The following is a 51807-nucleotide window of genomic DNA, read 5'->3' on the forward strand; positions in this document are numbered from 1 at the left end:
ATCGTCGACGTCGGCCCGCCCGAGGTGAAGAAGACCGCGCTCGACCTCGGCATGGCGGACGGCGACGGCTGGCCCGAGCAGCCGGCGATGTCGCTCGGCACCATGGGCGCCTCCACCTGGGACATGGCCGCGGTGTACGCGAGCCTGGACGCCCACGGCAAGAAGATCACGCCCACGATCGTGAAGTCGGCCGAGCGCGAGGGCCGCCAGGCCGAGCGCAAGGTCGACCCGGTCGGCGGCCAGGTCATCAGCCGGGAGGCCGCGGACACGGTCACCGCCGCCATGACGGGTGTCGTTCGCAGCGGTTCGGGTGTGAACGCGGCCGGCGACTACGAGGCGGCCGGCAAGACCGGCACCTCGGAGAACAACCGCTCGGCGTGGTTCGTGGGCTACACCCCCGAGATCGTCACCGCGGTCGGCCTGTTCGGAGAGCAGTCCGACGGCACCGGCCAGGTCACCCTGACGAACACCGTCAACGAGGGCCGCGCCAACGGCGGTGGCGTCCCGGCCAAGATCTGGAAGGCGTACACGACCGGCGCGCTCGGCGGCGGTTCTGACGCGCGGTTCGATCTCGACGTCGACGAGTCGGCGACGGCCGAACCCACCCCCACACCGACGCCCACGCCGACCCCCTCGCCCACGGAGTCCGAGACGGACAAGCCCGACGACTCGCCGACCCCGACCCCGACGGAGTCGGAGACCGAGCCGCCGACGGGGGACCCGACGCCGACGCCGACCAGGTCGCCGTCCGGTCCGCCGAGCTTCACCCCGCCGCCCGACCCGGGTGACGGTGATCCGGGCGACCCGGACGAGTCGACCCTCGACCTCAGTCCCTGACAGCGGCACTGTGCCCGCGGACCCGGATGCCGGGTACCGCGGGCACGGTCGTGCAGGGCCGTGCAGGGTCGGCCCTGAAGGCGGTCAGCCGCCGTTGACCTGGTTGGCGATGCGGTCACCGAGATTCTTGTCGATGTTGCGCCAGTACTGCAGCGCCCGCTGCCGCACCGGCTGGGTGACCCCGCCGAGCAGATGGCCGCTGACGTTCGACGCCAGGCGTTCGCGGGCCGCGTCGTCGAGCACTTCACGGACCATCGTGCCCGCCTGGCCGAAGTCGTCGTCCTCACGGTGCGGCTTGTACGCCTCGCGCACCATCTCGCCCGCGGTGGCCCAGCCGGCCGGGTCGCCGAAGCGCTGGTAGTCGGCCGCCGGACCGCCGTACGAGTTCGGCGCGTACGGCATGGCAGCGTTCGACGGCACGTACCGCATCGGGCCGTCCTTGGCGTAGGAGTTCACGCCGGAGTGCGGACGGTTGGGCGGCAGCTGCGCGTAGTTCGGGCCGATCCGGTACCGGTGCGTGTCCGGGTAGGAGAACAGCCGGCCGAGCAGCATCTTGTCCGGCGACGGGCCGATGCCCGGCACCATGTTGGACGGCTCGAAGGCAGCCTGCTCGATGTGGATGAAGTAGTCGTCGGGGTTCCTGTTCAGCGTCATCCGCCCGACGTCGATCAGGGGGTAGTCGCCGTGCGGCCACACCTTGGTCAGATCGAAGGGGTTGAAGCGGTAGTCGGGGGCGTCGTCGAAGGGCATGACCTGCACCTTCAGGGTCCACGAAGGCGCCTCGCCCGCCTTGATCGACTCGTACAGATCGCGGCGGTGCTTGTCCGCGTCCGACCCGGCCAGCTCGTCGGCCTCGGCCTGGGTCAGGAAGTCGATGCCCTGGTCGGTCTTGAAGTGGTACTTCACCCAGAACCGCTCGCCACCGGCGTTGATCCACATGAAGGTGTGCGAGCCGTAGCCGTTCATGTGGCGGTAGGTCTTGGGTACACCCCGGTCGCCCATCAGCCAGGTCACCTGGTGCGCGGACTCGGGGGAGAGGGTCCAGAAGTCCCACTGCATGTCGTTGTTGCGCAGCCCGGTGACCGGGTGGCGCTTCTGGGACCGGATGAAGTCCTGGAACTTGATCGTGTCGCGTACGAAGAAGACCGGCGTGTTGTTGCCGACCAGGTCGTAATTGCCGTGCTCGGTGTAGAACTTCAGCGCGAAGCCGCGGGGGTCGCGCCAGGTGTCGGGCGAGCCCTGTTCACCGGCGACGGTCGAGAAACGGGCCAGCATCTCGGTGCGCTTGCCCGGCTGGAACATGTCCGCCCTGGTGAACTGGCTGACATCATTGATGACTTCGAAGAAGCCGTACGCCCCCGACCCCTTCGCGTGGACCACTCGCTCCGGCACCCGTTCACGGTTGAACTGGGCCATTTTCTCGATGAGGTAGTGGTCCTGGAGCAGGATCGGGCCATCGGGGCCGACGGTGAGTGAGTGCTCGTCGCTCTCCACGGGGATGCCGGCGTTGTTGGTCGTGTACGGAGTCGCGGGGGATGACTCGGTCACGAGCGTCCTCCCCTTCATTGAGAAATGTGGTCGCTTCGGCCGTGTGCGCCCCACTCAACTCCGAAGTCGCGACATCGGCAACATCTGGACGGGGTCCAGATCTGGCCTATGTACGAGTGGGCAGCTCGAACCAGACGACCTTGCCGGTCGACAGCCGGGTCGCTCCCCACCGCCTGGCCAGTCGGTTCACCAGGAACAGCCCTCGTCCGCCCTCGTCCGTGTCCCGCGCCCGGCGCTGCCGCGGCAGCTGGGGGGAGTCGTCCCCTACCTCGCACCGCAGGACGTCCGTCCGCAGGAGCCGCAGGGTCACCGGCCGCTCCGCATACCGCACGGCATTGGTCACGACCTCGCTGACCAGCAGCTCCACCGAGTCACTGAGCTCCTCCAGGCCCCAGCGGGCCAGGGCACGGCGGGCGAGACGGCGGGCCCGGCTCGGTGCCGCGTCCTCCGGGTCCAGGAACCAGTAGGCGACGTCACTCGGCGCGATCCCGTCGAAACGGGCCGCGAGCAGCGCGATGTCGTCGTCCCGGTCGCCCGGGCCGAGCATGTCCAGCACGTCGTCGCAGAGCGCCTCAAGCGGCGGCGAGTGGTCCGGTCCGGTCAGCTGGGCTGTGGCGGCCAGTCGCTCCCGCAACTGCTCGATCCCCGTCCACACGTCCCGCAGCCTGGACTCGACCAGGCCGTCCGTGTACAGCAGCAGCGTCGCTCCGGCCGGGGCATCCAGCTCCACGGCCTCGAAGTCGACCCCACCGACGCCGATCGGCGCCCCCGGCGGTACGCGCAGCACCTCGGCCCGCCCGCCCAGATGGAGCAGGATGGGCGGCGGGTGGCCCGCGTTCGCGATGGTGATGCGGTGCGAGACCGGGTCGTACACCGCGTACATGCAGGTCGCCATGCGGTCGGTGCCGAGCCGCTGGGCCTGCTCGTCGAGATGGTGCAGTACCTCCTGCGGCGGCAGATCGAGGCCCGCCAGCGTCTGGGCCGTGGTGCGCAGCTGTCCCATGATCGCGGCCGAGGTCATGGAATGGCCCATGACATCGCCCACGACGAGGGCCACCCGGCTGCCCGGCAGCGGGATCGCGTCGTACCAGTCACCGCCGACGCGGGCGGTCTCGGCCGCCGGCAGATACCGCGAGGCGAGCCGGACACCGGTCGGCTGGGGCAGCGAGTCCGGCAGCATCGTGCGCTGGAGCTCGTCGGCGATGTACGCCTCGCGCCCGTACAGCACGGCCTTGTCGATGCCGAGCGCCGTGTGCGTCGCCAGCTGCGCGGCGACCAGCAGATCGTTCGGCTCGAAGGCCGGCCGGTCCGGCCGGCGCAGGAAGACGGCAGCACCGATCACCCGCCGCCGCCCGCGGAGCGGGGCGAGTATCGCTCGATGGCCGTTCGGCACGGTCCGGTCCGCGCCGAGCAGCTCGGGCAGGGCGGCCCTCGCCGCCGCGGAGTCGCCGAACACGGGTCGCACACCGCGCAGCACCTCGGACAGCGCCCCGCCGGAACGGACCTCGCACAGCTCGGCGGCCGGCGTGAGGTCGTTGTGCGGGTCGATCACGGGGATGGGGCCCGAACTGCCCAGATCGGCGTCCTCTTCTGCTAAACGCAGCCGGTCCGTACGGCGCAGCCGCAACACGAACGGCGAGACGGGACGCTCGTCGCCGACCGGCAGCGGGTCCCGCAGATAGACCAGGATCGCGTCCGAGAACGTCGGCACGGTCGCCCGGCACAGCCCGAGGACGATCTCGTCGAGGTCGATGCCCCGGGCGATCCGCCGGGTCGCTGCTCCCACGAAACGCAGCCGGTCACCCTCGCGCCGGGCCGTGCCCGCCAGGTCCTGCGGCGGGCCGCTCGGCGAGGGAACGGCCGACGGACCGGTCGCCTCCGCCCGCGGCCGGGTGCGTTCCTGCGACCGGGCAGCCAAGGGCTGCCGGCCTTCGTGGGAGGTGGGCTGCTCCGTCACGCGTGGGCTTCCGTCCGTCCGGGCCGGTGGTGCGATGCATTCGCCTCTTGAGGCGGTATACCCGCTCTGCGGGTGTGGTCGACAGGGTGGCGGGCATCCGGCACAGCTCCACCCCCTGGTGATGATTCCGAGATGACTTACGGTCAGGTCAGGTGCTGCGCTCAACAGTTGCGGTAACAGCGCAGCCTTGCGGACGACGATCCTACGTTTGCCCCCAGGGGGCGCATCAAGAGTCTCACGAGGTCGTATGCGCCGGAGCGTGTTCCTGGACCGGAGTCAGTCACATCGCACCTGCGACGGCGGCCCTGTTCAGGACGTCAGTTGCACGGCAGCGCGGGCCCAGTCCGCGGGGAGCTCCGGCACCCGCCAGGCGGGATCGGGGCGCCAGCGCTCCCAGCCGTCGGAGAACGGTGCTCCCCAGGCCCTCACGGTCCGTAGGGCATCCTCGCCCGCGAGCCGCACCCGCTCGGCCTTCTCCGGGCCGATCAGGCCCACGCGCTGCGCCTGGTCGAACTCGTCCTCGTCGTGCCAGCGCCAACTCCGGTCGGGGTCGACCGAGATGTCCAGAAAGTGGTCCTCCGAGTCGATGCCGCCCGACCAGCGGGTGCGGGGTTCCTCGAGGTTCACGTACCAGTTCTTGAACTGCCAGCCCGGCTCCCAGAAAAGCCAGACCGACCACGGTTCGCCGGGTCTGGCCAGTTTCAGTACCCCGGTGCCGAACCAGTGGCCGCGGGTGACCGTCCGGGGAGCCGTGTAGCGGGTGGCGAGCGGCTCCTCGTGGACGGGAGTGCCGTTCGCGAGCACCGGCTTCACGCACTCCGTCCCCGGCGCGAGCCACACCGCGAGCACCTCGTCGGAGTCCTCCACGACGGTCACCGGGCGGCAGATGTGGACGCCCTGGCCCGAGAGATCCGGGGCATGGCCGCGATAGCGCCAGAGGATGTGGTCCCCGGGCGTCCAGCGTTCGATGCGTTCCGAGCCTTTCATGAGGAGATCTTAGGAGTACCGCCCGCGCGGCGCCGCGACCCGGAGACGGGCGTGTGGCGGTACGGCGTCAGGGCCGGGTCATCCGCAGCACGTCAAGGGCCTCGTCGAGTTGCTCCAGGGTCAGCGCTCCACGCTCCACATAGCCGGATTCGAGGACGACCTCACGGATCGTCTTCCGTTCCGCGAGCGACTTCTTGGCGACCTTCGCCGCCTCCTCGTAGCCGATGTACTTGTTCAGCGGAGTGACCACGGAGGGCGAGGACTCGGCGTACTCACGGGCGCGCTCCACATGGGCGGTGACGCCATCGACCGTGCGGTCCGCGAGCAGCCGGGCGGCGTTGCCGAGCAACCGGACCGACTCCAGGAGGTTCTTGGCCATCACCGGGAGCATCACGTTCAGCTCGAAGTTCCCCGCGGCGCCGGCCACGGCGACCGTGGTGTCGTTGCCGGTGACCTGGGCGGCCACCATCAGGACCGCCTCCGGGATCACCGGGTTGACCTTGCCCGGCATGATCGAGGAGCCGGGCTGGAGATCGGGAAGACTGATCTCGGCCAGACCCGTGCGGGGGCCGCTCGCCATCCAGCGCAGATCGTTGGAGATCTTGGTGAGCGACACGGCGATCGTGCGCAGCTGCCCGGAGGTCTCCACCAGGCCGTCGCGCGCCCCCTGCGCCTCGAAGTGGTCGCGGGCCTCGGTCAGCGGCAGTCCGGTCGCCCGGGCCACCTCGGCGATGACGGCGGCCGGGAAGCCGGGCGGGGTGTTGATGCCGGTGCCCACCGCGGTGCCCCCGAGGGGGAGTTCGGCGAGCCGGGGCAGGGAGGACCGCAGCCGCTCCACGCCGTACCGGATCTGCGCGGCATACCCGCAGAACTCCTGGCCGAGGGTCACGGGCGTGGCGTCCATGAGGTGCGTGCGGCCGGACTTGACCACGTCCGCGAACTCGGCCGATTTGCGCTCCAGCGCCGCCGCCAGGTGCTCCAGCGCCGGGATCAGGTCCCGGGTCACGGCGGCGGTGGCGGCGATGTGGATGGAGGAGGGGAAGACGTCGTTGGACGACTGCGAGGCGTTCACATGGTCGTTGGGGTGCACCGGGCGGCCGAGGCGCTCGGTGGCCAGGGTGGCGAGGACCTCGTTGGTGTTCATGTTGGACGACGTCCCCGAACCGGTCTGGAAGACGTCGACCGGGAAGTGCTCGTCCCAGCGGCCTTCCGCCACCTCGGCCGCCGCATCCTCGATGGCCTGCGCCATGTCCTTGTCCAGGACGCCGAGTTCGGCGTTGACCCGCGCGGCGGCCGCCTTGATCCGGGCCAGGGCCTCGATGTGCGACCGTTCGAGCCGCTGCCCTGACACGGGGAAGTTCTCCACCGCGCGCTGGGTCTGGGCCCGCCACTTGGCGTGTGCGGGCACCCGCACCTCGCCCATGGAGTCGTGCTCGATGCGGTACTCGTTCGCGTCGGACATCGGTGTCCTGCCTCCTGGCTCTGCCGTCCGGGTCCGGAACCCCCGAAAAACTTGAGCACTTGTCTTGTTCTGCCTATTCCCCATTGCGCTACCTGCCAGTAAATACCCGGAGCAACCACATACCGGGGAGGCGCAATGCTGCATCTGTTCGGGGGCAGACCCCCCTGCCCGCGCAGCACCACGCACAGACTCCGTCGTACCGTCGCGGTCACCGCCGCCCTCGCGGCCGGGCTCGGCGGACTGGCGGTCACCGCACCGGCGGCCACCGCGGACCAGACCCGCACCACCGCATCCCTACCCCTTCCGCCCGAGCTGGAGGCCATCCGGGCGGCCGAGGCCGTCAAGCTGTACGGCACCCCCGCGGAGCGCCCGTTCGGCGAGCGCAGGACCGGCCTGATCTCGCTGGGCGACAGCGAGATCTCCGGGGAGGGCGTCGGCACCTACGAGCCGGGCACCAACGGCCCCGACAACTGGTGCCACCGCTCACCCGAGGCCGCCATCCACCGCACGGGCATCGCCGCGGACGTCACGTACAACGTCGCCTGCTCCGGAGCGGGCACCGGAAACATCCGGATCGGCGGCTCGAAGCAGCACGCCGACGAACTGGTCCAGAGCGACAACCTGGCCGTCAAGGCACGCAACACCCGTATCAAGATGGTCCTCTTGGTCGCCGGGGCCAACGACGACCTCCAGTTCGGTCCGGTGATGACCGACTGTGTGGTCCGCTACGTGACGTTCCAGGGACCCTGCGAGCCGAAGTACGCGCCCGGCTGGCAGGCGCGGGTCGACGGTCTCGTCCCCAAGGTCGAGCAGACGGTGCGCGACCTGCGCACCGTGATGCGCGACGCCGGGTACGCCGACGGCGACTACCAGCTGGTCGTGATGGGCTACCCGAGCCCGATCGGGCCGGACTTCCGCGACAACCCGCAGTTCCCGGGCAAGCTGCTGTGCGGCGGAATGGGCTACGACTCCGACACCGTGTGGGGCCGCAACACCGCGGTCCCGGCCTTCGAACGCGGTATGCGCCAGGTGGCGCGCTCCACCGGAGCCGTCTATCTAGACAACTCCCGGCTCTTCCACGGCCATGAGGTCTGTATGCAGGAGCCCTGGGCGCGGGGTCTCTACATCGACCTCAGCCTGCCCTTCCCGCCGGACGCCAACTCGGTGCGCCAGTCCTTCCATCCGAACGCGCGCGGCCATGCGGCCTTCGCCTCCTGTCTGACCCAGCTCTACAACGCGGGTCTGCGTGAAGCGAGTTGCGCACCTGCGGCATCGGGGCAGAACCCGGCCCTGTACGCGGGGGCCTGGGACGACGCCTTCAAGCCCTTGAGGAACGAGGGCACCGGGTCCTGCGCGGACGTGCCGGGCGCGGTCACCCGCAACGGCTCGGGCGTCGTCGGCTGGGACTGCCACGGCGGCCGCAACCAGGGCTGGTGGTTCGACGGGGCACGCGGCTCGCTGCTCACGGAGCTGACGCAGGACAGATGTGTGGACGTACCGCGAGGGCAGTACACACCGGGAGCGGCCCTGGTCCTGTGGGACTGCTCGGGAGCGGCGAACCAGCGCTTCGTCCGCACCGCCGGCACGCTGCGTCCCGCCGAGGCGCAGGGGCTGTGCGTGACGCATGCGGCCGCGCGGGAGCCGCTGCGGCTCCAGCCGTGCACGGGCGCCGCGACACAGCGCTTCGGCTGATCGCGGACGCGATCCGAGAGATCGGAAGCGACTCCCGTTCCCCGCACCGTCCTCGGGTGCGGGGAACGGGAAGCCGTGCCGCGGGCGGGAAGCCGGCCGCTTACAGGCCGGGGCCGCGCACCGGGATGGAGGTGAACGTCGGCGCGGGAGCGGGCTCCGTGAAGAAGTCGTTGCCCTTGTCGTCGACCACGATGAAGGCCGGGAAGTCCTCCACCTCGATCTTCCAGACGGCTTCCATGCCGAGCTCCTCGTACTCGACGACCTCGACCTTCTTGATGCAGTCCTGCGCGAGCCGCGCGGCCGGTCCGCCGATGGAGCCCAGGTAGAAGCCGCCGTGCGTGCCGCACGCGTCCGTCACCTGCTTCGAGCGGTTGCCCTTGGCCAGCATGACCTTGGAGCCGCCCGCCGCCTGGAACTGCTCGACGTAGCTGTCCATCCGGCCGGCCGTCGTCGGGCCGAAGGAGCCGGAGGCGTAGCCCTCGGGGGTCTTCGCCGGACCGGCGTAGTACACCGGGTGGTCCTTGAGGTACTGCGGCATGTCCTCGCCCGCGTCCAGCCGCTCCTTGATCTTGGCGTGCGCGATGTCGCGCGCCACGACCAGCGGGCCGGTCAGCGAGAGCCGGGTCTTGACCGGGTACTTGGTCAGCTCGGCGAGGACGTCGTCCATGGGCCGGTTGAGGTCGATCTTCACGACGTCACCCTCCTCGGCGGACTCGCCGAGGTGCTCGTCCGTCGTGTCGGGGAGGAAGCGCGCCGGGTCGGTCTCCAGCTGCTCCAGGAACACGCCCTCCGCGGTGATCTTCGCGGTGGCCTGGCGGTCCGCCGAGCAGGAGACGGCGATGGCGACGGGCAGCGACGCACCGTGGCGGGGGAGCCGGACGACCCGGACGTCGTGGCAGAAGTACTTGCCGCCGAACTGCGCGCCGATGCCGATCTTCTGCGTGAGCTCGAAGACCTTCTCCTCCAGCTCCTTGTCACGGAAGCCGTGCCCCGTGGGGGAGCCCTCGGCGGGCAGCTCGTCGAGGTAGTGGGCGGAGGCGTACTTGGCGGTCTTCAGCGCGAACTCGGCGCTGGTGCCGCCGACGACGATGGCCAGGTGGTACGGCGGGCACGCGGCCGTGCCCAGCGAACGGATCTTCTCCTCCAGGAACTTCATCATGGAGGCCTCGTTCAGGACGGCCTTGGTCTCCTGGTAGAGGAACGACTTGTTGGCGGAGCCGCCGCCCTTGGCCATGAACAGGAACTTGTACGCGCCGCCGTCGGTCGCGTACAGCTCGATCTGGGCCGGCAGGTTGGACCCGGTGTTCTTCTCCTCCCACATGGTGAGCGGAGCCATCTGCGAGTAGCGCAGGTTGAGCTTGGTGTAGGCGTCGTAGATGCCGTGGGAGAGGGCTTCCTCGTCGCCGCCCTCGGTGAGGACGTTCTGGCCGCGCTTGCCCATCACGATGGCCGTGCCGGTGTCCTGGCACATGGGCAGCACGCCGGCGGCGGCGATGTTCGCGTTCTTCAGCAGGTCGAGCGCCACGAACTTGTCGTTGGAGGAGGCCTCCGGGTCGTCCACGATCCGGCGCAGCTGGGCGAGGTGGGCGGGCCGCAGGTAGTGCGAGATGTCGTGCATGGCCTCGGCGGCGAGCGTGCGCAGCGCCTGGGGCTCGACCTTGAGGAAGGTACGGCCGTCGGCCTCGAAGGTGGAGACGCCCTCGGCGGTCACCAGCCGGTAGGGCGTGGTGTCCTCTCCCAGCGGGAGCAGATCGGAGTACGCGTACTCGGGGCCGGGTTGGCGGGAGACAGGGGGCATTACGGCCATTCCTCACTCGGCAGACAGCAGCGCCACCTCCATTGGCAGCGCGCTCCCCAGCGTAGAACGGCCCTCGGGCCCCGGGCTTGTGAGGTAAGGCTCACCCGGCACCCGCCGCCCGGCACCCGACACCCGACACCCGGGTCCGCGGGGCGCGTCCGCATCACTGCCCCCCGGCGCGCCCGAGCCGCGAGCGCCGCCCGGGAGCCCGAGCGGCGTGACGCGCCCGCCCCACTACCCCTAGTCGCGATCTATCGCGTTTCGCTACGCTGGTTCCGTGGACCTCGAAAAGCAGCCCCAGAAGCCCGTCGTCCCCGCGGAGCCCGGCGCGGGGATCCGCGCGTCCGACGCCGACCGGGACCGGATCGCCGACATCCTCCGGGACGCCCTGGCGGAGGGCCGGCTGGACGCCGAGGAGCATGCCGAGCGGATCGACGCCGCCTACCGGGCCAAGACCGTCGGCGAACTCGAACCGCTGGTCCAGGATCTGCCCGCGACCCGGAAGGGCGGCGAGTCCGGTGCGTACGCCTACGGGCCGGAAGCGCCCGCCGGGCCCGCCGAGAACCTGATCGCCGTCTTCTCCAGCTCCGTGCGCAAGGGTCGCTGGCGCGTCGGCCGCCGCACCAACGCCTTCTCGCTCTTCGGGAGCATCGAGATCGACCTCACCGAGGCACTGTTCGAACAGCGGCTCACGGTGATCAACGCGACGTCCCTCTTCGGCAATGTCGAGGTGCGGGTCCCCGAGAACATCTCGCTGCGCGGCAGCGGCACCGGCTTCTTCGGCAACTTCGAAGTGCTCACCCTGGAGTCGGCCGATCCCGAGGCGCCGGTGGTCGTCGTCAACGGGTACTCGGTTTTCGGCAATGTCGAAGCCAAGCCGAAACGCGGCCGACGGGTCTCCGACCTCCACGATCGCCTGCGCAAACACTTCCGCTGACGGCTGGTCCCATGGGCGATTTTCGGCCACGCGCGCTGCTGCGCCGTTCCGCGCCGTAGCACCGCGGTGCCACGCAGTGAATAGGAGTGCGCACAGCGGGTAGGGAGTGCTGCATCGTCTCTCGCTCGCGAAGCCGTCGTCAGGAGTAGACCGTGCTGCAGCTGCCTTACCAGTCCTTGCAGGTCACCGCCGTTCCGGCCCAGCGAGCCGCCAGGTCGGATCAGGACGGACCCTGGCACGCGGACGCGGTGTGCCGTCGGGACGAGGCCGGGCTGTTCTTCGCCCCCTCGAAGGAACCGACCGCCGCACGGCTGTCGCGCGAGGAGGCCGCGAAGCGGGTCTGCGCCCGCTGTCCGGTGATGGTCGAGTGCCGGGAGCACGCACTGCTCCAGCCCGAGCCGTACGGCGTGTGGGGCGGCCTGACCGCGGCGGAGCGCCGGGTGGTGCTGGCCAGGCGCAGGCGGCGCGAGGTCGAGGTCAAGAAGTCGCAGTCTGCGGCCTGAGACGACGCGGACGGACAAGGACGGACGGACAGACGAAAAGGGGCGCCCCCGCACATGGGGCGCCCCTTTCGCTGCCGCTCCGCCGTACCACCGCGGTGTACCGCGTGCCCGGTTCAGGAGCCGCGGCGCATCCGCACCGCGCCGCGGCTCACTGCGTCCGGCTCACTGCGCCCGGTCGAAGTCCACCTGGCTGTACGCGCGCAGCTTCGAGAGCCGGTGCGTGGAGTCGATCTGGCGGATCGTGCCCGACTTGGAGCGCATCACCAGGGACTGCGTCGTGGCCGTCTCCGAGCGGTAGCGCACCCCGCGCAGCAGTTCGCCGTCGGTGATGCCGGTGGCGACGAAGAAGACGTTGTCCCCGCTGACCAGGTCGGTGGTGTGCAGCACCCGGTCCAGGTCGTGGCCCGCGTCGAGCGCCCGCTGCCGCTCCGCGTCGTCCTTCGGCCAGAGCTTGCCCTGGATCGTGCCGCCGAGGCACTTGATCGCGCAGGCCGAGATGATGCCCTCGGGGGTGCCGCCGATGCCCATCAGCATGTCGACGCCGGTGCCCTCGCGTACGGCCATCACCGAGCCGGCGACATCGCCGTCCGAGATGAACTTGATGCGTGCGCCGGTCTCGCGGATCTCCTTGACGATGCCCTCGTGGCGGGGGCGGTCCAGGATGACGACCGTGACGTCCTCGGGCGCGGAGTGCTTGGCCTTGGCGACGCGGCGGATGTTCACCGAGACCGGGGCGTTGATGTCCACGAAGTCCGCGGCCTCGGGGCCGGTGACCAGTTTGTCCATGTAGAAGACCGCCGACGGGTCGAACATGGTGCCGCGGTCGGCGGCGGCGAGTACGGCGATGGCGTTGGGCATGCCCTTGGCGTTGAGCGTGGTGCCGTCGATCGGGTCGACGGCGATGTCGACCTCGGCGCCGGTCCCGTCGCCGACGCGCTCGCCGTTGAAGAGCATGGGGGCTTCGTCCTTCTCGCCCTCACCGATGACGACGATGCCGTTCATCGAGACGGTGGAGACGAGGGTCCGCATGGCCTTGACGGCCGCTCCGTCGGCACCGATCTTGTCGCCGCGGCCGACCCACCTGCCCGCGGCCATGGCGGCGGCCTCGGTGACCCGGACGAGCTCCAGGGCCAGGTTGCGGTCGGGAGCCTCAGGAGAGACCTCGAGCTGGGACGGCAGATTGTTGTCGGTCATCGGAGCGCACCTTTCTGTACGACGACGGCCGGAATAGAGGGTGCTGCGACTCTATCGGTACGTCGACAAAATGAGCAGTGGGGGCCACGTTTGAGCACGCACCCCGGATGCGACCATGGGGGGCGTGGCAGGTATGCGAGGCAGACAGACAGTGCGCGACATGGTGCTGTCGATGGCGGTGATCGGAGCCGTCGTCGCGGTGATCTATGTGTTCATTCCGCACGACGACACAGCGGATCCGGTCAAGGCGGTCGACTACCGGGTCGAATTGCTGACGGCACGGCGAGCGGCACCCTATCCGGTGGCGGCGCCCCAGGGCCTGCCGAAGGAGTGGAAGCCGACGTCGGCGACGTACGCGCGGACCGCCGCCGACGCCTGGCACCTGGGCTTCCTCGACCCGGACGGCGAGTACGTCGCGGTGGAGCAGTCGACCGAGCCCGCTCGCACGTACGCCGCGAAGGTCAGCCAGCGCGCCGAGCGGACCGAGAAGACCCAGCAGGTGAACGGCGTGACCTGGCAGCGCTGGGAGGGTGCGAAGTACGACGCGCTGGTGCGCGAGGACAAGGGCTCCACGACCGTGGTGACGGGAACGGCGTCGATGGCGCGACTGGCGGAGATGGCCGCGGCACTGGAGGTCGAGAAGGCGCCGGCGCCGTCCGCGAAGCCCTGAGGCGCAGCGCCCGGACGGAAATGTTCTGAGACAGGCCTCTGACGGTGGATCCGTTCTGAGGCGGACAGGCGAAAGGCCGCCGCACCCCTGAGAGGGTGCGGCGGCCTTCCGCTGTGACCCGTGCGGTCAGACGGTCGTCACGACGTCCTCGTACGCCAGCCGCGGCGACCGCGGGAAGCTCGCGTTCTCGCCGGGCCTGCCGATGTTCACGATCATCAACGGCGTGTGGTCGTCGTCCAGGAACTCCTTCTGCACGCCCGCGAAGTCGAAGCCCGTCATGGGGCCGGCGGCCAGACCGGCGGCGCGGACGCCGACGATGAAGTACGCGGCCTGGAGGGCGGCGTTGAGACCGGCGGCGTGCTCACGGACCGGGCGCTCGGCGAAGAAGGCGTCCTTGGCCTGCGGGAAGTGCGGGAACAGGGTCGGCAGCTCCTCGTGGAACTCGTTGTCCGCGGCGAGGATCGCGACGAGCGGGGCGGTGGCGGTCTTCGGCCGGTTGCCCTCGGACATGTGGCTCACCAGGCGCTCGCGGGCCTCCTCGGAGCGGACCAGGACGACCCGCAGGGGGCTCTGGTTGAAGGCCGTGGGGCCGTACTTGACCAGGTCGTAGATCGCCTGCACCTGATCCTCGGTCACCGGCTCGTCGGTGAACGTGTTGGCCGTGCGGGCCTCGCGGAACAGGAGATCCTGGGCTGCGGAGTCGAGAACGAGAGTCATGCTGGTCGAACCTTCCGGTGGTGCAGGGTGTGTTCGGTACGCGGGGGTTAACCCTGCCCAGGTAGGTTAAATTTCAACTACTCGCGAATCGTGATCCGACTCACACCCCGCACCCCGCTGACCTGCTCAGTCGTCGGAATCGGCGGAGCCGTCCCCGTCCTCGCCGCCGGACAGAGCCGCGTCCAGACGGGCGCGGGCGCCCTCCAGCCAGTGGCGGCAGACCTTGGCCAGCTCCTCGCCGCGCTCCCACAGCGCCAGCGACTCCTCGAGCGTCGTACCGCCCGCCTCCAGGCGGCGCACGACCTCGATCAGCTCGTCCCGTGCCTGCTCGTAGCCGAGCGTGCTCTCTTCCGTCCTGGCTGCCATGCCGCCCACCCTATTCGCCCCGTTCGTACTCACTCGGACACCCGTACCGCGAACTCGCCCTCGAAGACCCGCGCCCGCAGCTCCTCACCCGCCGCCACATCGTCGGGCGAGCTGACGACCGCCCCGTCCGTGCGCTGGAGCACCGCGTACCCGCGCTCCATGGTCGCCGCCGGCGACAGCGACAGGACCCGCGCCCGGGTGTGCGACAGCTCGGAGTCCGCGCGGTCCAGCAGATGTCCGAGCACCCGCCGGCTGCGCGCGACCAGCGCGTCCACCTCGGCCCCGCGCTCCTCCACCATCCGCTGCGGATGCTCCATCACCGGACGGGCCAGCGCGTGCGCCAGCCCCCGCTCCTCGCGGTCGAGCAGTGCCTGCACCGTCCGCAGTGCGCGGTCCCGCAGCTGCCGCACCCGCTCCAGCTCCTCGCCGACGTCCGGCACGACCTTCTTCGCCGCGTCCGTCGGCGTGGACGCCCGCAGGTCCGCCACCAGGTCCAGCAGCGGCGAGTCCGGCTCGTGCCCGATCGCCGACACCACCGGGGTGCGGCACTCGGAGACGGCGCGCACCAGCTGCTCGTCCGAGAACGGCAGCAGGTCCTCCACACTGCCGCCACCGCGGGCCACGATGATCACGTCTACGTCCGGGAGGCTGTCCAGCTCCTTGACCGCGTGGACCACCTGGGAGACCGCGTGCACGCCCTGCACGGCCACGTTGCGCACCTCGAAGCGGACCGCGGGCCAGCGACGGCGGGCGTTCTCCAGGACGTCGCGCTCCGCGGCGGACGCCCGGCCGACCACCAGGCCCACCCGGTGCGGCAGAAACGGCAGCGGCCGCTTCCGATCCTGTGCGAACAGCCCCTCGGTGCCCAGCGTGCGCTTCAGCTGCTCCAGCCGGGCCAGCAGCTCGCCGATGCCGACCGGCCGTATCTCCACGGCACGCAGCGACAGCTGTCCGCGCGGGGCGTACCACTCGGGCTTGGCGTGGACCACGACCCGGGCGCCCTCCGCCACGACGTCCGCGACCGCGTCGAAGACCTCCCGGAAGCAGGTCACGCTCACCGAGATGTCGTACGAGGGATCGCGCAGGGTCAGGAAGACGACGCCCGCTCCCGGCCGCCGCGACAGCTGGGTGATCTGCCCCTCCACCCAGACCGCGCCGAGCCGGTCGATCCACCCGCCGATCAGCCGGGACACCTCGCCGACCGGCAGGGGCGCGTCCGCTGACGTGTTCAGAGCCATACGGGCGAGCGTATCGGCCGCGTACGACAACACCGCCCGTCACGGCACGCGGCGTGACTCCGCGGCGGGCAGGGGGGTGCGCGGGCGCCTCCGCTGGACCACGAGGACCACCAGTCCCACCCCCAGCCAGACGGCGCCCACCAGCTGCGCCGAGCCGGCCGCCTCGGCGATCACCAGGAGCAGCACGGCCGTGCCGACCACCGGCACCAGCACATGCCGCAGCCGGTCCGGGCGGCCCTCCGCCCGGCGCACGACGAACCATCCGACGACACTCGCGTGCAGCAGCACGAACGCCGTGAGCGCCCCGATGTCGACCACCGACACCAGCTGGTCCAGGCCGTCGTCGAGCCGCGCCGCCCACACCGCCGCGGCCATCGTCACCGCGGCCGCCAGCAGCAGCGCGACCCGCGGCACGCCCGAGTCGGTGCGCGACAGGACGTGCGGCAGCCGCCGGTCCCGGCCCATGGCGAACAGCAGCCGGCCGGCCGCCGCCTGCGCGGCCAGCGCCGCGAACGCCGCGCCGATCGCCTTGCTCACCGCCACCAGATCGTGCAGCCAGGTGCCCACCGAGGCGTCCACCGCGTCGTAGAACGCCGAACCCTGCGCCGCCGGGTCGGCGGCCAGCTCGGCCGACGACACCGGTTCGAGCAGCGCGGCGAGATAGGTCTGCGCCACGAACAGGAAACCCGCGAGGCCCAGGCAGAGCAGCACCGCCCTGGCCACCTTCCGCGATCCGCCGGTGACCTCCTCCGCGAACGAGGCGATCGCGTCGAATCCCAGATACGACAGCACCGCCACCGAGACCGCGCTGAGCACCGCCGCCATCGAGAAGCCCGCGTCCCCGGTGAACGGTGACAGCCAGCCGCGCTGCGCGCCGTCCCGGGCGAGCACCACCACCGCGGACACCGCGAAGACCAGCAGCACGACGATCTCCATCGCCAGCACCGCGAACCCCACCCGGGCCGCCGCCCGCACACCCCACAGATTGAGGAGCGTGGTCACCACGACCGCGATCCCCGTCCACACCCACCGGTCCACCTCGGGGATCAGCGCCTCCAGGGCGATCCCCGAGAAGAGGTAGGCGACGGCCGGGATCAGCAGATAGTCGAGCATCGCCATCCACCCGGCGATGAAGCCCGGCCCCTCGCCCAGCCCCTTGCGGGCATAGGTGAAGACCGAGCCTGCCTGCGGGGCGACCCGCACCATCTGCGCGTAACTCGATGCGGTGAACGCCATGGCGATCGTGGCCACGACGTAGACGAGCGCCACCGCGCCGTTCGACTTCGCGTCCAGGGTGCCGAAGATGCCGACGGGCGCCATGGGTGCGATGAACAGCAGCCCGTAGACCATGAGGTCACGGAAGCCGAGACTGCGCCGCAGCCCTGAGCTCCCTTGATCCGTGCCGCCCTTGCCGTCCGGACCGCTCCCCGTCCCGTCCGACCGGGACACATCCGCCGCGGCCATCCCGCCCTCCGTCCGTCGCGTACCGTTCATCAGTCTTCCTCCGGGCGGTGATCTCCCGCCTCTTCTGGGCGGCCTTACGATGGGGGGCATGACTGCTACGCCTCCTGCCCGCCGCGTCCTCCTCGCCGCTCCCCGTGGCTACTGCGCGGGCGTGGACCGCGCCGTGATCGCTGTTGAGAAGGCCCTTGAGCAGTACGGCTCACCGATCTACGTCCGCCACGAGATCGTCCACAACAAATACGTCGTGCAGACCCTCGAGAAGAAGGGCGCGATCTTCGTCGAGGAGACGGCCGAGGTCCCCGAGGGATCGATCGTGATGTTCTCCGCGCACGGCGTCGCCCCGGTCGTCCACGACGAGGCCGCGGAGCGCAAGCTCGCCACCATCGACGCGACCTGCCCGCTCGTCACCAAGGTTCACAAGGAAGCGGTCCGCTTCGCCGACGAGGACTACGACATCCTGCTCATCGGCCACGACGGCCACGAGGAGGTCATCGGCACCTCCGGCGAGGCCCCCGACCACATCACCCTGGTCGACGGCCCGGACGATGTCGCAGGCATCGAGGTGCGCGACGAGTCGAAGGTCGTCTGGCTCTCCCAGACCACGCTGTCCGTCGACGAGACGATGGAGACGGTGGACAAGCTGAAGGAGAAGTTCCCGCAGCTGATCTCCCCGCCCAGCGACGACATCTGCTACGCCACCCAGAACCGCCAGATCGCGGTCAAGCAGATGGGCGCCGAGGCCGACCTGGTCATCGTGGTCGGCTCGAAGAACTCCTCGAACTCCGTCCGGCTCGTCGAGGTCGCCCTCGGCGCCGGCGCACGCGCCGCCCACCTGGTCGACTTCGCGGACGAGATCGACGAGGCCTGGCTGGAGGGCGTCGCCACCGTCGGCGTCACCTCCGGCGCGTCCGTACCGGACGTACTGGTCGAAGGCGTGCTGGAGTGGCTGTCGCAGCGCGGTTTCGAGGACGTCGAGATCGTGAAGGCCGCCGAGGAGTCCATCACCTTCTCGCTGCCCAAGGAGCTGCGGCGCGATCTGCGCGCGGAGGCAGCGAAGCTGTCGGGTCGGGCGTCCGGGGAGTAAGCGACGGGCCCTGCCCGTAACGTTGTGTCCATGAACGTGTTCGGAGTGGACATCGGCGGATCGGGCATCAAGGGCGCACCCGTGGATCTGGAGCGCGGTGACCTGACACAGGAACGACATAAGGTGCTGACCCCGCATCCGGCGACGCCGGACGCGGTGGTGGACGGCGTCGTCGAAGTGGTGCGTCATTTCGACTGGTCGGGGCCGGTGGGCGTGACGTTCCCCGGCGTGGTGACGAGCGGCATCACCCGCACCGCGGCCAACGTGGACAAGGCCTGGATCGACGTGGACGCGGCCGGACTGCTCAACGAGCGTCTCGGCGGCGTCGGCGTGACCCTGCTGAACGACGCGGACGCGGCGGGCGTGGCGGAGATGACCTTCGGCGCGGGCCGCGGCCGCAAGGGGGTCGTGATGCTGCTGACCTTCGGTACGGGCATCGGCAGCGCCCTCTTCATCGACGGCCGGCTCGTACCCAACACCGAGCTCGGCCATCTGGAGCTGCACGGTCACGACGCGGAGAAGCACGCGTCGACGAAGGTCAAGGAGGACGAGGACCTGAGCTGGCACCAGTGGGCGCACCGGGTGCAGAAGTACCTGGCCCATGTGGAGATGCTGTTCTCGCCCGAGCTGTTCATCATCGGCGGCGGCGTCAGCCGCAAGGCCGACCGGTTCGTGCCGCTGATCGAGGAGATCAGGGCGGAGATCGTCCCGGCGGAGCTGCAGAACAACGCGGGCATCGTGGGCGCGGCGATGGCGTCGGCGAGCAAGTGACGCCGCGGCGGTCCCGAAGGTCCTTCGAAGACAAGCTCTAGCGGCGGGGCGGGGGTGCGGGCCTGGTGCGGCGCTTGCGTCGTGACATCGCCCGCACCTTGCGTACGCAGGTGATCAGCCCCGCCACGAGCGTTCCGCCGTACAGCCAGCCGGCGTGCACGGCGAGCGAGGTGACGACCGCCATGACCTGGCCGCCGACCCCGCCCTCACCGCCCGAGATCGGCACGATCCCGGTGGCGAAGGCGATGGGCACACTGATCGGGGCGGTCACCAGGTCCGCCTCGCGCACCCAGAGCGCGGTCAGCGCGCACACGGGCAGGAAGAGCACCCCGTAGACCACGGCGGAACCGTCGAACAGCAGCCGGACGAGCGAGCCGAGCACCAGCATGGTGGTGGACGCGAAGAGTCCGCCGCCGATACCCGTCAGCCGGGGGTTGGGCAGTCTGCGCAGGGCGAGGACCACGGGGGGCACGTTGCGTGCGGGACGCGTCGGCCGTACCCCGTACACGGCGGGGCCGTCCGCGACCTGCGGGGAGAGGGGCCCGGGAGGCGAAAGGGGTGCCTGCGGGCGCTGCCGGCGCCGGGGGTTGCTCGTCCTGTGCTGCTCCACCCGACCAACGTAGGTTGCGAGCGGGGAGGAATCAGGCACAGGACACGCCCTTTGGGTGACCTTGGCGAAGAGTTCGACTCCCGGCACCCGTCGCTGCGCGGCCGGGGCCGCCCGTAAACTGGGGGATCGGCCCACCATCGGGCCGGGCGCCCATCGCCAGTCCTCACTTCAGGAAGTCGCCAACGTGTCGCTCACGATCGGAATCGTCGGCCTGCCGAATGTCGGCAAGTCGACCCTGTTCAACGCCCTGACCAAGAACGACGTGCTGGCGGCCAACTACCCGTTCGCCACCATCGAGCCGAACGTCGGCGTGGTCGGCGTCCCCGACCCGCGCCTGACCAAGCTGGCGGAGATCTTCTCCTCCCAGCGGGTCCTCCCGGCGACGGTGGACTTCGTCGACATCGCCGGCATCGTGCGCGGCGCGAGCGAGGGCGAGGGCCTGGGCAACAAGTTCCTGGCGAACATCCGGGAGTCCGACGCGATCTGCCAGGTCATCCGCGCCTTCAAGGACGAGAACGTCGTCCACGTCGACGGCAAGGTCTCGCCGAAGGACGACATCGAGACGATCAACACCGAGCTGATCCTGGCCGACCTCCAGACCATCGAGAAGGTCCTGCCGCGCCTGCAGAAGGAATCGCGGATCAAGAAGGACATCGCGCCGAAGGTCAAGGCGGTCGAGGAGGCCAAGGAGATCCTGGAGAAGGGCGACACGCTCTTCTCGGCGGGCATCGTCCAGGGCTCCGGCAACGAGGAGCTCCTGCACGACCTGCACCTCCTCACCACCAAGCCGTTCCTCTACGTCTTCAACGTCGACGAGGACGAGCTGACGGACGACACGTTCAAGGCGGAGCAGAGCGCGCTGGTCGCCCCGGCGGAAGCGATCTTCCTCAACGCGAAGCTGGAGTCGGACCTCGCGGAACTCGACGACGAGGAGGCGCTCGAACTCCTCCAGTCGGTGGGCCAGGAGGAACCGGGCCTCGCCACGCTGGCGCACGTGGGCTTCCGGACGCTGGGCCTCCAGACGTACCTGACGGCGGGCCCGAAGGAGTCCCGCGCCTGGACGATCAAGAAGGGCGCGACGGCTCCGGAGGCGGCGGGTGTGATCCACACGGACTTCCAGAAGGGCTTCATCAAGGCGGAGGTCATCTCGTTCGAAGACCTGGTGGAGACGGGCTCGGTGGCGGACGCGCGCGCGAAGGGGAAGGCGCGGATGGAGGGCAAGGAGTATGTGATGCAGGACGGGGATGTGGTGGAGTTCCGCTTCAACGTGTAACCGATGTGTCACCACCTGTGCGGTGATTGCGCAAGCGTGTCGGAAGGGGTCGGCTCTCCGGAGTCGGCCCCTTCGTCGTCACCGCGCCGGATGAGTGATGGATGCAGACGTGACGTCAGTAAGCAGCCGCCACTGACAGTCCGGCGCGGCCGCCGCCCGGACAATGGGGTGGCGACCTCCGGTGGCATCTGACCGGCTGAACGCGTTACCGGTGCTGATGTGGTGCTGACTTCAGCTGTTCCGGGGCGGTGTGAGCTTGTCGAGGTCCAGGTTGATCTCGAAGGGCACCGGGCGCCGGAGGGTACCCCGGAAGATGCCCGCGGGCGCGTAGGCGCTGGTTGGTTCGTCGAGCTCGTAGACGTGCACGACGGGCGCCCCGTTCTCGTCCTCGACGCACCAGTAGTGCGAGATGCCGGCTTCTGCGTACTTGCGGAGCTTGACCGTGCGGTCGCGGTGGGCGGATTCGGGGGAGACGACCTCGATGACGAGTCGGACTTCATCCGGCGCGAACCAGGTGCGGTCGTCTTCGTACGCGGCCGTGGTCACCAGAAGGTCAGGCTCGGGGCGGTTGCGCGAGTCGAGCTTGATGGTCATCTCGCGGCCGACTCTGACATCGGCCGGCATCTGATCCATGAGGGCGACGGTGAGCATGGTGACGAGGTGGCCGTGCCACCACCTCTGGGGCGACATCATGAAGACGAGGGCTCCGTCGATGAGCTCGGTGTGGCGGGGTGCCTCGGGGAGTCGGTCCAGGTCCTCCGCGAACCAGCCTTCCGCGCGTGGCGGGCGCATCCAGTCGGGCAGTGCGGTCATGGGACAACCCTAGCGATTGTGGCCGTCACGAGGGGGAGTGTGCTGCTCCACCCTCCGTCGTTCAACTCCGTGTGGCGGGGTGCCTCGGGGAGTCGGTCCAGGTTCCTCCGCGAACCAGCCTTCCGCGCGCGGCGGGCGCATCCAGGCGGGCACTGTGGTCATGGTCCTGACGGTAGTCGTACGTAGCCCCCACCCCTCGTGGAAAGATGCCGGCCACGCAGTGGCAGAAACGCACCGAGGGGCGGCATGGCAGTGAGTGCGGGGTCCGGACCGGGTGGGCGGCGGGCGCGGGAGGTGTTGGGGGATGCGGCCGCGCTGCATCGGGCCGCGCAAAGCGTCCTCGGGGATCATCGGCGGGCCGTCGAGGCCGTCCGGGGCGCCCTCGCTCCGTTGCACGACGAGCTGGCCGGCCGCGAGCTCGCGGAGATACCGGTCGCGCGGCTCAAGGACGTCACCGAGGGGCGGCTGAGGCTCGGTGTCATCGAGGCGGCCGGGTACCGCTCCGTGGGGGACGTGCTGGCGGCCGACCGGTACCGGCTGCGGCAGATCCCCGGGGTCGGGCAGCAGACAGCCGATCAGGCGCTCGCCGCCGCCCGGCAGATCGCCGAGGCCGTCGGGGAGACCGTCGCCGTCCGTATCGACGTCGACAACCCCGAGCCCCGCACCTCCGCGCTCGTCGTCGCCCTGCACCGGCTCGTCGAGGCCGGTCCCGACGCGCGGCGGGCCGTCGACGCCGCCGAGGCGCTGGACCGGCGGCTCGGGCCGCTGCTCGTGGAGGCCGCGCCGGCCGCTGGGCGGCTGCGGATGTGGCTCGCCGGGCAGGAGCGGCGGGAGCGGGTCCACGCCGCGCTCGCCGAGATCCTCGCGGTGACCGAGGAGGCCGGGAGCCACGACGTACCCGTACTGCTCGGGCAGGCCTCCGTCGACCTGCTGCGTGCTCCCGCCGACGACATCGAGGCCTGGGTCGACTTCGAGCTGCGTTCCGCCGAGTACTACAGCCTGCTGGCCGAGATCGCGGGCCGTGGGCCCGACCTCGCGGCGGCGGAGGGGTTCCTGCCCGGTGAGGTGGCCGAGCGGGTGCGCGCGCAGCCGCTCGACGACAGCCTCCGCCGGGTCTCGTTGCGCGGCTACCAGTCCTTCGGCGCGCGCTTCGTACTGGCTCAGCGCCGCGTCGTCCTCGGCGACGAGATGGGCCTCGGCAAGACCATCCAGGCCATCGCCGCCCTGGCGCACCTCGCCGCGACCGGGCAGCGCCACTTCATGGTGGTGTGCCCGGCGAGCGTGCTGATCAACTGGACGCGGGAGGTCTCGGCGCGCAGCGCCCTGCGGGCGGTTCCGCTGCACGGTCCGGACCGGCAGGAGGCGTTCGCGGAATGGAAGGACGGCGGCGGTGTCGCCGTCACGACGTACGACGCCCTGCGCGGCTTCCCCGTCCCGGGCGTCGGGGAGCTGGGCATGCTGGTCGTCGACGAAGCGCACTACGTGAAGAACCCCGGGGCCCGGCGGTCGAGGACCGTGGCCGAGTGGGCCGCCCCCTGCGAGCGGGTCCTCTTTCTCACGGGGACGCCCATGGAGAACCGGGTGGCGGAGTTCCGCAGTCTCGTACGCCACCTCCAGCCCGAACTGGCCCCCGAGATCGGGGGAGTCGAGGGTGCCGTCGGCTCGCGAGCGTTCCGCAGGGCGGTGGCGCCGTGCTATCTGCGGCGCAACCAGGAGGACGTACTCACCGAGCTGCCCAGCCTGCTGCACACCGATGAGTGGGAGGAACTCAGCGCCGCGGATCTGGACGCCTACGCGGAGGCCGTGGACGCGGGCAACTTCATGGCGATGCGCAGGGCGGCGTACGTCCACGCGGAGCAGTCGGCGAAGCTCCAGCGGTTGCGCGAGCTGGTGGCCGAGGCGGCGGACAACGGGCTGAAGGTGCTGGTCTTCTCCTACTTCCGCGATGTGCTGGAGACGGTGGGGGAGGCGCTGGGTCCGCAGGCGTACGGCCCGATCTCCGGGAGCGTGCCGCCCGGGCGGCGCCAGAACATCGTGGACGAGTTCAGTGCGGTGGCCGGGCATGCCGTGCTCCTCGCCCAGATCGAGGCCGGCGGGGTCGGGCTCAATCTGCAGGCGGCCTCCGTCGTGATCATCTGCGAGCCGCAGATCAAGCCGACCATCGAGCACCAGGCGGTGGCACGCGCGCATCGGATGGGGCAGGTCCGCGCCGTGCAGGTGCACCGGCTGCTCGCCACGAGCGGGGTGGACAAGCGGATGCTGGAGATCCTGGAGAACAAGTCACGGCTGTTCGACGCCTACGCGCGCCGCAGCGACGTCGCGGAGGCCACTCCCGACGCGATCGACATCTCGGACGGATCACTGGCCCGGCAGATCGTCGAGGAGGAACAGCGGCGGCTCGCGGCTCGGGGCTGAGGGGCTGAGGCGCTGCGAACTCACCGCCCCGCCGCCGGCAACCGGCCCGCCCCGCCGCCGGCGACCGTCCCTCCCCGCCAGCGGCGACCCTCCCGTACCGCCTCCCGCCGGCGCCCCGCCTGCCCGCACCGCCACCGTCACCCGCCACCATCAGCGCCGTAACCCGCGTCCGCCAGTTCCGCCACGACCTCCGCATGGCAGCGCTCCGGCACGCACCAGCAGCCGAGCCTGCGCCCACGCAGCTCCGGAAGCATCGCCAACAGGTCCGGCCGGGACAGCAGATGGTCCCGGTACATCGCGACCACCTCCTCGCGGGTGCCGTCCTTCCCCGGCCGGAAGGGGCTCGCCAGCGGGGATCCGGCGAGGTGCCAGCCCCCGCGGTGCATGGGCCTGCCGACATAGACGACGTCCGCGTAGTCGGGGTCGTCGCGGTGGCCCTTGAGATTGACGACGGTCGTTCCGGTCATGGAGTGGATCCTCCGTCGTCCGGGCCGTTACTGCCAGGTGAAGACGCCGGAGTGCTCGCGGAACGCCGCCCGGACGCCCTGCTCGATCGTGTCGGCGGTCCGGGCGCGGCGGCCGTACGACGGCTTGTGTCCGGTGCGCGAGGCCGGGGGACGCCTGTCGCATCCGCGTGTACGGGTACGTTCCTGCTCGCCGAGTCGGGCGTACTCGACGGGCGCCGGGCGATCAGCAGCCGGTGGCCGGCACCGGTCTCCGCACGCGCACCCGGCGGTGAGGCTGGACAGGACGCGGATGGTCATCCGTCGGACGGTGATGACGGCGGGCGCGGTGTTCGGACACGTCGATCCGGCGCTCGCCGGGTCACCTCGCGAGTCCGCGGCCACGCGGTCGTCCGGATGGGCAGCCCCGAGGTGGCGGACCTCGTGGCCCGCCACCTCGTCGTCGACGATCGGCCTTCCCGGTCGGCGTACACGAGATCCTGCCGCGCGAGCGCACCCGCAGCACGGCGGAGGCCCTGCGCGGCCGCTGACACCCACCCACCTCAGCCCTTGCGACGCGCCGTCAACTCCCGTACCCCCGCGGGCTTCTCCGCGTCCTTCGAGCGCACCGTCACCCGGATGTGCCGCACCGCGGCGCCCACCCTGAACGGCGCCCAGTGCACGGCGTCCTTCGACGCCTCGACGGTGTACGCGGCGGGGCGCACCTCGGTCCACCGCGGGGTCACCGACGCGAGCGCCGTCGGGCGGCCGAGGTCCGCGGTCAGCGTCCCGGTCGCGCCGTCCGGCACCCAGGCCGTCGCCCCACTGCCGTCCACCGCCGCGGCCGCGTACATACCGGGCTCCTCCGAGGACGCGGTCGCCGTGACGCACCGCGCCGCGTTGTCCGTCGGCGCGACGTCCGGGCGGCGCGTGGGCAGGGTGACCGTGTCCTTCAGCAGGACCGGTCCGGCGGGGGTGTGCAGCGTGAACGGCTCGCCCTGCGTCAGCCGTACCGTCGTCCGGCGCGCGCCGAGCGCGATGTCGTACGTACGCCCCTGCCAGCGAAGGCCCCGCAGGGTGACACCGCTCGCCAGCTGCGGCGGCAGCATCGGGGCGATCCGCACCCCGTCCTCCCGCAGCCGCAGGCCCGTGAGCCCGTGCGTGAAGACCTGAAGGAAGCCGCCCTTTCCGGTGAGGAAGTCCTGCGCAGGCGAGCCCGCGAGCGGATCGTCGGCCCCCGCCTTGTCGCCCCGGGCCTCGGCGAACGTGGCGAACGGGCCGCGGACGAACGGCCTGATCGAGCGCTGAAGATAGGTGTACGCCGAGCAGCCCGGCTCGCCGATCTCCGCCGCGTCGATGGCATGGACCGAGTCGGTCATCGCGGGGCCGTCGGGGTCGGTGCGCTCCGCGTAGTAGTCGAGGGTGGCCGCGCCCGCGCCCTTTTCCATCGGCCATTCGAGCGGGTAGGTCAGCAGCACGGTGTCGGCCTGCTTGATCCGCGAGCCGTTGTACCCGGCGTACTGGAGGAAGATCTTCCGCCGCGGGTCGTAGGGAATGCGCAGACCGTCCGCCGTCCTCCGCCACTGCGGCGGCGCGCTCTCGCCGAGGAGCGCGGCGGCGCGGATCGCATGGCGCAGGGCGGTCGCCGCACCGGCGTTGGTGAAGACCCCGTCGTCGACGCCGTTGCTGTACTCGTCGGGGCCGGCCACGTCCTTGACGGAGTAGCTGCCGTCCGGGTTGGCGGTGACGCGCGAGACCCAGAACTCGGCGACGCCTTTCAGCAGCGGCCAGCCCCGCTCGCGCAGCCAGTCGCGGTCGCCGGTGGCCAGGTAGTACTGCCAGACGGCCAGGGAGACATCGCCCTGGAGGTGGTTCTGGGTGAGACAGTGCGGCGGATTCCAGCTCTGGCACTCGGACCAGAGGGCGCCCTCCCCACCGCTGGTCCAGGGGTAGAACAGGCCCTTGAAGCCGAGCTTGGCGGCGTTCTCGGCGGCTGCCTCGCGGGTGCGGTGGCGGTAGTCGACGACCGAGCGCGCCAGCTCCGGGCGGGTGGCGAGCAGGCCCGGATACATCCAGGTCTCCGCGTCCCAGAAGATCAGCCCCGCATAATTGTCGCTCGTCAGACCGGTCGGCGCGAGACTGTCGGAGGAACCTCGGCGAGAACTCGCCAACAGGCCGTACTGCGCCGAGCGCAGCCAGGTCTGCAGCTCGGGCCGGCCGGGGGTGAGCACGTCCGCCGCCCAGAGTGTCGACCAGGCCGCGGTGTTGGCGTCCATGAGCTGCTGCCAGCCGCGGTCGGCGGCCCGCCGCGCGGCGGCCCGGGCGGAGCGCCGGGGATCCGGCGAGGTGAGCGAGGTGTCGACGCCGACGTACTTGACGTACTCGCGGACGGCGCCGTGCCGCGCACGGCGAAGGGTCGTGACGACCGCGCCGTCCGTCGCCGTCCCGTCCGTGCGGAAGGTGTTCTCGCCGGTGCGGGTGACCCGGCGGGCACCGCGCCAGTCGAGCCGGTCGGTGACCTCCGGCTCGCCGCCCCCGTGCGGGGTGAGCCGCAGGCGTACGGCTGCCGTGTGCGGATCGGACCGGTCGGTGACGACGTCGAGGACCAGGTCCGTCTTCCGGCCGTCGGCGGTCGTCCAGGTCAGCGAGGTGCGCACGAGACCGCAGCGCCGGAAGACGGTCTGGCGGTAACCGGAGATCCGCGAGGCCGGTCCGAAGGTCTCGTCCCCCACCTGTACGTCGAGTGTCGTCCAGGTGGGCAGGGCCGCGAGGACCTGACGGTCGGCGGTGGTATCGGGGTTGTGCGCGTACAGCCCGGCGGCGAAGGACCCGTCGTAGCGGGGCGTGAACAGCGGCCAGCCGGTCTCGGCCGCGCTCTCGGCATAGCCTGAACCGAGAGGCGGTACCCGGGTGCCGAGATATCCGTTTCCGGTGTACGCGTGGTTGTCCCCGGCCGCGTCGGGCGTGGTGGACGTGGGTGCCCAGGCGGGATCGGTGTCGCGCTCGCAGGCCACGGACGCGGGCCGCGCGGGCCCTGTCCCGGTCCCGGCGTACGAGACGGCGGGGAAGGCCGGGAAGGCCGTGGCGATCAGGGCGCTCGCGACCAGTGGTGCGAGTGGGGAGATCCGCGAGAGGCTCATCGCAGGACCCTATTTTTCGGACGGTCCCGAGCGGGGGAGGACGCGCTGGGTGACCGGTCGACCGTGAGGAGACGTGAGGGACATGTCGTACCCGGACCCGAAGTACCTGGGCGAGAAGGGCGAGACATCCGCGACGTTCCGCCCCGTGGACACCGCCGCCGACGTGGTGTCCGCGAGCGGCAGCCGTACGCACTACCTCGCCACGGGCGCGGCCACCGGCGGTGAGTTCGGGCTCTACCGGATGGACATGGCGCCGAGGGGCGGTGGTCCGAGGACGCATTTCCACAAGTCGATCTCGGAGTCGTTCTTCGTCATCTCGGGGACGGTGCGGCTGTTCGACGGCGAGAGCTGGATCGACGGGACGGCAGGTGACTTCCTCTACGTTCCGCAGGGCGGACTGCACGCCTTCCGCAACGAGTCCGACGACCCGGCGTCGATGCTGATCCTGTTCACGCCGGGGGCGCCGCGCGAGGAGTACTTCGAGAAGGTCGCGGAGGTGGCGACCGAGTGGTCGCCGGAGGACCAGGCGGAGTTCTACCTCCGGCACGACACGTTCTGGACGGAATGAACGGACGGCATGAGCCGGCGGGCCCGCCGGACGGCAGGAACAGACCGGCCCGCCGGACGGCATGAACAGACGGGCCCGCCAGACATCATGAACAGACCGGCTGAACAGGCCCACTGAACGCACGATCCGGACAAACGCGAGGGCGGGCCGGGGTGTTGCCCCTCCCGCCCCCGATCGTGTGCGGCCGGGCACGCGCCCACTGGGACAAGGCCGCCCGCGCCCAGGGGGAGGACTCCTTCTGGGACCACGCTCTGCGGGGCGAGGACACCTTGGTCCAGGCGACCGAGGTCTCCGCACGGCGCGCTCTCGGACTGACGTCGGTGCCGCCGCCGGACGATTCGGGGGCGTGACCGCGGGCGGGACCCGGTCGCCGCGAGGGCGAACCCGGCCTACGCGAACGCGAACCCTGCCGCCGCGACGGGCGAACCCGCCGATGCGAACACGATCCCTGCCGCCGCGACGGGCGAACCCGCCGATGCGAACACGATCCCTGCCGCCGCGACGGGCGAACCCGCCGATGCGAACACGAACCCTGCCGCCGCAACGGATAAACCCTGCCGAAGCGAACGCGAACGCGAACCCGGCGCCTGCGCACACGAAGCCGGCGCCCGGGCTGTCATGGCCCGGACGCCGGCTTCCGCGTGTTCCGCCCGCGCGCCGCTAGCGGCGCGAGAGCCCGCGGTCGACGGCCGTCATCAGCTCGCCGTTCGCGGTGTCCCCGTCCAGGGACCAGAACATGGCGCCACCCAGACCCCTGTCACGGATGTACGAGGACTTGGTGCGCAGCACCTGCGGGTCGTCGTACGTCCACAGGGTGGTGCCGTCGAAGAGCCAGGCGTGTCCGCCGCGCCGGTCGCGGTGCACGGTGTACGTGCCCGCGTCGGCCAGCTTCTTGAGGGCTTTGTAGTCCTCGTACCCGGCGGCCCAGGTCGCGGGCGCGGGAGCGGTCGCCTGCTGGTTCAGGCCGTCACCGCCGCCCGTCACGCCCGTCCAGCCCTGGCCGTAGAACGGCATGCCCACCACCAGCTTGCCGGCCGGGGCACCGCGGCGCTGCCAGTCGCGCACCGTCTGGTCGACGCTGAAGTCGTTTCTGGCGAACAGCGCGGACTGCTGCGCCGTGGTCTTCTCGCCGGACACATGGAAGTCGTAGCCCTGGAGGTTGACGAAGTCGAAGTCCCGCATGATCTTGTGGACCTCGAAGCCCGCGTCGATCTTCTCGGGCGCGGTCGGCACGAAGGCGCTCAGCTCGTAGTGCTTGCGCTTCTTCTGCGTTTTGGCGTACGCGTCCAGCTGTGTCCTGAACTCGTGCACCAGGGCGGTGAAGTTCCGCTTGTCCTCGGGGCGGTAGACCGTGTCCGTGTCGCCCGCCGAACCGGGCCACTCCCAGTCGAGGTCGATGCCGTCGAAGAGCCCGGCCGCCGCGCCCGCGCCGCCGCGCGCGCCGTCCACCGGCAGGTTGCCCTTGATGTAGAGGTCGATGCAGGAGGAGACGAACGCCTTGCGGGAGGCGGGTGTGCGGGCCGCGTCGGAGAAGTGGGTGGACCAGCTCCAGCCGCCCAGGGAGATCATCACCTTGAGGCCGGGATGCTTGGCCTTGAGCTCCCGCAGCTGGTTGAAGTTGCCCGCGAGCGGCTGTTCGGCGGTGTCGGCGACGCCGTCCACCGAGTTCTCCGCGTCGAGCGGGCGGGCGTAGTCCGCCCAGGCGTCGGCCTCTCCGGGGATGTTCCCGGTGAAGCATTTGCCCTCGGCGTTCACGTTGCCGAAGGCGTAGTTGATGTGCGTGAGCTTGGCGGCCTGGCCGCTGGTGTCCATGTCCTGGACCTGGAAGTCCCGGCCGTAGACGCCCCACTGGGTGAAGTAGCCGACGCGCTTGTACGAGGGGCCGCCGTGGCTCTGGTCGGCCGCGGCGGGCGCCGGTGCGTTGGTGCCGGCCGACGCGGCGGGGGCGAGCGCCGCGAGGAGTGAGAGCGAACAGGCTGCAACAGCCGTCCGGACAAAGGTTCTTCGACGCATGGGACTCATTCCTGTGCGTGTGCCGGAAGGTTTTGTGAACGGAGTTGTGCTGCCCAGGAACGTATTGGTCTGGACCATTGAGGTCAAGAGGTCGGCACGGATGACCGGCCCGCCCGCGGCAAACCGCGACGCACCGGCGACTCATCACTTCGAGTGAAACTTTGGCCTACAGTTGCGGTCAACAACCGTCGGTTGCCAGGCTGTTGCTGTCTGTCAATGCGATGGGAGTGGCCAGTGACATTCGGTGAGCAGCCCGCGTATCTCCGCGTTGCGGGCGATCTCCGCCAGAAGATCGTCAGCGGCTCGCTGCCGCCGCACACCCGGCTCCCCTCGCAGGCCCGCATCCGCGAGGAGTACGGGGTATCCGACACGGTCGCCCTGGAGGCGCGCAAGGTCCTGATGGCGGAGGGTCTGGTCGAAGGCCGCTCCGGCTCCGGGACGTACGTCCGCGAGCGGCCCGTGCCGCGACGCATCTCCCGCTCGGGGTACCGCCCGCCCGTGGGTGCGAACCCCTTCCGTCAGGAACAGGCGGCCGACGGCACCCGCGGCACCTGGGAGTCCAGCAGCGAACAGGAGGGCGCGAGCGCGGAGATCGCCGAGCGGCTCGGCATCGAGCCGGGCGCCCGGGTGATGCGGACCCGCTATGTGTTCCGCGACGCCGGTGAGGTCACCATGCTCTCCACCTCCTGGGAACCGCTCGAAGTCACCGGGCGCACCCCCGTGATGCTGCCGGAGGAGGGACCGCTGGGCGGCTGCGGTGTCGTGGAGCGGATGGCGGCCATCGACATCGTCGTGGACAACGTGGCGGAGCAGGTCGGCGCGCGCCCGGGGCTGGCGGAGGAGCTCCTGGCGCTCGGCGGTGTGCCCGGCCATGTGGTGATGGTCGTCGAGCGGACGTACTACGCCTCGGGGCGCGCGGTCGAGACGGCCGATGTGGTCGTCCCCGCGGACCGCTTCCGGATCGCCTACCACCTGCCGGTGAAGTGACCGCTACCCGAACAGGCCGTCCGGGACCCGTGATCACGAGTTAACGCCGCCCGCCGGGCCGTAACCACCGGGCAATCGCCCACTGCTCCGCCCTGTCATGTCCGGCTCCTACCTTCCCGTCCGTGCACCGCATGTACCCGCACACGGACCGACGGACGGGAAGCCATCGATGACGGACACCGCCACATCTGTCACCAGGACGCCGGACGAAGGGGGTGGACCGGCGGCCGAAGCGGGAGGAGCGGGAGGAGCGGTCGCCGAGGGACCGGGCCCTCGGCGCAGCTACGCGAGACTGGCCGCCGACGAGAGCCGTGAGGACTACTCGCTGCGCTATGCGCCGCACTCCTTCCGGCGCTGGTCGCCCTCGATGGTCGCCGGCACCGCGCTCGGCGGCATCGCGTATCTGGCCGACTTCGCCATTGGTGCGTCGATCGTCTTCACCTACGGCTTCACGAGCGGACTCGCCTCCATCCTCACCGCCGCGGCGATCATCTTCCTCACCGGGATCCCGATCGCCCGGGCATGCGCGACGTACAGCCTGGACATGGACCTCGTCACGCGCGGCGCCGGGTTCGGCTACTTCGGCTCGACGCTCACGTCCCTCATCTACGCGTCCTTCACCTTCATCTTCTTCGCGCTCGAAGGCTCGATCATGGCCCAGGCCATGCACCAGGCCGTCGGGCTGCCGGTCGAGATCGGCTATCTCGTCACCACGCTGATCGTCATCCCGATCGTCTTCCGGGGCATGGGCGCACTGGCGAAGGTCCAGGCGTGGACCCAGCCGGTCTGGATCATCGGCATGGTGCTGCCCTTCGTGGTGCTGGCCTTCGAAGCCCCGGACGCCTGGGGGGCGTTCGGCTCCTTCGGTGGTACGGAGGGGGCCGGGTCGGGCTTCTCCTGGATCGGTTTCGGCCTGGGCACCGGAGTGGCGCTGTCACTGATCGCCCAGATCGGCGAACAGGCCGACTATCTCCGGTTCATGCCCGCCAAGACCGAGCAGAACAGGCGGCGTTGGAATCTGGCCGTTCTCGCGGCCGGTCCGGGCTGGGTGATCATCGGGGCCGCCAAGCAGATCGGCGGCGCGTTCCTCGCCTTCGTCGCGCTGGAGGCCGTCGACAAGACACACGCCCTGGAGCCGATCGCCCCGCAACTGGAGGCGCTGAAGCCCTGGCTGGGTTCGGTGGCGCTGCCCGCGGCCGCGCTCTTCGTGATCGTCTCGCAGATCAAGATCAATGTGACCAACGCCTACAGCGGCTCACTGTCCTGGTCGAACTTCTTCTCCCGGATCACCCACCGCCACCCGGGCCGGGTCTGGTACATCTTCCTCAATCTCGCCATCGCGCTGACGCTGATGGAGATGAACATGTTCGCCGCCCTGGGCAAGCTGCTCGGCTTCTACTCGAACGTGGGCATCGCCTGGATCGCGGCCGTGGCCGCCGACCTGGTCATCAACAAGCGGATCGGACTCAGCCCGCCGTACATCGAGTTCAAGCGGGCCTATCTGCACGCCGTCAACCCGGCCGGCTTCGGCGCCATGGTCATCGCGTCGACCGTCTCGATCCTCGCGTTCTTCGGACTCTTCGGCCGGTACGCCGAGGCCTTCTCCACCTTCATCGCCGCCGGACTCGCGCTTGTGCTGTGCCCGTTGATCGCCTGGGCGACGAAGGGCCGGTACTACCTCGCCCGCCCGAACCCGGTGAACGGCCCCGGCGTGGAGGTCGAGGACATCACCGCGACCCACACCTGCGGGGTGTGCGAGACGGCGTACGAACTCCCGGACATCGCCGACTGCCCGGTGCGGTCCGGCCCGATCTGCTCGCTGTGCTGCTCCCTGGACGCCGAGTGCGGTGACGTCTGCCGCAAGGACCCGGCGTCCGGGCCGGTCCTGATGCCGGTGCCGACGGTCCGGCGAGCCCTTGCGGTGGTGCCGTTCGGTCCGACCGCGGGGGCGTAGGACCTGCCGGAAACCAGCCGGAAGGGGGCGCATCCACGCCGGATGCGCCCCTCTTTCTTATCTCTTTGTGTAAACACGTATCCGCTGAGTAAAGGTCAGGCGTACGCTCGGGCATATGCGTAGTGCGGTTTCCTGGCGATCGTTACGGACTCACCGACCCACCGAGGGAGGGGCGCGATGAACGACGGCGGCCCTGTGCTCCCGTGGCTGGTCATACGACAGGACGACAACGGCAACCGCTATCGCGTCGGCCGTTACGCCACGCAGGACGAGGCCCAGCACATCGCCGACACGCTCGACGGCAAGGGTCACAAGCGGCTCTACTGGGTCGAGCGTATCGGTCAGACCACGCGCTGACCGGCCGATCGCGCAGCGCAGTACGCTCCGGCGCATGACTGATCGTGTCGTGGTGGCCGGAGCTCTGTACGACGGGGGGCGTCTGCTGGCCGCCCGCCGCAGCGCCCCCGTCGAACTCGCCGGCCGCTGGGAACTGCCCGGCGGCAAGCTCGAACCGGGTGAGCTGCCCGAGGAGGCGCTGGTCCGCGAGCTGCGCGAGGAGCTCGGCGTCGAGACGGAGCCGCTGGAGCGCATCCCGGGGGAGTGGCCTCTGAAGCCGGGATACGTCCTGCACGTCTGGACGGCCCGGCTGGTCTCCGGAGAACCCCGGCCGCTGGAGGACCACGACGCGTTGCGCTGGCTGGGCCCGGACGAGACCGACACCGTCGATTGGCTCGACCAGGACCGGCCGGCGGTGGAGGAGGCGGCCCGGCTGCTGCGCGAGAGCGGCGGCCGCGTCGGTCGCCGGTCGTGACGGGGACATCGATGGCCGAGCGGGGCGTGGCGGTGACGCCGGTGCCGGCGGCCGCACCCGGTGAGGGGTGGCAACGCCGGCGTCGGCGTCGGTGGTCGCGGGGGTGACGCCGGCATCGGCGGTCGAACCCGACGAGGTGGCGGCGCGGGCATCTCCGGAGGCGGCGCACGGGAGTGATCCGTACGCCGTTCGTGCCACGGTGCACCCATTGCTGCCCCGCGTGGGATATCTCGGTTCGAATATCGGGTATGTGCTGATTAACCCCCCGAAATAGGGCGCCTGCTGCTGGTCTGGGAAGTGAGCGGCGTGATCGACACCGACGGCGACTGTGCCGAGTGGACTTTCCCTGCCGAGCCCAACGCCGTCCGCACTGCCCGTCATGCCGTCAGGGACACCCTGCGGGCCTGGGGCCTGAACCACGCCGTCGAGGACGTGACGGTGCTGCTGGTCAGTGAGCTGGTGACGAACTCCCTGCGGTACGCATCCGGTCCGATCGGGGTCCGGCTCGTCCGGCACGAGCCGGACGACAGTCCTCCTTCGCTGCTGGTGGAGGTCTCCGACCCCGTTCCCGATCCGCCCACCGAGCGGTCCGCGACCAACGACGACGAGGGTGGACGCGGGCTCCACCTGGTGGCGGTCAGCGCCCGGCGCTGGGGCACCCGGCGTGGCAGAACCGGTAAGACCGTGTGGTTCGAGCTGCCTCTCGCTGGTTAAAAGTCCGAAGGGACGACGATCACGGACGCCCTCGGCTCAAAATGAACGAGACCGGGCTGTGATCGTGAACGCCGTGTGCGTCAGGGCCGTAGTGCTGAATACTGCGGTCATGGCCGGTCCGGTGCGGTGAGCTGGAGGGGACGGTCGCGTGAGCGAAATACCTGAGACGACGAGCGATGTCGTATGGCAGAGCAGTCCGCCTGGCTCGATCTATGACTACATCAAGGTCGCTTCCTTCTCGATCGGCCCCGACGGCCTGGTCGACCAGTGGAGCCGGCGTGCGGTGGACCTCTTCGGCATGACATCGGCCGAGGTCAGGGGCAAGGACCCGGTCGAGGTCTTCATGCCCACCGAGTTGCGTCCGCGCGGCCACCGGCAGGTGGCGGAGATCCTGGACGGCAAGGAGTGGACGGGGCTTGTCCCGTTCCGTATGCCGGGGGAGGGCGGCGCGCACGGCGTCGCCGAGGTCTATGTGATGCCGAGTGAGACGGAGAGTGGCGAGAGGGCCGCGCTCTGCATCGTCGTCGATGTCCGCGCACTGCGCGGGATCGAGACCGATCTGGCCGCATCGCAGGCGATTTTCGGCCAATCTCCTTTCGGGTTCCTCCTCTTCGGCACCGATCTCAAGGTGCAGCGCACCAACGAGCGGTTCGCCAAGGTCTTCGGCGGCACCGCCGACGAGCACCGCGGACGGACCGTCCACGACTATCTGTCCCGCCCCGAGGCGGAACGGATGAACGCCTCGCTGCGCCGGGTCCTGGAGACCGGCGAGGCCGCGATCGACCTCCAGATCGTCGGAGCGGCACCGAACAGCACCGACCGGCGGCACTGGTCGATCAACCTCTACCGGGTGCACAGCGGATCCGGGCGGCCCATCGGAGTGGCCGGGATCGGTACCGATGTGACGCGCCGCCACGTCGCCGCCCGCGAGGCCGCCAGCGCCCGCCGCAACCTCGCCCTGCTGAACGAGGCCGGCGCCCGCATCGGCAACTCCCTGGACCTGGAGACCACCGCGCGCGAACTCCTCGACGTGGCCGTGCCCGGCTTCTGCGACCTCGCGTCCGTGGACCTCTACCAAGGGCTGCTCACCGGTGACGAGGCACCGCCCGGGCGCTGGGACGCACCCCACCCGGAGAGCTACGGCGGAGGCAGCGCCGAGCTGCGCCGTGTCGCCTTCGCCAGCGCCGTCTCCGATGCCCCCCTGATCACCACGCCAGGGTGCAGTAAGCAGGACGGAACCCCCACCGCGGTCGGGGAAGTGCATCGCTACTCCTTCAACTCGCCCTGCTCTGCCGCGCTGCGCAGTGCCCGGGTGCAGGCGATACCGGGCGAGGAGGGCACGCTCGTCCAGTCCACACTGGCCGTGCCGATGGTCGCGCACGACACCGTCGTCGGCCTGGTGCAGTTCTCCCGGACCAAGGGGAGCGAACCCTTCGGCGAGCGGGACCAGGCACTCGCCGTCGAACTCGCCGCCCGTGCCGCGGTCTGTATGGACAACGCCCGCCTCTACCGCAGGGAGCACGAGCGGGCCCTCATCCTCCAGCGCAGCCTGCTGCCGCCCGGCGACCCGGAGGCCGCCGGTCTCGACATCGCCTGTCGCTATCTCCCCGGGAACACCGCCACCGAGGTGGGCGGCGACTGGTTCGACGTCATCGAACTCCCCGGCCACCGCACAGCCCTGGTCGTCGGCGATGTGATGGGCCGCGGGCTGCGCGCCGCGGTCGCCATGGGTGAACTGCGCACCGCGGTGCGCACCTTGGCGCTGCTGGACCTGGAACCGGCCGAGGTGCTCTCGGCGCTCGACGAGATCGCCCGCGGTCTCGGCAGCCCCAGCGGGACCCAGCAGGCCTCGCGCGTCGCCCACAAGTCCCGCGAGGCGGACCTCTCCGAGGTCTATCTCGCCACCTGTGTCTACGCGGTCTACGACCCGGTGACCCGGCGCTGCACCTTCGCCAACGCCGGCCATCTGCCTCCCGTCCTGGTCGAACCGGGCGAGGAGGCGCTGCTCCTCGACGTCCCGCCGGGAATGCCGCTCGGCGTCGGCGGAGAGCCCTTCGAGGAGGTCGAGGTCGAACTCCCCGAGGGCGCGCTCCTCGCGCTCTACACCGACGGGCTCGTCGAGTCGCGGGACCACCCCCTCGACGAAGGCCTGCGGGCCTTCCGCTCGGCACTCACCGAACCGGCCTGCCCGGGAGCGGGCCCGCACAGCTCACCGGCGCTGCGTCCGGACGCGCCTCCCGCGATCGGCTCGGTCCGCTCGCTCGAGGACGTCTGCGACCACGTGCTGACGACCCTCGACACCCGCCACGGCGAGGACGACATCGCGCTTCTGATGGCCCGGATACAGGGTCTGCCGCTGGAGGCGGTGGGGGACTGGCGGCTGCCGCGGGAGCCCCGATCCGTGGGCAGGGCCCGCGAGCTGGCCCGGGGCCAGCTCGTCTCCTGGGACCTCGAAGCACTCGTGGACACGGTCGAACTGCTGGTGAGCGAACTGGTCACCAACGCCCTGCGGTACGGCGAGGGCGAGATCCGTCTGCGGTTGCTGCGGGACCGCACCCTCGTCTGCGAGGTCTGGGACGCGGGCCTCGTCCAGCCGCGTCGCCGGCGGGCACGCGACACCGACGAAGGAGGCCGCGGGCTCCAGCTGGTCGGGCTGCTGAGCGCGGCCTGGGGGTCGCGCCGGACCCCGCGCGGCAAGACGGTCTGGTTCGAACTCCCGCTGCCCGACGGGGACTCCACCGCGGAGCCGACCGTGGAGCAGCTGCTCAGCATGTTCTGACAGCGGTACGGGGATGCGCGCCCCGACACGAAAGCCGGCCCGGACAGGAGTGCGGGAACGCGTGCCCCGGCCAGGGGCGCGGGTGCGGGAACGCGTGCTCCCGGCAGGGGCTCGCGTCGCGCGCTCAGGACGCGGCTTTCAGCGCAGCCAGCCGTGCCTCGACCTCCGCCGTGTCTCCCAGGCTGTCCAGCTGCTCGAACTGTGCGTCCAGGGAGGACGCCGCCAGCTCCTGCTTCCCCATGGCCCTCGCCTCCTCCCGGCGGACCTTGTCCTCGAAGCGGGACAGATCGCTCGTCGGGTCGAGGACATTGATGTTCTTCACCGCGTCGAGCATCTGGTTCTGCGCCTGCGCGGACTTCGCCCGGGCCACGAGTTCGTCGCGCTTGGCCTTCAACTCGGTGAGCTTGGTCCTCATCTGTTCCAGCCCGCTCTTGAGCTTGTCCACGATCTCCGTCTGGGAGGCGATGGTCGGCTCGGCGGTCTTCGCCTCCTTCTCGGACTGGAGCTGTCGCTGAAGGGCCACCTTGGCGAGGTTGTCGAAGGTGTCCGCCTCCGCGCTCCGGCCGGCCGTCCTCAGCTCGTCGGCCTTCCGGCTCGCTGCCAGCGCCTTGGCGCCCCACTCCTTCGCCGCGGCGACGTCCTCCCGGTGGTCCTCCTCCATCAGCCGCAGATTGCCGATGGTGCCCGCCACCGCCTGCTCCGCCTCATCGATGTTGTTCGTGTAGTCCCTGATCAGCTGGTCGAGCATTTTCTGCGGGTCCTCGGCCTGGTCGAGGAGGGCATTGATGTTGGCCTTCGCCAGCTGGGTGACCCGGCCGAGAATCGTCTGCTTCGTCATCGCACGTCTCCTTGTATGGGCTGATGTCGGGGGTGCGCGTGCCGCACGCACCGGAAACCACGTCAGAACCGGCCACCACCCCTGCGCCCGCGCGTGCCCCCGCCGCCGAAACTGCCGGGCCCGCCGCCGGAGCCGCCGCCCCCGAAACCGCCGCCGAATCCGCCTCCGAGGCCTCCGCCTCCATAACCCCCGCCGTACCCGCCACCCCTTCCCCCGCCGAACAGTCCGCCGAGGATGATCCCGCCGAGCACCGCGCCCCCGAGCCCACCCCCCGCACTTCCCGCTCCTTGCACACCGCCCGGCCCGAACGGGTTCCCGAATCCGCGCACGTCCTCCTCGGCCAGGCTCTGCGCCTGCCGTGCCAACGCGTCCGCCTGCTGCGCCTCGGCCAGCGCGCTCTGTACGTCGCCCGCCGCGGCCAGCTCCTCCGAGCGGGCCAGCCGGCGCTGCGCCTCCGCCAGCCGGGTCCTCGCCTCGCTGCCCACCGCGCCGCGGTGCGTGGTGATGTAGTCGGCGGCCGCGCCGACGGACGAGCGGGCACCGAGCGCCGCCCGGTCGAGCAGCGCGCCCGCCCGGCGTACGCCCTGCTCGTTCTCCCGGGCACCCGCGAGGGCCTCGTCGAGTGCCGCGTCCGCCTCCTCGATCCGGCGCAGGGCGTCGATCGGGTCGTAGGGACCGCTCTCCGTCTCCCGTCGCACCTCGCCGGCCACCGTCTCGGCGCGGGCGACGCTGCCCTGGAGGCCGGCCGTCGACACCCCGGCCGTCGACCCCTTCAGCAGTCCCCGCGCCTCCGCCAGGTCCGCGTCCGTCTCCGTCAGCGCGCCCGGCAGCTTGCCCGCCGCCTCCGCGAGCTCCTGCGCCCGCCGGTCCACGGCCTCGATCAATTGGCGCGCCTGCGCCAGAGCGCCCTCCGACGCCCGTATGTGCACCGCCGCTTTGGCGTGGTCGGAGGCGCCGACTGCCTGGCCCGCCTCGTCGAGCCCCGCCCCGGCGAAACGCAGCCGGTCCCTGGCCTGTTCGACGCTGTTCGCGACAGGGGCGGCGGCGGAGGGGGCGTACCGCTCGCGCATCGTCGCGAGCGAGGCCTCGGTCGTGACCAGGCGGCCTTCGAGATCGTCGAACGCCGTCCGCCCGGTGGCGAGGGCCTGGGGTGCGTTCTGCTCCAGAGCACGCAGCCGGTCGAAGTCCTCCGACTCGGCGTCCAGGCGCCGGTCGGCCTCCGTGCACCGGGAGACGATCTCGTCCAGCATCCGCCGACGGGTGGCGTCGTCCTCCGGATGGGCGTCGTCGAGCTGCTGGCGGAGCCTGAACGCGGCCGTCAGCTCGCTCCGCGCGTGCTCGACCGCGTCCCGGAACGGCTTCGCCGCCTCGTCTCCGAACTGCGCGGTGGCGAAGCCGAGTTCCTCCTCGCTGGTGCGCAGCGCGTCGTCCGTGTCCACCAGCGCCCTGTTGGACCGGGCGTCCAGCGCGGGCAGCGGCACCGGCGACTGCGCCCCGTCACCCCAGCCCGCCCGGCCGCCCTGGGGGGTGGTGCGGGTGGCGGTGCGCCTGCGGCGCCTGACGAGCGCGTACGCCCCGAGCGCGGCCGCGCCGCCGACCAGTACGACCGGCAGGACCAGGTCGCCGGTGCCCGTCGTGTCGGATCCGCCGGGGTCGGGATCGCCCGGCGTCAGGGCCGGCGTGGGCACCGGCCGCCCGTTCAGGACCGCGCCGTATCCGTCCGCCGCACCGATCGCCGCGCCCGCCCAGTCGTTCTCCCGCAGGGCGGGCTCGACCGCGGTGCGCGCCACGTCGGCGAGCTGGGCGTCCGTCAGCGGGGAGGCGGCGTCGACGAAGTACGCGTACTGCCGGTCGTGCGTGGCGACGGCGAGCAGGATGTCGTTCTGGCCGAGGCCGTTCTTCTGCGCCGTGGCCTCGGCCCAGTCCTGCGCGGAGCGGCTGGAGAAGTCTCGTACGTACACGACGAAGAGCTGCTGCCGTGTGGTGTCGTAGAGCCGGTCGAGAGCCTGGACGACGGCCTGCTCGCGGTCGCCGAGCGCGTCCACCCGGTCGGTTATCTGGCCGTCGCGGGACAGGCTGACGGGATCGTCGGCCAGGGCGTCGCGGGCGGCAGGCACGGCCAGCCACCACGTCGCCACCAGCACCGCCAGGAGCACTCGGGTGGCTATTCGCGTCACATGGGGAGGTTATGTCCGGCTCTGTTCGGGCGCGACCGGGCCGCTACACACCGTGCGTGACGGTCACTGTCGGTGTTCGCGTCTACGGTTGAGGCCGCAGGGCAGTGCCCGCTGCCGACCCGGCCACCCGGCCCGGGGCAGGAACGGCCCCGGCGCCACCGGACCGCTCACCCGCGCCACGCCTCGCGCACCGGCCGTCCCCCGCACCTGCGCGCCGTGCGGCCCTCGGCGACCTCTCCGCCTGCCGGGCCCGCGGGTGTCCACGCGTGCGGACACCCGCAGCACCCGTCAGTCCTTCCGGCGGCCGATCTTGTTGCCCAGCCACACCAGCGGGTCGTACTTCCGGTCGACCGCCCGCTCCTTCAGAGGGATCAGGGCGTTGTCCGTGATCTTGATGCCCTCCGGGCACACCTCCGTACAGCACTTGGTGATGTTGCAGTAGCCGAGCCCGTGCTCGTCCTGGGCCGCCTTCTTGCGGTCCAGGCCCGCCTCGGACGCCGAGTCGAGGGGGTGCATGTCGAGCTCCGCCACCCGCATCAGGAAGCGCGGACCGGCGAACGCCGTCTTGTTCTCCTCGTGGTCGCGCACCACATGGCAGGTGTCCTGGCACAGGAAGCACTCGATGCACTTGCGGAACTCCTGCGAGCGGTCCACATCGACCTGCTGCATGCGGTACTCACCGGCGGCGACCCCCGGCGGCGGGACGAAGGACGGCACCTCCCGCGCCTTCGCGTAGTTGAAGTTCACGTCCGTCACGAGGTCGCGCACCACGGGGAACGCCCGCAGCGGGGTCACCGTGATCGTCTCCTCGCGCGTGAAGACGGACATCCGCGTCATGCACAGCAGCCGCGGCCGGCCATTGATCTCCGCGCTGCACGAACCGCACTTGCCCGCCTTGCAGTTCCAGCGGACCGCGAGGTCGGACGCCTGGGTGGCCTGGAGGCGGTGAATGATGTCGAGCACGACCTCGCCGTCGTTGACCTCGACGGAGAAGTCCTCCAGCCCGCCCCCGTTCTTGTCGCCGCGCCACACCCTGAAGCCGGCTTGGTACGAACTCACTCGTAGAGCTCCTCTTCGGCGAGGTACTTGACCAGCTCCTCCTTGTCGAACAGAGCGAGCAGGTCCGGACGGATGGGATCGGTCGTCCTGCGTTCGAGCGCGATCTGGCCGCGTACCGGATCGGTCGCCGCCAGTCCGCCGGTGGGGTCGACCAGCCGGCACATCAGATTGACCGGCCGCCAGTCGCGTTCCATCGCGGGGCAGTCCTCACGGGTGTGGCCGCCGCGGCTCTCGGTGCGTTCCAGCGCCGCCCGGGCGATGCACTCGCTGACCAGCAGCATGTTCCGCAGATCCAGCGCGAGGTGCCAGCCCGGGTTGAACTGCCGGTGGCCCTCGACACCCGCCCGTCGCGCGCGGACCCGGAGGTCGGCCAGCTTCTCCAGGGCCTGTTCCATCTCACCCGCACGCCGGATGATCCCGACGAGATCGTTCATCGTCTGCTGGAGCTCCTGATGGAGGGTGTACGGATTCTCCGGCTGCGCGCCCGCCTCAGGGCCCTCCGCGCTGAAGGGGCGCAGGGCCTCCGCCGCGGCCGCGTCGATCTGTGCCTCGTCGACCGCGGGCCGCACCGCGAGTGACGCCGCGTGCTCGGCCGCGTACAGCCCCGCGCGACGACCGAAGACCAGCAGGTCGGAGAGCGAGTTGCCGCCGAGCCTGTTGGAGCCGTGCATACCGCCGGCGACCTCGCCGGCCGCGAACAGACCGGGCACCCCCACCGCGGACGCGCTGTCGGACTCGACGGCGATGCCGCCCATCACGTAGTGACAGGTCGGGCCGACCTCCATGGCCTCGGCCGTGATGTCGACGTCCGCCAGTTCCTTGAACTGGTGGTACATCGACGGCAGCCGGCGCCGGATCACCTCGGCGGGCATCCGCGTCGAGACGTCCAGGAACACCCCGCCGTGCGGGGAGCCGCGTCCCGCCTTCACCTCGGCGTTGATGGCACGGGCCACCTCGTCGCGGGGCAGCAGCTCCGGAGGACGCCGGTTGTTGTCCGGGTCCTCGTACCAGCGGTCGCCCTCCTCCTCCGACTGCGCGTACTTCTCCTTGAAGACGTCGGGGATGTACTCGAACATGAACCGCTTGCCCTCGGAGTTGCGCAGCACCCCGCCGTCGCCACGCACCGACTCGGTGACGAGGATCCCCTTCACCGACGGCGGCCAGACCATGCCGGTCGGGTGGAACTGCACGAACTCCATGTTGAGCAGCGGCGCCCCCGCGAGCAGCGCCAGCGCGTGGCCGTCGCCGGTGTACTCCCAGGAGTTCGACGTCACCTTGAAGGACTTGCCGATGCCGCCGGTGGACAGGACGACCGCGGGTGCTTCGAGGACGAAGAACCGGCCGGACTCGCGTTCGTAGCAGAAGGTGCCGGAAACCCGGTCCCCGTCCTTGAGGACCCGGGTGACGGTGCACTCCTGGAAGACCTTCAGCCGGGACTCGTAGTCCCCGGTCTCCTTGAAGTCCTCCTGCTGGAGCGAGACGATCTTCTGCTGGAGGGTGCGGATCAGCTCCAGGCCGGTCCGGTCACCGACGTGGGCGAGCCGGGGGTACTCGTGCCCGCCGAAGTTGCGCTGCGAGATCTTTCCGTCGGGGGTGCGGTCGAACAGCGCGCCCCAGGTCTCCAGCTCCCAGACGCGGTCCGGCGCCTCGCGTGCGTGCAGTTCCGCCATCCGCCACTGGTTGAGGAACTTGCCGCCGCGCATGGTGTCGCGGAAGTGGACCTCCCAGTTGTCCCCGGAGTTCACGTTGCCCATGGAGGCGGCGATGCCGCCCTCCGCCATCACCGTGTGGGCCTTGCCGAACAGGGACTTGCAGATGACCGCCGTACGGGCGCCCTTCTCGCGGGCCTCGATGGCGGCGCGCAGGCCCGCGCCGCCCGCGCCCACCACCACGACGTCCCACTGCTGGCGTTCGAGCTCTGTCATGTCAGGCGCCTTCCCTTGTCAAAACAGCCTCGGATCGTCGAAGGCACCGGACGCGACGAGATAGACGTAGAAGTCCGCGAGCGCGACGCTGATGAGGGACGCCCATGCGAGCACCATGTGCCGCTCGTTCAGCCTGCCGACCCAGCCCCACAGCCGATAGCGGACCGGGTGCTTGGAGAAGTGCTTGAGCCGCCCGCCGATGATGTGCCGGCAGGAGTGGCAGGAGAGCGTGTACGCCCAGATCAGCACGATGTTGACCAGGAAGACGATCGTGCCGAGGCCCATGTGGCCCCACTCGTAGTTCTCGTCACGGAACGCGAGCACGGTGTCGTACGTGAGGATTCCGGCGACCGGCAGCGCGGCGTAGAAGAAGTACCGGTGGATGTTCTGCAGGATCAGCGGGAAGCGGGTCTCGCCCGTGTACTTCTTGTGCGGCTCGGCCACCGCGCAGGCCGGGGGGGAGGCCCAGAAACCCCGGTAGTACGCCTTGCGGTAGTAGTAACAGGTCAGCCGGAAGCCCAGCGGGAAGATCAGGATGAGGAGGGCGGGGGACAGGCCCCACCAGCTGCCGAAGATCTCCCAGTTGGGGCCGGACCGCATCGGCTCGCAGTTCTCGGCGAGGCAGGGCGAGTAGAACGGCGAGACATACGGTGCCGCGTAGTAGTCGGCGTTGGAGAAGGCCCGCCAGGTCGAGTACACGATGAAGGCGAGCAGCCCGCCGGCGGTCAGGGCAGGCGCGAGCCACCATCGGTCCGTCCGCAGATGGCGGGGGCCGATGGCGGCTCGCGTCGCGCCGTGCACGCCTGTATTGATTTGTGGTGGTTCGGTGCCAGTGGCCAACGAGGTCTCCTAGGGAGCGTGCCGGTCTCGGACGCCCAGTCCCTCGTCGTCCGAGTCCGTCCACAGCGCGTTGTTGTACGGGACGTCGGGGATGGTGACCAGCTCAGGGCGGTCCGGTGACTTCCGCGCGGCTTGCGCGGCCGGTCCGGCGCCACGCAGCTGATCAACGGTTCGCTCCAGCTCCCCGACCCGCTGGACCAGCTCGTCGAGGCGGTGCCGAATCGCTGTCAGTTCTTCCTGCTCGGACATGACTTGCCCTCACTTCCGCAGGGGGCGGTGGCGTCGCTCATGCGCCTGCGAGTGTTGCGCGTCACGTCCCCGCTTGTGAAGGGACGTGCAGGGATTGCCGGTGCATGCGCTGGGAGCGCGCCCCTCCTGAGTTGGATCTCACTCCCCCCATTTTCCCCCTTTTTGTCAGGTTATGGGTGCTGCTTCATTGGGCCGAGCGGGTGGCATTCCGGGGATTTGCGCCGTGCCTCCGCCCCCGGGCGCGCCCTTTCCACTTCAGTGGACCGGAATCGGTGTGATCATCTCCAAATTCCGCTAAACAGGACGAAGAGGTATAACTCATGTCCCAGGTCGACGCGCCACGCGGGAGGACCTGCTCCCGAACGCTCCGGTCCGTTGCGCTGCTCGCCAGCGGGGTTCTGGCCCTGCCGGCCCTGGCGGCCTGCAGCGCGGACGAGTCCGAGCGCACGGGGAAGGCCGCAGCCCCGGACATCGCCGCTGCCGCCCGGGACGAGGTTGCCGACGGGGGCACCCTTCGCTGGGCCATCGACGCGATGCCGACGACCCTGAACGCCTTCCAGGCGGACGCCGACGCCGCCACCACCCGTATCGCCGGGGCCGTACTGCCCTCCCTCTTCACGCTCGACAAGAGCGGCCGGCCGCAGCGCAACCCCGACTTCGTGGAGTCCGCCGAGATCGTCGACCGCGAGCCCAAGCAGGTCGTGCTCTACAAGCTCAACCAGAAGGCCGTCTGGAGCGACGGCCGGGAGATCGGCGCACCCGACTTCGTCGCCCAGTGGCGCGCGCTCAGTGGCAAGGACAGCGCGTACTGGACGGCGCGCAACGCCGGCTACGAGCGGATCGAGGAGATCCAGAAGGGCGCCAACGATCTGGAGGTCAAGGTCACCTTCACCAAGCCGTACGCCGACTGGCAGTCCCTCTTCACCCCCCTGTACCCGAAGGAGGTGACCGCCGCGCCGAACGCCTTCAACGACGGGGCGCGCGACGGTCTCAAGGTCACTGCAGGACCGTTCCGCCTGGGCCCGCTGGACCGCAAGGCCGGCACGGCCACGCTGGTGCGCAACCCGCGCTGGTGGGGCGAGCAGGCCAAGCTGGAGAACCTCGTCTTCACCGCCGTGCCGCGGGACAAGCGTGCGGACGCCCTGGCGGCGGGCCGTGTCGACATCGCCGAGATCGACCGGGGCACGGCGACCCGTATCGCCGGCGCCGCGGGCCCCGGGCACGCGAGCGGACGGCCGAGTTCCCCCGCCGGCCAGACCCCCTCCAGCGCCCCGAAGGGCGGGGCCGTGCCGCACGGCTCGGGTGACGACAAGGCACTGGCGCGCAGCCGGTCCCTCGCGGCGTACGTCGCAGCGCAGACCGCGCTGAAGGGCTACGAGCTCCGCAAGTCGCTCGAGCCCGCCTACACCCAGCTCGCGCTGAACGGCGAGTCGGGCCCGCTCGCCGACGCCCGGGTCCGCCGTGCCGTGGCCCGCGCACTCGACCGCAAGGAGCTCGCCGAGACCGTGCTGTCGCCGCTCGGGCTGCCAGCCGACCCGCCCGGCAGCCACCTCGCCCTGGCGGGCCAGAGCGCGTACACCGACAACAGCGGCGCGCTCGGCGAGCAGAACACCGAGGAGGCGCAGGCGCTGCTGGCCGAGGCCGGCTGGACGCCGGGCGGTCTGAAGAAGCCCGCTCCGGCCAAGGCCGGCAGTGAGGCCGGCACGAGCGCGTCCCCCAAGTCCTCCGGCTTCCCCTCGTCCGCACCGGGCCGCGATGCCGGGCAAGGCGACGCCGCCTCCGACGACGGGCTCTACATCGTCGGCGACGACAAGCCCGCGAGCGCCGTGCACGGACCCGCGTCGGGCGGTACGCGCATCCTCGCGCCGGCCCCCGCCGCAGCCGGCCGGGAACTGGCCCTGCCGGGCCGCCCCGGCTCGGACGACGAGGCCCGCGGTGCGGGAACCCAGGACAAGAAGGGCGAGGTCGCCGGCGCGTACGCACCGCGCGGCACGGCCGCCCCCGTCGTGGCCGGTGCGGTGGGAAAGAACGGCAAGCCGCTCTCCCTGCGCTTCGTCCTGCCGTCGGGCCCGGGCTCCGAGCCGCTGCGTGCGGTCGGCGCGAAGGTCGCGCGGATGCTGGACCGGATCGGTATCCGCACCGAGATCACCAAGGTCGCCGACTCCGGCTACTTCAAGGACCACATCGCGTCGGGCAACTACGACCTGGCGCTGTACTCCTGGCCCGCCACCGCCTACCCGGCGACCGACGCCCGGCCGATCTTCGCCAAGCCCGAGCCCGCGTCCGACGGCTCGCTGCTGGTGGAGCAGAACTACACCCGGGTCGGCACCGACTACATCAACCAGCTCTTCGACCAGGCGGCCGCCGAGCTCGACCAGGACGCCGCCCGTGACCTGGTCCGCCGGGCCGACGCCCGGATCTGGGCCGCGGCCGGGTCCATCCCGCTCTACCAGCGGCCCGAGCTGGTGGCCGCCAAACCCGCCGTCCGCAACGCCGGTGCGTTCGGCTTCGCGGCACCCCGCTACCAGGACATCGGGTTCAAGAAGGGGTAAACCTCCGAGAGCAACGTCGGGCAGTCCCGCACAACCTCAGAACTGCCTCAAGTCCCTTGCCCGCCGGCGACGCCGGCGGGCAGGATCATGACCACCCTTGACCCGGTTCTCCGCACCTCGGCGCACCCCACACCCCCAGCAGTGACTACCTCTCGATCGGCCCGGGAAGCCCCGCACCCGGCGGCCCCGTACCATGGGACGAGCCGTGGCGTGTCCGCCCGGCGGGCGGACGAGGCCATGACGGTCAGACGCCTGATCCCCGACCGAGAGAAGCGCCAGCCAGCATGCCCACGCGCCACGACATCCGTAACGTTGCCATCGTCGCCCACGTCGACCACGGCAAGACCACCCTGGTCGACGCCATGCTGAAGCAGGCCGGCGCCTTCGCCGCGCACGCCGCCGAGCACCTCGACGACCGCATGATGGACTCGAACGACCTGGAGCGTGAGAAGGGCATCACGATCCTGGCGAAGAACACCGCCGTGAAGTACCACCCCAAGGCCGGCGGCGCCCCGATCACCATCAACATCATCGACACCCCCGGTCACGCCGACTTCGGCGGCGAGGTCGAGCGCGGCCTGTCGATGGTCGACGCGGTCGTCCTGCTCGTGGACGCCTCCGAGGGCCCTCTCCCGCAGACCCGCTTCGTGCTCCGCAAGGCGCTGCAGGCCCGGATGCCCGTCATCCTCTGCATCAACAAGACGGACCGCCCGGACTCCCGGATCGCCGAGGTCGTCGACGAGACGTACGACCTGTTCCTGGACCTGGACGCGGACGAGGACCAGATCGAGTTCCCGATCGTCTACGCCTGCGCCCGTGACGGCGTCGCTTCGCTGACCAAGCCGGAGGACGGCACCGTCCCCACGGACAGCGACAGCCTCGAGCCCTTCTTCACCACCATCCTCGAGCACGTCCCGGCCCCCGAGTACGACGAGGCCGCGCCGCTCCAGGCCCACGTCACCAACCTCGACGCCGACAACTTCCTCGGCCGTATCGCGCTGCTCCGCGTCGAGCAGGGCGAGCTGCGCAAGGGCCAGACCGTGGCCTGGATCAAGCGGGACGGCACCATCGCCAACGTCCGCATCAGCGAGCTGATGATGACGGAGGCGCTCACCCGCAAGCCGGCCGAGATGGCGGGCCCCGGTGACATCTGCGCCGTCGCGGGCATCCCCGACATCATGATCGGCGAGACGCTGGCCGACCCGGAGAACCCGATCGCGCTGCCGCTGATCACGGTCGACGAGCCGGCGATCTCGATGACGGTGGGCACCAACACCTCGCCGCTCGTCGGCCGCGGCGGCACCGGCAAGGGCGCGGACGCCAAGTCCGCGGTCAAGGACCGCAAGGTCACCGCCCGCCAGGTCAAGGACCGCCTCGACCGCGAGCTCGTCGGCAACGTCTCGCTGCGCGTCCTGGACACCGAGCGCCCCGACGCCTGGGAGGTGCAGGGCCGCGGTGAGCTGGCGCTGGCCATCCTGGTCGAGCAGATGCGCCGTGAGGGCTTCGAGCTGACCATCGGCAAGCCGCAGGTCGTCACCAAGGAGGTCGACGGCAAGGTCCACGAGCCCGTCGAGCGCATGACGATCGACGTGCCCGAGGAGCACATGGGCGCGGTCACGCAGCTCATGGGCGTTCGCAAGGGCCGGATGGACAACATGTCGAACCACGGCTCCGGCTGGGTCCGCATGGAGTTCGTCGTCCCGTCCCGTGGCCTCATCGGCTTCCGTACGGAGTTCCTGACGGGCACGCGCGGCACCGGCATCGCCCACTCCATCCACGAGGGCCACGAGCCCTGGTTCGGCCCCCTGACGACCCGTAACAACGGTTCGCTGGTCGCCGACCGCTCGGGCGCCGTCACCGCGTTCGCCATGACCAACCTCCAGGAGCGCGGTGTGCTGTTCACCGAGCCCGGCACCGAGGTGTACGAGGGCATGATCGTCGGCGAGAACTCGCGCTCCGACGACATGGACGTGAACATCACCAAGGAGAAGAAGCTCACGAACATGCGGTCCTCCTCGGCCGACTCGTTCGAGGCGATCGTCCCGCCGCGCAAGCTCTCCCTGGAGCAGTCGCTGGAGTTCTGCCGCGACGACGAGTGCGTCGAGGTGACCCCGGAGGCCATTCGCATCCGCAAGGTGAAGCTGGACGGCCGCGAGCGCGCCCGTGCGGCCTCGCGCGCCAAGCACGGCTGATCGACGGGGCGCGGACGGACAGCGGTGACGCCGGCCTCCGGCGGGCCGCCCCGCAGCGCCCTGACACCGCGTCAGTGACACGGCCCGGACCCCCGCGGAATCCGCGGGGGTCCGGGCCGTTCGTCAATCCATTTTCGACAGTCCTTCAGTGCCCGAGTGTCCGCATATCGGCCGCCGCTCTCCGGAACATGTGTTAACGGTCCGTTTCGCGGGTGTCTGTCTGTGCTCGCTTTGTCCGGATTTCGGGCATCCATGGCCGGGCGATGTTGTCAAAACGAGACCCTTTAAGTGTGGTTTACGGCCCGGTCGTACTTAATAGTTGGCTCCATTGAGCTCGGGTCAATGGGTCATGCGCTGTGGGGAGCGCCGACTCACGAGCACACTCAGGGCATTGAAACGAGCGCCGTCAGGGGTGTCGGCGCACCTACCTTTGCCCTTCTCGTAGTGACAAGTGGACTCATGAGGAGGAACCCATGCGCGGTGCCAAGAGCGCCAAGTGGGTAGCGGGTGCGATAGTCGTGGCCCTGGCGGCCACCGCCTGTGGCGGCGGCGACAGCGACAGCGGCGACGACATGAACGCGGGCAAGGCCGACCCGAACGGGATTCTGGTCGCCCAGCTGGGAGAGCCGCAGAACCCGCTGCAGCCGGCGAACGCCAAGGAGAGCCAGGGCAGTCGCGTCCTGCGGACGATCTTCTCGGGCCTCGTCGACTACGAGCCGGGCACCGGCAAGCTCACGTACGTCAACGCGGAGTCGGTGACCCCGAACGCCGACTCGTCCGTGTGGACCGTCAAGCTCAAGCCGGGCTGGAAGTTCCACGACGGTTCGATCGTGACCGCCAAGTCCTACGTGGACTCCTGGAACTGGTCCGCGAACGTCAAGAACAACCAGACCAACTCCAGCTGGTTCCAGGACATCAAGGGCTACGCGGACGTCCACCCCGAGAAGGGTGAGCCGAAGACCGCGGCCATGTCCGGCCTGAAGGTCGTCGACGACAACACCTTCACCATCACGCTGTCCGGCCCCGTCTCGTACTTCGCGTACAAGCTGGGCTACGACGTGTGGGCCCCGCTGCCCGAGGGCTTCTTCAAGGACCCGAAGGGTTACGGCGAGAAGCCGATCGGCAACGGCCCCTACAAGTTCGAGTCGTGGGACCACAAGAAGCTGATCAAGGTCCGCAAGTTCGACGGCTACACCGGCCCGAACAAGGCCAAGAACGGCGGCATCGACTTCAAGAACTACACGACCGCCGAGGCCGCGTACTCCGCCCTCCGCTCCGACCAGCTCGACTGGATCGAGCAGGTTCCGGTCACCGCGCTGAAGAACTACAAGCAGGACCTCGGCGACCGTGCGATCGACCAGGAGTACTCCGCGGTCCAGTCGCTCGTCCCGGCGTTCTACACGCCGCAGTTCAAGGACATCAACCCCAAGGTCATCCAGGGCCTGTCGATGGCGATCGACCGCGAAACGATCACCAAGACGGTGCTCAACGGAACCCGTGAGCCGGCGGACTCCTTCGTCGCCCGCGGCGTGCTCGGCTACAAGGCCGGCGCCCTCGGTGACGTCACCAAGTTCGACGCGGCGAAGGCCAAGGCCCTCATCACGGAGGGTGGCGGCGTCCCGGGCAACAAGATCTCGATCCAGTTCAACGCCGACCAGCCGCACAAGGCGTGGGTCGACGCGGTCTGCAACTCGATCCGTCAGGCCACCGGCGTGGAGTGCACCGGCGACTCGAAGCCGGACTTCCAGACCGACCTGAACGCGCGTGACCAGAAGAAGGTCAAGTCCATGTACCGCGGTGGCTGGGTGCTCGACTACCCGGTCAACTCGAACTTCATGCGCGACCTGTACGGCACCACGGCCGCCGGTAACACCAGCGGTTACTCCAACAAGGAGTTCGACGAGCTGTCCGCTCAGGCCGACAAGGCCAAGACGCTCGACGAGACGGTGAAGATGTACCAGCAGGCCGAGCAGCTTCTGAAGGCCGACATGCCGGCGATTCCGCTCTGGTTCTACAAGAACAACTCGGGCCAGTCCCGCAACGTCTTCGGCAAGATCGTCTACGGGCAGGACGGCGACCCGCTGTTCTCCGACGTTCAGGTCAAGGCCAAGAAGTAAGCATCGGGAACCGCCGGCCGGTGCCGCCGCTCCTCACGGCCCGAGCCGTCCGGTTACAGGCCCGCCTTGGAGGCCACGTCCTCCAGGTCGTCCCGCCGCGCGGGACGCCAGCC

Annotated in this window: 42 protein-coding genes (1 of these 42 cut by a window edge); 20 read left to right on the top strand and 22 right to left on the bottom strand. The window is 70.4% G+C overall.

The genetic code is table 11. The features are described from left to right. Positions 1-837: the final stretch of a transglycosylase domain-containing protein gene (locus tag ABTX78_RS27225; protein ID WP_352209435.1), read on the top strand. The gene continues 1392 nt to the left of window position 1, outside the view; 837 of the gene's 2229 nt are visible here — the last part of the coding sequence; its start codon lies beyond the left edge, outside the window; the stop codon is at positions 835-837. Between the two features lie 84 nt (positions 838-921). Here ABTX78_RS27225 and ABTX78_RS27230 read toward each other — a convergent pair whose 3' ends face one another. From ABTX78_RS27230 to ABTX78_RS27245, 4 genes are all read right to left on the bottom strand, one after another. Further along, positions 922-2403 carry a catalase gene (locus tag ABTX78_RS27230; protein ID WP_502993977.1) on the bottom strand — a complete coding sequence of 494 codons (1482 nt, stop codon included), beginning with the start codon at positions 2401-2403 and terminating at the stop codon, positions 922-924. A gap of 88 nt (positions 2404-2491) precedes the next feature. Further along, positions 2492-4342: a SpoIIE family protein phosphatase gene (locus ABTX78_RS27235; RefSeq protein WP_352209437.1), complete on the bottom strand. Its 1851-nt coding sequence runs from the start codon at positions 4340-4342 to the stop codon at positions 2492-2494. A gap of 309 nt (positions 4343-4651) precedes the next feature. Beyond that, positions 4652-5329, bottom strand: a complete 678-nt coding sequence (fomD, locus tag ABTX78_RS27240; RefSeq protein WP_352209438.1) for a cytidylyl-2-hydroxypropylphosphonate hydrolase — start codon at positions 5327-5329, stop codon at positions 4652-4654. 67 nt (positions 5330-5396) lie between these two features. Continuing rightward, positions 5397-6791 carry a class II fumarate hydratase gene (locus ABTX78_RS27245; protein WP_352209439.1) on the bottom strand — a complete coding sequence of 465 codons (1395 nt, stop codon included), beginning with the start codon at positions 6789-6791 and terminating at the stop codon, positions 5397-5399. A 135-nt stretch (positions 6792-6926) separates the two neighbouring features. Between ABTX78_RS27245 and ABTX78_RS27250 the strand changes: the two genes are divergently transcribed. Then, on the top strand, positions 6927-8483 hold the full coding sequence (locus ABTX78_RS27250) for a ricin-type beta-trefoil lectin domain protein (protein WP_352209440.1): 1557 nt from the start codon (positions 6927-6929) through the stop codon (positions 8481-8483). 100 nt (positions 8484-8583) lie between these two features. Here the strand turns inward: ABTX78_RS27250 and ABTX78_RS27255 are convergent, their stop codons facing one another. After that, complete coding sequence (locus ABTX78_RS27255; protein WP_352209441.1) at positions 8584-10281, bottom strand: fumarate hydratase; 1698 nt, start codon at positions 10279-10281, stop codon at positions 8584-8586. A gap of 277 nt (positions 10282-10558) precedes the next feature. Between ABTX78_RS27255 and ABTX78_RS27260 the strand changes: the two genes are divergently transcribed. Further along, complete coding sequence (locus ABTX78_RS27260) at positions 10559-11218, top strand: DUF1707 SHOCT-like domain-containing protein (RefSeq protein ID WP_352209442.1); 660 nt, start codon at positions 10559-10561, stop codon at positions 11216-11218. A 152-nt stretch (positions 11219-11370) separates the two neighbouring features. Continuing rightward, complete coding sequence (locus ABTX78_RS27265) at positions 11371-11721, top strand: WhiB family transcriptional regulator (RefSeq protein ID WP_352209443.1); 351 nt, start codon at positions 11371-11373, stop codon at positions 11719-11721. A gap of 162 nt (positions 11722-11883) precedes the next feature. On the opposite strand, the gene glpX is transcribed toward ABTX78_RS27265, so the two are convergent. Then, positions 11884-12915 carry a class II fructose-bisphosphatase gene (glpX, locus tag ABTX78_RS27270; RefSeq protein WP_352209444.1) on the bottom strand — a complete coding sequence of 344 codons (1032 nt, stop codon included), beginning with the start codon at positions 12913-12915 and terminating at the stop codon, positions 11884-11886. A gap of 133 nt (positions 12916-13048) precedes the next feature. On the opposite strand from glpX, the gene ABTX78_RS27275 reads away from it, so the two are divergent. After that, a complete protein-coding gene (locus ABTX78_RS27275; protein WP_502993979.1) occupies positions 13049-13585 on the top strand; it encodes a DUF4245 domain-containing protein in 537 nt (178 codons plus the stop codon). A gap of 126 nt (positions 13586-13711) precedes the next feature. Here ABTX78_RS27275 and ABTX78_RS27280 read toward each other — a convergent pair whose 3' ends face one another. The 4 genes from ABTX78_RS27280 to ABTX78_RS27295 all read right to left on the bottom strand — a co-directional run bounded on the left by ABTX78_RS27280 (position 13712) and on the right by ABTX78_RS27295 (position 17370). Beyond that, positions 13712-14302 (bottom strand): malonic semialdehyde reductase, encoded by a 591-nt coding sequence (locus ABTX78_RS27280; protein ID WP_352209446.1) that lies wholly within the window; start codon positions 14300-14302, stop codon positions 13712-13714. A gap of 126 nt (positions 14303-14428) precedes the next feature. Further along, positions 14429-14668, bottom strand: a complete 240-nt coding sequence (locus tag ABTX78_RS27285) for an exodeoxyribonuclease VII small subunit (protein WP_352209447.1) — start codon at positions 14666-14668, stop codon at positions 14429-14431. A 29-nt stretch (positions 14669-14697) separates the two neighbouring features. Further along, positions 14698-15906 (bottom strand): exodeoxyribonuclease VII large subunit, encoded by a 1209-nt coding sequence (xseA, locus tag ABTX78_RS27290; RefSeq protein WP_352209448.1) that lies wholly within the window; start codon positions 15904-15906, stop codon positions 14698-14700. A 39-nt stretch (positions 15907-15945) separates the two neighbouring features. After that, positions 15946-17370, bottom strand: a complete 1425-nt coding sequence (locus ABTX78_RS27295) for an APC family permease (RefSeq protein ID WP_502993980.1) — start codon at positions 17368-17370, stop codon at positions 15946-15948. 79 nt (positions 17371-17449) lie between these two features. Here ABTX78_RS27295 and ABTX78_RS27300 point away from each other — a divergent pair, with 79 nt between their 5' ends. Together ABTX78_RS27300 and ppgK are read left to right on the top strand one after the other, a co-directional pair. After that, positions 17450-18454: a 4-hydroxy-3-methylbut-2-enyl diphosphate reductase gene (locus tag ABTX78_RS27300; RefSeq protein ID WP_502993978.1), complete on the top strand. Its 1005-nt coding sequence runs from the start codon at positions 17450-17452 to the stop codon at positions 18452-18454. A 30-nt stretch (positions 18455-18484) separates the two neighbouring features. Then, complete coding sequence (ppgK, locus tag ABTX78_RS27305; protein WP_352209451.1) at positions 18485-19225, top strand: polyphosphate--glucose phosphotransferase; 741 nt, start codon at positions 18485-18487, stop codon at positions 19223-19225. Between the two features lie 37 nt (positions 19226-19262). On the opposite strand, the gene ABTX78_RS27310 is transcribed toward ppgK, so the two are convergent. After that, positions 19263-19835 carry a DUF6542 domain-containing protein gene (locus ABTX78_RS27310; protein ID WP_352209452.1) on the bottom strand — a complete coding sequence of 191 codons (573 nt, stop codon included), beginning with the start codon at positions 19833-19835 and terminating at the stop codon, positions 19263-19265. A gap of 184 nt (positions 19836-20019) precedes the next feature. On the opposite strand from ABTX78_RS27310, the gene ychF reads away from it, so the two are divergent. Next, positions 20020-21108: a redox-regulated ATPase YchF gene (gene ychF, locus ABTX78_RS27315; RefSeq protein ID WP_313944338.1), complete on the top strand. Its 1089-nt coding sequence runs from the start codon at positions 20020-20022 to the stop codon at positions 21106-21108. A 231-nt stretch (positions 21109-21339) separates the two neighbouring features. On the opposite strand, the gene ABTX78_RS27320 is transcribed toward ychF, so the two are convergent. After that, positions 21340-21921, bottom strand: a complete 582-nt coding sequence (locus ABTX78_RS27320; RefSeq protein ID WP_352209453.1) for a Uma2 family endonuclease — start codon at positions 21919-21921, stop codon at positions 21340-21342. Between the two features lie 246 nt (positions 21922-22167). On the opposite strand from ABTX78_RS27320, the gene ABTX78_RS27325 reads away from it, so the two are divergent. Beyond that, positions 22168-24336 (top strand): DEAD/DEAH box helicase, encoded by a 2169-nt coding sequence (locus ABTX78_RS27325; protein ID WP_352209454.1) that lies wholly within the window; start codon positions 22168-22170, stop codon positions 24334-24336. Between the two features lie 137 nt (positions 24337-24473). On the opposite strand, the gene ABTX78_RS27330 is transcribed toward ABTX78_RS27325, so the two are convergent. From ABTX78_RS27330 to ABTX78_RS27340, 3 genes are all read right to left on the bottom strand, one after another. Then, the gene (locus tag ABTX78_RS27330; RefSeq protein ID WP_352209455.1) at positions 24474-24803 is read right to left on the bottom strand and encodes a DUF4326 domain-containing protein; all 330 of its coding nucleotides are present in this window, start codon (positions 24801-24803) and stop codon (positions 24474-24476) included. A gap of 27 nt (positions 24804-24830) precedes the next feature. Next, positions 24831-25100: a hypothetical protein gene (locus tag ABTX78_RS27335; RefSeq protein ID WP_352209456.1), complete on the bottom strand. Its 270-nt coding sequence runs from the start codon at positions 25098-25100 to the stop codon at positions 24831-24833. Positions 25101-25342: 242 nt separating this feature from the next. Further along, positions 25343-27919, bottom strand: a complete 2577-nt coding sequence (locus tag ABTX78_RS27340) for a discoidin domain-containing protein (RefSeq protein WP_352209457.1) — start codon at positions 27917-27919, stop codon at positions 25343-25345. Positions 27920-28001: 82 nt separating this feature from the next. Here ABTX78_RS27340 and ABTX78_RS27345 point away from each other — a divergent pair, with 82 nt between their 5' ends. After that, positions 28002-28487, top strand: coding sequence for a cupin domain-containing protein (locus ABTX78_RS27345; RefSeq protein WP_352209458.1), 486 nt, complete (start codon positions 28002-28004; stop codon positions 28485-28487). Between the two features lie 152 nt (positions 28488-28639). After that, positions 28640-28837, top strand: a complete 198-nt coding sequence (locus ABTX78_RS27350; RefSeq protein WP_352209459.1) for a hypothetical protein — start codon at positions 28640-28642, stop codon at positions 28835-28837. 310 nt (positions 28838-29147) lie between these two features. Here the strand turns inward: ABTX78_RS27350 and ABTX78_RS27355 are convergent, their stop codons facing one another. Beyond that, on the bottom strand, positions 29148-30500 hold the full coding sequence (locus tag ABTX78_RS27355; protein ID WP_352209460.1) for a glycoside hydrolase family 18 protein: 1353 nt from the start codon (positions 30498-30500) through the stop codon (positions 29148-29150). Between the two features lie 234 nt (positions 30501-30734). Between ABTX78_RS27355 and ABTX78_RS27360 the strand changes: the two genes are divergently transcribed. The 6 genes from ABTX78_RS27360 to ABTX78_RS27385 all read left to right on the top strand — a co-directional run bounded on the left by ABTX78_RS27360 (position 30735) and on the right by ABTX78_RS27385 (position 37745). Beyond that, positions 30735-31487, top strand: a complete 753-nt coding sequence (locus ABTX78_RS27360; protein ID WP_352209461.1) for a GntR family transcriptional regulator — start codon at positions 30735-30737, stop codon at positions 31485-31487. Positions 31488-31656: 169 nt separating this feature from the next. Then, positions 31657-33441, top strand: coding sequence for a purine-cytosine permease family protein (locus tag ABTX78_RS27365; protein ID WP_352209462.1), 1785 nt, complete (start codon positions 31657-31659; stop codon positions 33439-33441). Between the two features lie 177 nt (positions 33442-33618). Then, complete coding sequence (locus ABTX78_RS27370) at positions 33619-33798, top strand: SPOR domain-containing protein (RefSeq protein WP_352209463.1); 180 nt, start codon at positions 33619-33621, stop codon at positions 33796-33798. Between the two features lie 34 nt (positions 33799-33832). Then, positions 33833-34252, top strand: coding sequence for a (deoxy)nucleoside triphosphate pyrophosphohydrolase (locus tag ABTX78_RS27375; protein WP_352209464.1), 420 nt, complete (start codon positions 33833-33835; stop codon positions 34250-34252). A gap of 297 nt (positions 34253-34549) precedes the next feature. Further along, complete coding sequence (locus ABTX78_RS27380; protein WP_352209465.1) at positions 34550-34966, top strand: ATP-binding protein; 417 nt, start codon at positions 34550-34552, stop codon at positions 34964-34966. A gap of 148 nt (positions 34967-35114) precedes the next feature. Further along, entirely contained in the window at positions 35115-37745 is a 2631-nt protein-coding gene (locus tag ABTX78_RS27385) for a SpoIIE family protein phosphatase (RefSeq protein ID WP_352209466.1), read from the top strand. A 124-nt stretch (positions 37746-37869) separates the two neighbouring features. Here the strand turns inward: ABTX78_RS27385 and ABTX78_RS27390 are convergent, their stop codons facing one another. From ABTX78_RS27390 to ABTX78_RS27415, 6 genes are all read right to left on the bottom strand, one after another. Continuing rightward, the gene (locus tag ABTX78_RS27390) at positions 37870-38583 is read right to left on the bottom strand and encodes a PspA/IM30 family protein (RefSeq protein WP_352209467.1); all 714 of its coding nucleotides are present in this window, start codon (positions 38581-38583) and stop codon (positions 37870-37872) included. Between the two features lie 62 nt (positions 38584-38645). Then, positions 38646-40760, bottom strand: coding sequence for a TPM domain-containing protein (locus ABTX78_RS27395; protein ID WP_352209468.1), 2115 nt, complete (start codon positions 40758-40760; stop codon positions 38646-38648). Between the two features lie 288 nt (positions 40761-41048). Beyond that, positions 41049-41819, bottom strand: a complete 771-nt coding sequence (locus ABTX78_RS27400; RefSeq protein ID WP_352209469.1) for a succinate dehydrogenase/fumarate reductase iron-sulfur subunit — start codon at positions 41817-41819, stop codon at positions 41049-41051. Beyond that, on the bottom strand, positions 41816-43744 hold the full coding sequence (locus tag ABTX78_RS27405) for a fumarate reductase/succinate dehydrogenase flavoprotein subunit (protein ID WP_352209470.1): 1929 nt from the start codon (positions 43742-43744) through the stop codon (positions 41816-41818). The genes ABTX78_RS27400 and ABTX78_RS27405 overlap by 4 nt, the downstream gene beginning before the upstream one ends. Before the next feature lie 18 nt (positions 43745-43762). After that, on the bottom strand, positions 43763-44584 hold the full coding sequence (sdhC, locus tag ABTX78_RS27410; RefSeq protein WP_352209471.1) for a succinate dehydrogenase subunit SdhC: 822 nt from the start codon (positions 44582-44584) through the stop codon (positions 43763-43765). A gap of 9 nt (positions 44585-44593) precedes the next feature. Continuing rightward, positions 44594-44833: an Rv0250c family protein gene (locus ABTX78_RS27415; RefSeq protein ID WP_313944314.1), complete on the bottom strand. Its 240-nt coding sequence runs from the start codon at positions 44831-44833 to the stop codon at positions 44594-44596. Between the two features lie 320 nt (positions 44834-45153). Here ABTX78_RS27415 and ABTX78_RS27420 point away from each other — a divergent pair, with 320 nt between their 5' ends. The 3 genes from ABTX78_RS27420 to ABTX78_RS27430 all read left to right on the top strand — a co-directional run bounded on the left by ABTX78_RS27420 (position 45154) and on the right by ABTX78_RS27430 (position 51694). After that, positions 45154-47385, top strand: a complete 2232-nt coding sequence (locus ABTX78_RS27420; RefSeq protein ID WP_352209472.1) for an ABC transporter family substrate-binding protein — start codon at positions 45154-45156, stop codon at positions 47383-47385. Between the two features lie 284 nt (positions 47386-47669). After that, positions 47670-49577: a translational GTPase TypA gene (typA, locus tag ABTX78_RS27425; RefSeq protein ID WP_352209473.1), complete on the top strand. Its 1908-nt coding sequence runs from the start codon at positions 47670-47672 to the stop codon at positions 49575-49577. A gap of 473 nt (positions 49578-50050) precedes the next feature. Further along, positions 50051-51694 (top strand): peptide ABC transporter substrate-binding protein, encoded by a 1644-nt coding sequence (locus ABTX78_RS27430; protein WP_352209474.1) that lies wholly within the window; start codon positions 50051-50053, stop codon positions 51692-51694. Positions 51695-51807 lie beyond the last annotated feature (113 nt).

The sequence above is a fragment of the Streptomyces sp. NPDC096193 genome, assembly GCF_040302905.1.
GTDB lineage: Bacteria > Actinomycetota > Actinomycetes > Streptomycetales > Streptomycetaceae > Streptomyces.

Bases quoted from the DNA above. Each gene is read 5' to 3' on its own strand.
- ABTX78_RS27230 (WP_502993977.1), bottom strand. From the start codon at position 2,403: ATGAAGGGGAGGACGCTCGTGACCGAGTCATCCCCCGCGACTCCGTAC.
- fomD (WP_352209438.1), bottom strand. From the start codon at position 5,329: ATGAAAGGCTCGGAACGCATCGAACGCTGGACGCCCGGGGACCACATC.
- ABTX78_RS27245 (WP_352209439.1), bottom strand. From the start codon at position 6,791: ATGTCCGACGCGAACGAGTACCGCATCGAGCACGACTCCATGGGCGAG.
- ABTX78_RS27250 (WP_352209440.1), top strand. From the start codon at position 6,927: ATGCTGCATCTGTTCGGGGGCAGACCCCCCTGCCCGCGCAGCACCACG.
- ABTX78_RS27255 (WP_352209441.1), bottom strand. From the start codon at position 10,281: ATGCCCCCTGTCTCCCGCCAACCCGGCCCCGAGTACGCGTACTCCGAT.
- glpX (WP_352209444.1), bottom strand. From the start codon at position 12,915: ATGACCGACAACAATCTGCCGTCCCAGCTCGAGGTCTCTCCTGAGGCT.
- ABTX78_RS27275 (WP_502993979.1), top strand. From the start codon at position 13,049: ATGCGAGGCAGACAGACAGTGCGCGACATGGTGCTGTCGATGGCGGTG.
- ABTX78_RS27280 (WP_352209446.1), bottom strand. From the start codon at position 14,302: ATGACTCTCGTTCTCGACTCCGCAGCCCAGGATCTCCTGTTCCGCGAG.
- ABTX78_RS27285 (WP_352209447.1), bottom strand. From the start codon at position 14,668: ATGGCAGCCAGGACGGAAGAGAGCACGCTCGGCTACGAGCAGGCACGG.
- xseA (WP_352209448.1), bottom strand. From the start codon at position 15,906: ATGGCTCTGAACACGTCAGCGGACGCGCCCCTGCCGGTCGGCGAGGTG.
- ABTX78_RS27295 (WP_502993980.1), bottom strand. From the start codon at position 17,370: ATGGCCGCGGCGGATGTGTCCCGGTCGGACGGGACGGGGAGCGGTCCG.
- ABTX78_RS27300 (WP_502993978.1), top strand. From the start codon at position 17,450: ATGGGGGGCATGACTGCTACGCCTCCTGCCCGCCGCGTCCTCCTCGCC.
- ppgK (WP_352209451.1), top strand. From the start codon at position 18,485: ATGAACGTGTTCGGAGTGGACATCGGCGGATCGGGCATCAAGGGCGCA.
- ABTX78_RS27320 (WP_352209453.1), bottom strand. From the start codon at position 21,921: ATGACCGCACTGCCCGACTGGATGCGCCCGCCACGCGCGGAAGGCTGG.
- ABTX78_RS27325 (WP_352209454.1), top strand. From the start codon at position 22,168: ATGGCAGTGAGTGCGGGGTCCGGACCGGGTGGGCGGCGGGCGCGGGAG.
- ABTX78_RS27330 (WP_352209455.1), bottom strand. From the start codon at position 24,803: ATGACCGGAACGACCGTCGTCAATCTCAAGGGCCACCGCGACGACCCC.
- ABTX78_RS27335 (WP_352209456.1), bottom strand. From the start codon at position 25,100: ATGACCATCCGCGTCCTGTCCAGCCTCACCGCCGGGTGCGCGTGCGGA.
- ABTX78_RS27340 (WP_352209457.1), bottom strand. From the start codon at position 27,919: ATGAGCCTCTCGCGGATCTCCCCACTCGCACCACTGGTCGCGAGCGCC.
- ABTX78_RS27345 (WP_352209458.1), top strand. From the start codon at position 28,002: ATGTCGTACCCGGACCCGAAGTACCTGGGCGAGAAGGGCGAGACATCC.
- ABTX78_RS27355 (WP_352209460.1), bottom strand. From the start codon at position 30,500: ATGCGTCGAAGAACCTTTGTCCGGACGGCTGTTGCAGCCTGTTCGCTC.
- ABTX78_RS27365 (WP_352209462.1), top strand. From the start codon at position 31,657: ATGACGGACACCGCCACATCTGTCACCAGGACGCCGGACGAAGGGGGT.
- ABTX78_RS27370 (WP_352209463.1), top strand. From the start codon at position 33,619: ATGAACGACGGCGGCCCTGTGCTCCCGTGGCTGGTCATACGACAGGAC.
- ABTX78_RS27375 (WP_352209464.1), top strand. From the start codon at position 33,833: ATGACTGATCGTGTCGTGGTGGCCGGAGCTCTGTACGACGGGGGGCGT.
- ABTX78_RS27390 (WP_352209467.1), bottom strand. From the start codon at position 38,583: ATGACGAAGCAGACGATTCTCGGCCGGGTCACCCAGCTGGCGAAGGCC.
- ABTX78_RS27405 (WP_352209470.1), bottom strand. From the start codon at position 43,744: ATGACAGAGCTCGAACGCCAGCAGTGGGACGTCGTGGTGGTGGGCGCG.
- ABTX78_RS27415 (WP_313944314.1), bottom strand. From the start codon at position 44,833: ATGTCCGAGCAGGAAGAACTGACAGCGATTCGGCACCGCCTCGACGAG.
- ABTX78_RS27420 (WP_352209472.1), top strand. From the start codon at position 45,154: ATGTCCCAGGTCGACGCGCCACGCGGGAGGACCTGCTCCCGAACGCTC.
- typA (WP_352209473.1), top strand. From the start codon at position 47,670: ATGCCCACGCGCCACGACATCCGTAACGTTGCCATCGTCGCCCACGTC.
- ABTX78_RS27430 (WP_352209474.1), top strand. From the start codon at position 50,051: ATGCGCGGTGCCAAGAGCGCCAAGTGGGTAGCGGGTGCGATAGTCGTG.